The 53,980-nt window shown below is 49.5% G+C and carries 67 protein-coding genes, 1 pseudogene and 2 riboswitches (1 of these 70 cut by a window edge); of the genes and pseudogenes, 25 read left to right on the plus strand and 43 right to left on the minus strand.

What is annotated here, in order from left to right:
- Positions 1 to 378: 378 nt before the first annotated feature.
- Positions 379 to 1,212 (plus strand): VanW family protein, encoded by an 834-nt coding sequence (locus KNP74_RS13035; protein ID WP_214764507.1) that lies wholly within the window; start codon positions 379 to 381, stop codon positions 1,210 to 1,212.
- A gap of 19 nt (positions 1,213 to 1,231) precedes the next feature.
- On the opposite strand, the gene KNP74_RS13040 is transcribed toward KNP74_RS13035, so the two are convergent.
- From KNP74_RS13040 to KNP74_RS13065, 6 genes are all read right to left on the minus strand, one after another.
- Positions 1,232 to 2,593 carry an NCS2 family permease gene (locus tag KNP74_RS13040; protein ID WP_251130191.1) on the minus strand — a complete coding sequence of 454 codons (1,362 nt, stop codon included), beginning with the start codon at positions 2,591 to 2,593 and terminating at the stop codon, positions 1,232 to 1,234.
- Positions 2,594 to 2,682: 89 nt separating this feature from the next.
- Positions 2,683 to 2,784: riboswitch (purine riboswitch) on the minus strand.
- Between the two features lie 137 nt (positions 2,785 to 2,921).
- A complete protein-coding gene (guaA, locus tag KNP74_RS13045) occupies positions 2,922 to 4,445 on the minus strand; it encodes a glutamine-hydrolyzing GMP synthase (RefSeq protein WP_251130198.1) in 1,524 nt (507 codons plus the stop codon).
- A 111-nt stretch (positions 4,446 to 4,556) separates the two neighbouring features.
- Positions 4,557 to 4,657, minus strand: a riboswitch (purine riboswitch).
- 39 nt (positions 4,658 to 4,696) lie between these two features.
- Positions 4,697 to 6,793: a transglutaminase domain-containing protein gene (locus KNP74_RS13050; RefSeq protein WP_214764510.1), complete on the minus strand. Its 2,097-nt coding sequence runs from the start codon at positions 6,791 to 6,793 to the stop codon at positions 4,697 to 4,699.
- A complete protein-coding gene (locus KNP74_RS13055) occupies positions 6,790 to 7,857 on the minus strand; it encodes a DUF58 domain-containing protein (protein WP_214764511.1) in 1,068 nt (355 codons plus the stop codon). Before KNP74_RS13055 ends, KNP74_RS13050 begins: the two co-directional genes overlap by 4 nt.
- A complete protein-coding gene (locus tag KNP74_RS13060; protein ID WP_214764512.1) occupies positions 7,854 to 8,807 on the minus strand; it encodes an AAA family ATPase in 954 nt (317 codons plus the stop codon). The genes KNP74_RS13055 and KNP74_RS13060 overlap by 4 nt, the downstream gene beginning before the upstream one ends.
- 173 nt (positions 8,808 to 8,980) lie before the next feature.
- A complete protein-coding gene (locus tag KNP74_RS13065) occupies positions 8,981 to 9,586 on the minus strand; it encodes a flavin reductase family protein (protein WP_214764513.1) in 606 nt (201 codons plus the stop codon).
- 266 nt (positions 9,587 to 9,852) lie between these two features.
- Between KNP74_RS13065 and KNP74_RS13070 the strand changes: the two genes are divergently transcribed.
- Both KNP74_RS13070 and KNP74_RS13075 read left to right on the plus strand, forming a co-directional pair.
- On the plus strand, positions 9,853 to 11,691 hold the full coding sequence (locus KNP74_RS13070) for an ATP-binding protein (protein WP_251130192.1): 1,839 nt from the start codon (positions 9,853 to 9,855) through the stop codon (positions 11,689 to 11,691).
- Positions 11,692 to 11,893: 202 nt separating this feature from the next.
- Positions 11,894 to 12,211, plus strand: a complete 318-nt coding sequence (locus KNP74_RS13075; RefSeq protein ID WP_131490827.1) for a hypothetical protein — start codon at positions 11,894 to 11,896, stop codon at positions 12,209 to 12,211.
- A gap of 62 nt (positions 12,212 to 12,273) precedes the next feature.
- Here the strand turns inward: KNP74_RS13075 and KNP74_RS13080 are convergent, their stop codons facing one another.
- Positions 12,274 to 13,536: a tetratricopeptide repeat protein gene (locus KNP74_RS13080; protein WP_214764514.1), complete on the minus strand. Its 1,263-nt coding sequence runs from the start codon at positions 13,534 to 13,536 to the stop codon at positions 12,274 to 12,276.
- Positions 13,537 to 13,809: 273 nt separating this feature from the next.
- On the opposite strand from KNP74_RS13080, the gene KNP74_RS13085 reads away from it, so the two are divergent.
- The 3 genes from KNP74_RS13085 (at position 13,810) to KNP74_RS13095 (ending at position 16,269) form a co-directional block, all read left to right on the plus strand.
- Complete coding sequence (locus KNP74_RS13085) at positions 13,810 to 14,484, plus strand: hypothetical protein (RefSeq protein WP_214709517.1); 675 nt, start codon at positions 13,810 to 13,812, stop codon at positions 14,482 to 14,484.
- Positions 14,485 to 14,541: 57 nt separating this feature from the next.
- On the plus strand, positions 14,542 to 14,742 hold the full coding sequence (locus tag KNP74_RS13090; RefSeq protein WP_214709515.1) for a hypothetical protein: 201 nt from the start codon (positions 14,542 to 14,544) through the stop codon (positions 14,740 to 14,742).
- Positions 14,743 to 14,937: 195 nt separating this feature from the next.
- Positions 14,938 to 16,269 (plus strand): N-acetylmuramoyl-L-alanine amidase family protein, encoded by a 1,332-nt coding sequence (locus KNP74_RS13095; RefSeq protein ID WP_214764516.1) that lies wholly within the window; start codon positions 14,938 to 14,940, stop codon positions 16,267 to 16,269.
- A 25-nt stretch (positions 16,270 to 16,294) separates the two neighbouring features.
- Here KNP74_RS13095 and KNP74_RS13100 read toward each other — a convergent pair whose 3' ends face one another.
- Entirely contained in the window at positions 16,295 to 16,819 is a 525-nt protein-coding gene (locus tag KNP74_RS13100; protein WP_214764517.1) for a GNAT family N-acetyltransferase, read from the minus strand.
- 35 nt (positions 16,820 to 16,854) lie between these two features.
- Positions 16,855 to 17,697: a CPBP family intramembrane glutamic endopeptidase gene (locus KNP74_RS13105; protein WP_214764518.1), complete on the minus strand. Its 843-nt coding sequence runs from the start codon at positions 17,695 to 17,697 to the stop codon at positions 16,855 to 16,857.
- A gap of 161 nt (positions 17,698 to 17,858) precedes the next feature.
- Here KNP74_RS13105 and KNP74_RS13110 point away from each other — a divergent pair, with 161 nt between their 5' ends.
- Entirely contained in the window at positions 17,859 to 20,216 is a 2,358-nt protein-coding gene (locus KNP74_RS13110) for a bifunctional diguanylate cyclase/phosphodiesterase (protein WP_251130193.1), read from the plus strand.
- 76 nt (positions 20,217 to 20,292) lie between these two features.
- On the opposite strand, the gene KNP74_RS13115 is transcribed toward KNP74_RS13110, so the two are convergent.
- Positions 20,293 to 20,682: a mannitol dehydrogenase family protein gene (locus KNP74_RS13115; RefSeq protein WP_251128760.1), complete on the minus strand. Its 390-nt coding sequence runs from the start codon at positions 20,680 to 20,682 to the stop codon at positions 20,293 to 20,295.
- Between KNP74_RS13115 and KNP74_RS13120 the strand changes: the two genes are divergently transcribed.
- The gene (locus tag KNP74_RS13120; protein WP_214764519.1) at positions 20,673 to 20,915 is read left to right on the plus strand and encodes a hypothetical protein; all 243 of its coding nucleotides are present in this window, start codon (positions 20,673 to 20,675) and stop codon (positions 20,913 to 20,915) included. The two genes, KNP74_RS13115 and KNP74_RS13120, sit on opposite strands and share 10 nt — an antisense overlap.
- Before the next feature lie 70 nt (positions 20,916 to 20,985).
- Here the strand turns inward: KNP74_RS13120 and KNP74_RS13125 are convergent, their stop codons facing one another.
- The 7 genes from KNP74_RS13125 to KNP74_RS13155 are packed head-to-tail and all read right to left on the minus strand — an operon-like array spanning position 20,986 to position 24,095.
- On the minus strand, positions 20,986 to 21,225 hold the full coding sequence (locus KNP74_RS13125) for an exonuclease/endonuclease/phosphatase family protein (RefSeq protein WP_214764520.1): 240 nt from the start codon (positions 21,223 to 21,225) through the stop codon (positions 20,986 to 20,988).
- A complete protein-coding gene (locus KNP74_RS13130) occupies positions 21,222 to 21,767 on the minus strand; it encodes a P-loop nucleotide/nucleoside kinase family protein (protein WP_214764521.1) in 546 nt (181 codons plus the stop codon). Before KNP74_RS13130 ends, KNP74_RS13125 begins: the two co-directional genes overlap by 4 nt.
- Before the next feature lie 35 nt (positions 21,768 to 21,802).
- The gene (locus KNP74_RS13135) at positions 21,803 to 22,273 is read right to left on the minus strand and encodes a hypothetical protein (protein ID WP_214764522.1); all 471 of its coding nucleotides are present in this window, start codon (positions 22,271 to 22,273) and stop codon (positions 21,803 to 21,805) included.
- Positions 22,266 to 22,775 (minus strand): hypothetical protein, encoded by a 510-nt coding sequence (locus tag KNP74_RS13140; RefSeq protein WP_214720137.1) that lies wholly within the window; start codon positions 22,773 to 22,775, stop codon positions 22,266 to 22,268. The genes KNP74_RS13135 and KNP74_RS13140 overlap by 8 nt, the downstream gene beginning before the upstream one ends.
- Positions 22,776 to 23,219 (minus strand): hypothetical protein, encoded by a 444-nt coding sequence (locus KNP74_RS13145; RefSeq protein WP_131472859.1) that lies wholly within the window; start codon positions 23,217 to 23,219, stop codon positions 22,776 to 22,778.
- Between the two features lie 4 nt (positions 23,220 to 23,223).
- Positions 23,224 to 23,655 (minus strand): hypothetical protein, encoded by a 432-nt coding sequence (locus KNP74_RS13150; protein ID WP_214764524.1) that lies wholly within the window; start codon positions 23,653 to 23,655, stop codon positions 23,224 to 23,226.
- Positions 23,652 to 24,095 carry a hypothetical protein gene (locus tag KNP74_RS13155; protein WP_214720135.1) on the minus strand — a complete coding sequence of 148 codons (444 nt, stop codon included), beginning with the start codon at positions 24,093 to 24,095 and terminating at the stop codon, positions 23,652 to 23,654. The genes KNP74_RS13150 and KNP74_RS13155 overlap by 4 nt, the downstream gene beginning before the upstream one ends.
- Before the next feature lie 199 nt (positions 24,096 to 24,294).
- Here KNP74_RS13155 and KNP74_RS14980 point away from each other — a divergent pair, with 199 nt between their 5' ends.
- The 5 genes from KNP74_RS14980 to KNP74_RS13175 all read left to right on the plus strand — a co-directional run bounded on the left by KNP74_RS14980 (position 24,295) and on the right by KNP74_RS13175 (position 26,549).
- Positions 24,295 to 24,651 (plus strand): GntR family transcriptional regulator, encoded by a 357-nt coding sequence (locus tag KNP74_RS14980; RefSeq protein ID WP_251130194.1) that lies wholly within the window; start codon positions 24,295 to 24,297, stop codon positions 24,649 to 24,651.
- 1 nt (position 24,652) lies between these two features.
- The gene (locus tag KNP74_RS14985; protein WP_371816341.1) at positions 24,653 to 25,039 is read left to right on the plus strand and encodes a UTRA domain-containing protein; all 387 of its coding nucleotides are present in this window, start codon (positions 24,653 to 24,655) and stop codon (positions 25,037 to 25,039) included.
- Positions 25,040 to 25,190: 151 nt separating this feature from the next.
- Complete coding sequence (locus tag KNP74_RS13165) at positions 25,191 to 25,538, plus strand: PTS lactose/cellobiose transporter subunit IIA (protein ID WP_214709491.1); 348 nt, start codon at positions 25,191 to 25,193, stop codon at positions 25,536 to 25,538.
- Positions 25,538 to 26,323 (plus strand): PTS transporter subunit EIIC, encoded by a 786-nt coding sequence (locus tag KNP74_RS13170; RefSeq protein ID WP_251130195.1) that lies wholly within the window; start codon positions 25,538 to 25,540, stop codon positions 26,321 to 26,323. Before KNP74_RS13165 ends, KNP74_RS13170 begins: the two co-directional genes overlap by 1 nt.
- A 76-nt stretch (positions 26,324 to 26,399) precedes the next feature.
- Positions 26,400 to 26,549, plus strand: a complete 150-nt coding sequence (locus KNP74_RS13175) for a hypothetical protein (RefSeq protein ID WP_214764525.1) — start codon at positions 26,400 to 26,402, stop codon at positions 26,547 to 26,549.
- A 38-nt stretch (positions 26,550 to 26,587) separates the two neighbouring features.
- Here KNP74_RS13175 and KNP74_RS13180 read toward each other — a convergent pair whose 3' ends face one another.
- The 5 genes and pseudogenes from KNP74_RS13180 to KNP74_RS13200 all read right to left on the minus strand — a co-directional run bounded on the left by KNP74_RS13180 (position 26,588) and on the right by KNP74_RS13200 (position 30,801).
- Positions 26,588 to 27,037 (minus strand): WapI family immunity protein, encoded by a 450-nt coding sequence (locus KNP74_RS13180; RefSeq protein WP_128123883.1) that lies wholly within the window; start codon positions 27,035 to 27,037, stop codon positions 26,588 to 26,590.
- A 2-nt stretch (positions 27,038 to 27,039) separates the two neighbouring features.
- Positions 27,040 to 27,540 carry a hypothetical protein gene (locus tag KNP74_RS13185; protein ID WP_131472855.1) on the minus strand — a complete coding sequence of 167 codons (501 nt, stop codon included), beginning with the start codon at positions 27,538 to 27,540 and terminating at the stop codon, positions 27,040 to 27,042.
- Positions 27,541 to 27,632: 92 nt separating this feature from the next.
- Complete coding sequence (locus KNP74_RS13190; RefSeq protein ID WP_251130196.1) at positions 27,633 to 28,427, minus strand: ABC transporter substrate-binding protein; 795 nt, start codon at positions 28,425 to 28,427, stop codon at positions 27,633 to 27,635.
- 339 nt (positions 28,428 to 28,766) lie between these two features.
- Positions 28,767 to 29,782 (minus strand): annotated as a pseudogene (locus tag KNP74_RS13195) (LacI family DNA-binding transcriptional regulator).
- 146 nt (positions 29,783 to 29,928) lie between these two features.
- Positions 29,929 to 30,801, minus strand: coding sequence for a TetR/AcrR family transcriptional regulator (locus KNP74_RS13200; RefSeq protein WP_214764526.1), 873 nt, complete (start codon positions 30,799 to 30,801; stop codon positions 29,929 to 29,931).
- Between the two features lie 154 nt (positions 30,802 to 30,955).
- On the opposite strand from KNP74_RS13200, the gene KNP74_RS13205 reads away from it, so the two are divergent.
- Entirely contained in the window at positions 30,956 to 32,449 is a 1,494-nt protein-coding gene (locus KNP74_RS13205; RefSeq protein WP_214764527.1) for an MDR family MFS transporter, read from the plus strand.
- A gap of 48 nt (positions 32,450 to 32,497) precedes the next feature.
- Here KNP74_RS13205 and KNP74_RS13210 read toward each other — a convergent pair whose 3' ends face one another.
- The gene (locus KNP74_RS13210) at positions 32,498 to 32,956 is read right to left on the minus strand and encodes a hypothetical protein (RefSeq protein ID WP_214764528.1); all 459 of its coding nucleotides are present in this window, start codon (positions 32,954 to 32,956) and stop codon (positions 32,498 to 32,500) included.
- 288 nt (positions 32,957 to 33,244) lie between these two features.
- Here KNP74_RS13210 and KNP74_RS13215 point away from each other — a divergent pair, with 288 nt between their 5' ends.
- Positions 33,245 to 33,850 (plus strand): SAM-dependent methyltransferase, encoded by a 606-nt coding sequence (locus tag KNP74_RS13215; RefSeq protein ID WP_214764529.1) that lies wholly within the window; start codon positions 33,245 to 33,247, stop codon positions 33,848 to 33,850.
- Between the two features lie 50 nt (positions 33,851 to 33,900).
- On the opposite strand, the gene KNP74_RS13220 is transcribed toward KNP74_RS13215, so the two are convergent.
- Together KNP74_RS13220 and KNP74_RS13225 are read right to left on the minus strand one after the other, a co-directional pair.
- Entirely contained in the window at positions 33,901 to 34,914 is a 1,014-nt protein-coding gene (locus tag KNP74_RS13220; protein ID WP_214709475.1) for an ABC transporter permease, read from the minus strand.
- Complete coding sequence (locus tag KNP74_RS13225) at positions 34,907 to 35,635, minus strand: ABC transporter ATP-binding protein (RefSeq protein WP_214764531.1); 729 nt, start codon at positions 35,633 to 35,635, stop codon at positions 34,907 to 34,909. The genes KNP74_RS13220 and KNP74_RS13225 overlap by 8 nt, the downstream gene beginning before the upstream one ends.
- 171 nt (positions 35,636 to 35,806) lie before the next feature.
- Here KNP74_RS13225 and KNP74_RS13230 point away from each other — a divergent pair, with 171 nt between their 5' ends.
- The 4 genes from KNP74_RS13230 to KNP74_RS13245 all read left to right on the plus strand — a co-directional run bounded on the left by KNP74_RS13230 (position 35,807) and on the right by KNP74_RS13245 (position 39,603).
- A complete protein-coding gene (locus KNP74_RS13230; RefSeq protein WP_214764532.1) occupies positions 35,807 to 36,409 on the plus strand; it encodes a TetR/AcrR family transcriptional regulator in 603 nt (200 codons plus the stop codon).
- 123 nt (positions 36,410 to 36,532) lie between these two features.
- On the plus strand, positions 36,533 to 38,029 hold the full coding sequence (locus tag KNP74_RS13235; RefSeq protein WP_214764533.1) for a phytoene desaturase family protein: 1,497 nt from the start codon (positions 36,533 to 36,535) through the stop codon (positions 38,027 to 38,029).
- A 110-nt stretch (positions 38,030 to 38,139) separates the two neighbouring features.
- Complete coding sequence (locus KNP74_RS13240) at positions 38,140 to 38,865, plus strand: hypothetical protein (protein ID WP_034781519.1); 726 nt, start codon at positions 38,140 to 38,142, stop codon at positions 38,863 to 38,865.
- Between the two features lie 9 nt (positions 38,866 to 38,874).
- The gene (locus KNP74_RS13245; RefSeq protein WP_214764534.1) at positions 38,875 to 39,603 is read left to right on the plus strand and encodes an ATP-binding cassette domain-containing protein; all 729 of its coding nucleotides are present in this window, start codon (positions 38,875 to 38,877) and stop codon (positions 39,601 to 39,603) included.
- Positions 39,604 to 39,848: 245 nt separating this feature from the next.
- Here the strand turns inward: KNP74_RS13245 and KNP74_RS13250 are convergent, their stop codons facing one another.
- Genes KNP74_RS13250 through KNP74_RS13260 form a run of 3 tightly spaced genes read right to left on the minus strand, consistent with a single transcriptional unit; the run spans position 39,849 to position 41,379 of the window.
- On the minus strand, positions 39,849 to 40,334 hold the full coding sequence (locus KNP74_RS13250) for a hypothetical protein (RefSeq protein ID WP_214712113.1): 486 nt from the start codon (positions 40,332 to 40,334) through the stop codon (positions 39,849 to 39,851).
- 15 nt (positions 40,335 to 40,349) lie between these two features.
- The gene (locus tag KNP74_RS13255) at positions 40,350 to 40,829 is read right to left on the minus strand and encodes a hypothetical protein (RefSeq protein WP_034781511.1); all 480 of its coding nucleotides are present in this window, start codon (positions 40,827 to 40,829) and stop codon (positions 40,350 to 40,352) included.
- 58 nt (positions 40,830 to 40,887) lie between these two features.
- Entirely contained in the window at positions 40,888 to 41,379 is a 492-nt protein-coding gene (locus KNP74_RS13260) for a hypothetical protein (RefSeq protein ID WP_214764535.1), read from the minus strand.
- Between the two features lie 78 nt (positions 41,380 to 41,457).
- Here KNP74_RS13260 and KNP74_RS13265 point away from each other — a divergent pair, with 78 nt between their 5' ends.
- On the plus strand, positions 41,458 to 41,661 hold the full coding sequence (locus KNP74_RS13265; protein ID WP_214709453.1) for a hypothetical protein: 204 nt from the start codon (positions 41,458 to 41,460) through the stop codon (positions 41,659 to 41,661).
- Here KNP74_RS13265 and KNP74_RS13270 read toward each other — a convergent pair.
- The 10 genes from KNP74_RS13270 to KNP74_RS13315 all read right to left on the minus strand — a co-directional run bounded on the left by KNP74_RS13270 (position 41,658) and on the right by KNP74_RS13315 (position 47,212).
- Positions 41,658 to 42,131, minus strand: coding sequence for a DMT family transporter (locus KNP74_RS13270; RefSeq protein ID WP_214764536.1), 474 nt, complete (start codon positions 42,129 to 42,131; stop codon positions 41,658 to 41,660). The two genes, KNP74_RS13265 and KNP74_RS13270, sit on opposite strands and share 4 nt — an antisense overlap.
- A gap of 12 nt (positions 42,132 to 42,143) precedes the next feature.
- Complete coding sequence (locus KNP74_RS13275) at positions 42,144 to 42,812, minus strand: Crp/Fnr family transcriptional regulator (protein ID WP_214764537.1); 669 nt, start codon at positions 42,810 to 42,812, stop codon at positions 42,144 to 42,146.
- A gap of 6 nt (positions 42,813 to 42,818) precedes the next feature.
- On the minus strand, positions 42,819 to 43,244 hold the full coding sequence (locus KNP74_RS13280) for a DMT family transporter (protein ID WP_214764538.1): 426 nt from the start codon (positions 43,242 to 43,244) through the stop codon (positions 42,819 to 42,821).
- A 15-nt stretch (positions 43,245 to 43,259) separates the two neighbouring features.
- A complete protein-coding gene (locus tag KNP74_RS13285) occupies positions 43,260 to 44,198 on the minus strand; it encodes a DMT family transporter (RefSeq protein WP_214764540.1) in 939 nt (312 codons plus the stop codon).
- A 113-nt stretch (positions 44,199 to 44,311) separates the two neighbouring features.
- Complete coding sequence (locus tag KNP74_RS13290) at positions 44,312 to 44,800, minus strand: hypothetical protein (protein ID WP_214764541.1); 489 nt, start codon at positions 44,798 to 44,800, stop codon at positions 44,312 to 44,314.
- Positions 44,797 to 45,252 (minus strand): hypothetical protein, encoded by a 456-nt coding sequence (locus tag KNP74_RS13295; protein ID WP_214764542.1) that lies wholly within the window; start codon positions 45,250 to 45,252, stop codon positions 44,797 to 44,799. The genes KNP74_RS13290 and KNP74_RS13295 overlap by 4 nt, the downstream gene beginning before the upstream one ends.
- A 17-nt stretch (positions 45,253 to 45,269) precedes the next feature.
- Complete coding sequence (locus tag KNP74_RS13300; protein ID WP_214764543.1) at positions 45,270 to 45,752, minus strand: hypothetical protein; 483 nt, start codon at positions 45,750 to 45,752, stop codon at positions 45,270 to 45,272.
- Positions 45,753 to 45,763: 11 nt separating this feature from the next.
- The gene (locus KNP74_RS13305) at positions 45,764 to 46,225 is read right to left on the minus strand and encodes a hypothetical protein (RefSeq protein WP_214764544.1); all 462 of its coding nucleotides are present in this window, start codon (positions 46,223 to 46,225) and stop codon (positions 45,764 to 45,766) included.
- An 11-nt stretch (positions 46,226 to 46,236) separates the two neighbouring features.
- The gene (locus KNP74_RS13310; RefSeq protein WP_214764545.1) at positions 46,237 to 46,692 is read right to left on the minus strand and encodes a hypothetical protein; all 456 of its coding nucleotides are present in this window, start codon (positions 46,690 to 46,692) and stop codon (positions 46,237 to 46,239) included.
- A 55-nt stretch (positions 46,693 to 46,747) separates the two neighbouring features.
- Positions 46,748 to 47,212: a hypothetical protein gene (locus tag KNP74_RS13315; protein WP_214764547.1), complete on the minus strand. Its 465-nt coding sequence runs from the start codon at positions 47,210 to 47,212 to the stop codon at positions 46,748 to 46,750.
- A gap of 160 nt (positions 47,213 to 47,372) precedes the next feature.
- Here KNP74_RS13315 and KNP74_RS13320 point away from each other — a divergent pair, with 160 nt between their 5' ends.
- Positions 47,373 to 48,578, plus strand: a complete 1,206-nt coding sequence (locus tag KNP74_RS13320) for an MFS transporter (RefSeq protein WP_214764548.1) — start codon at positions 47,373 to 47,375, stop codon at positions 48,576 to 48,578.
- 14 nt (positions 48,579 to 48,592) lie between these two features.
- Positions 48,593 to 49,024 (plus strand): MarR family winged helix-turn-helix transcriptional regulator, encoded by a 432-nt coding sequence (locus KNP74_RS13325; RefSeq protein WP_251130197.1) that lies wholly within the window; start codon positions 48,593 to 48,595, stop codon positions 49,022 to 49,024.
- Between the two features lie 42 nt (positions 49,025 to 49,066).
- Here KNP74_RS13325 and KNP74_RS13330 read toward each other — a convergent pair whose 3' ends face one another.
- Positions 49,067 to 50,107: a flavin monoamine oxidase family protein gene (locus KNP74_RS13330; protein WP_214764550.1), complete on the minus strand. Its 1,041-nt coding sequence runs from the start codon at positions 50,105 to 50,107 to the stop codon at positions 49,067 to 49,069.
- A 479-nt stretch (positions 50,108 to 50,586) separates the two neighbouring features.
- On the opposite strand from KNP74_RS13330, the gene KNP74_RS13335 reads away from it, so the two are divergent.
- Positions 50,587 to 50,814 (plus strand): hypothetical protein, encoded by a 228-nt coding sequence (locus tag KNP74_RS13335; RefSeq protein WP_214756803.1) that lies wholly within the window; start codon positions 50,587 to 50,589, stop codon positions 50,812 to 50,814.
- An 18-nt stretch (positions 50,815 to 50,832) separates the two neighbouring features.
- A complete protein-coding gene (locus KNP74_RS13340; RefSeq protein WP_131472826.1) occupies positions 50,833 to 51,105 on the plus strand; it encodes a hypothetical protein in 273 nt (90 codons plus the stop codon).
- 26 nt (positions 51,106 to 51,131) lie between these two features.
- Here KNP74_RS13340 and KNP74_RS13345 read toward each other — a convergent pair whose 3' ends face one another.
- From KNP74_RS13345 to KNP74_RS13360, 4 genes are all read right to left on the minus strand, one after another.
- Complete coding sequence (locus tag KNP74_RS13345) at positions 51,132 to 51,602, minus strand: hypothetical protein (RefSeq protein ID WP_214764551.1); 471 nt, start codon at positions 51,600 to 51,602, stop codon at positions 51,132 to 51,134.
- Between the two features lie 19 nt (positions 51,603 to 51,621).
- Positions 51,622 to 52,287 carry a DUF3841 domain-containing protein gene (locus KNP74_RS13350; protein ID WP_214764552.1) on the minus strand — a complete coding sequence of 222 codons (666 nt, stop codon included), beginning with the start codon at positions 52,285 to 52,287 and terminating at the stop codon, positions 51,622 to 51,624.
- 94 nt (positions 52,288 to 52,381) lie between these two features.
- Positions 52,382 to 52,690: a nucleotide pyrophosphohydrolase gene (locus tag KNP74_RS13355; protein WP_214764553.1), complete on the minus strand. Its 309-nt coding sequence runs from the start codon at positions 52,688 to 52,690 to the stop codon at positions 52,382 to 52,384.
- A 13-nt stretch (positions 52,691 to 52,703) separates the two neighbouring features.
- Positions 52,704 to 53,084, minus strand: a complete 381-nt coding sequence (locus tag KNP74_RS13360; protein WP_214764554.1) for a hypothetical protein — start codon at positions 53,082 to 53,084, stop codon at positions 52,704 to 52,706.
- Between the two features lie 134 nt (positions 53,085 to 53,218).
- Here KNP74_RS13360 and KNP74_RS15120 point away from each other — a divergent pair, with 134 nt between their 5' ends.
- Positions 53,219 to 53,980 carry the 5' portion of a LytTR family transcriptional regulator DNA-binding domain-containing protein gene (locus tag KNP74_RS15120; RefSeq protein ID WP_214764556.1) on the plus strand. Its footprint extends 225 nt past the window's final position, so 762 of the gene's 987 nt are visible here — the first part of the coding sequence; it begins with the start codon at positions 53,219 to 53,221; its stop codon lies off the right edge, out of view.

Consider the following 53,980-nt stretch of genomic DNA (forward strand, 5'->3'; position numbering starts at 1 on the left):
CGTCCTGAGCCAGGATCAAACTCTCCAAAGAATTTGATATAGCTCTTTAAAAATGACGAAGCTTGCGCTTCATTCAAAAATTGTAAAACTTTTTTGCCTCATCGTTCAGTTTTCAAAGTTCGTCTGCCGCTCTTAGCGACTAAATGATAATAACATTTATCTTTATTTCGTGTCAACCACTTCGTTTACTTAGTTGTAAGCATCGCTGGCAACAGAGATAACTATAGCATCCCCTTCTATCACATGGCAAGCATTATTCTAAAAAAACTTTAAAAAGTTTTAAATCACCTTACTTCATTTTGTTTTGAGTTTGAAGAGGATATTATTCCCTTTTACCGAATACACCTCATTACTCTACTTGAAGAAGGTGACTAATCGATGCTCCAACTGAAACCGAAGAAACGATCAAACCTGCGGATCTGGTCAGGGACACAATATTATACATTAAAACGCCGGGTTCAATGGATGACGGACGGGAAGCGTTATACGACTCAACAAAACACTACACCGCTGCCTCACCTCGTCCATGAGCACCGCACTCCACTCTACCGAAGATTGAGAGACGTTGACCTTGAGATGCAACAAAATAAAGTCATCAATCTCAACATCGCCATCAAACAGTTGAACGGCATCATCGTCTCTCCGAATGAAGTGCTCTCGTATTGGAAAACAATCGGGCGACCCACAAAACGGAAAGGCTATGTGGACGGAATGATTTTGCATTACGGAAAGGTCACGACCGGAACCGGAGGCGGACTATGCCAATTATCCAACCTGATTTATTGGATCACGCTCCATAGCCCCCTAACAGTGTCCGAGCGTTATCGCCACAGTTATGACGTCTTCCCCGACTCACGAAGAGATCAACCATTTGGAAGCGGTGCCACATGTTCCTACAATTATTTAGACCTACAAATCACCAATCGGACGGCACAGACGTTTCAACTCCTTCTATATATAGAGGAGGAATATCTCGTAGGACAATGGCGGTCCAATACTTCACCAGCTTTCCAATATAAGATATATGAAAAAAATCATCATTTCACGAGTGAATGGTGGGGCGGAACCGTTCGTCATAACCAAATATTCAGAAGCGTCCTCTCACAAGACGGCACGTTCATCCGTAATGAATTCATCACAGAAAACCATGCTTTAACCATGTACGACCCTTTCTTGCCAGAAAACACTGCATACAAAAAAGCCGACTCATAACCGAGTCGGCTCCGTTTATTTACGCGTGTGGCAAGAACATGAAGTACGCCAAGAATATGACTAGCATCCCGTACATGATTGGGTGAATCTCTTTTGTTTTCCCTTTCGCGATCATCATGAGCGGGTACAAAATGAACCCAAGCCCAATCCCCGTCGCAATCGACGAAGTGAGTGGCATCATGATAATCGTTAAGAATGCCGGAACCGCGATTTCGATTTTTTTCCAATCGATATCAAGGAGAGCTGAAGCCATCAACACACCAACAATAATCAAGGCCGGTGCCGTGACCGGTGCCGTGACAACCGCTAAAAGTGGTGAGAAGAACAACGCCAATCCGAAGAACAAACCTGCGAATACAGCAGTCAACCCTGTACGACCACCAGCCGCAACCCCCGCCGAAGACTCCACGTATGAAGTAGCAGTCGATGTACCAAAAATCGCACCTGCAACCGTCGCAGTCGAATCAGCCATGAGCGCCTTACTCGCACGCGGCACTTTGTTTTCTTTCATGATCCCAGCTTGACGCGCCACCGCGACGAGCGTGCCGGCTGTATCGAAGAAGTCGATGAAGAAGAACGTCAGGATGACGACAAGCATTTGAAGTGTGAAGACATCACCAAAGTTAATGAACGCTTGGCCGAACGTCGAAGACATGCTCGGCGGCATCGATACAACATCTGAAATCGCAGTCGGTGTCGGCACGAGACCAAAAATCATTCCCGCGATAGCCGTCAACAACATCCCAATGAAAATGCCACCTTTGACGTCTCGTGCCATTAGCAATGCACTTACAACAAGACCGAATACCGCGAGGAGCGTAGTTCCTGTTCCGAGCGAACCGAGACTAACAAGCGTCGCTTCGTTCGCAACGACAATTCCTGCATTTTTCAAGCCGATGAAGGCGATGAAGAAACCAATTCCTGCAGCCACCGCCATTTTAAGCGGAGCCGGAATCGCGTTAACAACCGTCTCGCGAATGCCCGAGAGCGTCAAAGCGATAAAGAACAGTCCTGAGACGAGAACACCCGAGAGTGCCGTCTGCCAAGGGATGCCCATGCCGATGACGACACTGTAGGCGAAGAAGGCGTTAAGCCCCATGCCTGGCGCGATGGCGATCGGGTAGTTGGCGAATAGACCCATCATGACCGATCCAATCAGTGCGACGAGACCAGTTGCCACGAAGACGGCTCCCGGATTCATGCCAGCAGCACCAAGCACGTTCGGGTTGACGAATAAGATGTAAGCCATGGCCAAGAATGTCGTGAATCCTGCGACGAGTTCGGTTTTCACGTTCGTTCCAAGTTCTTTCAACTGGAAGTGACGTTCGATTCGGCTTTCTGACGGTTGATGTTGCGGTTCTTGCTTGAGCTGTGTGCTCATTGGTTTTCCTCCTTGGCTCGCCGTAAAACGAGAAAAGGTCCCCGATCGATGACCGGAGACCCCACGCGAAACATACAGAGACATACGTCCCCGAATCTATGTCTCGCCGTAGTGAAATCATTTAAGGTGATTTCGTAGAGACTCTCGGGCCATATTCCCGATATTATACGGCAAAATAATTTTTAATTTTTCGGATATGATAAGAACGTTTTTATCTTAACAACGTCAAAAATGAATGTCAACAGTAATGACGGATTTTAATCAAATATTTCATTCTAATGTTCGGTTTTTCCGTATAAAAACAGAGAGGATTGCTCCCCTCTGCCTATTATTCCCACTCGATTGTTGCTGGTGGCTTCGATGTGATGTCGTACAGGACACGGTTGACGTGACTGACTTCGTTGACGATACGGACCGAAATCTTCTCGAGCACATCCCATGGGATGCGGGCCCAATCCGAAGTCATCCCATCAATTGATGTGACGGCACGTACGCCTACGGCATAGTCATACGTCCGCTCGTCGCCCATGACGCCGACTGAACGAATCGGTGTAAGGACCGTGAAATATTGCCAAATATCACGTTCGAGACCGGCTTTCTTCACTTCTTCGCGCAAAATCGCATCAGATTCGCGCACGATTTCGAGTTTCTCTTCTGTGATTTCACCCAGAACACGAATGCCAAGACCTGGTCCCGGGAACGGTTGGCGCCATACGATATAGTCTGGCAATCCGAGTTCAGTACCGAGTTCACGTACTTCGTCTTTAAAGAGCGTGTTGAGCGGCTCGATCAACGTGAAGTTCATATCTTCTGGAAGTCCACCGACGTTATGGTGCGACTTGATCGTTTGTGCCGTATCTGTTCCACTCTCGATGATATCCGTGTAGAGCGTACCTTGGGCAAGGAAGTCCATGTCCACAAGTTTAGACGCTTCTTCGTCAAACACGTAGATGAACTCGTTGCCGATGATTTTACGCTTTTGTTCTGGATCTGAGACGCCGGCTAGTTTCGCCATGAAACGATCACGTGCATCGATTTTGATGACTTTCATGTTAAATCCGTCCGCGAACGTCTTCATGACGCTGTCCGCTTCGTTTTTACGGAGCAAGCCATGGTCGACGAACATACATGTCAACTGGTCGCCGATCGCGCGGTGAACGAGCGCCGCCACGACCGATGAGTCAACACCGCCTGACAACGCGCAAAGAACTTGCTTGTCACCGACGATTTCACGAATCTTCTCAACTTCGATGTCGATGAAGTTTTCCATCGACCATTCGCCTTTGGCACCACACACTTCATAGATGAAGTTTTTCAAGATGTCGTTTCCGTACTCCGAGTGACGGACTTCCGGGTGATACTGCACCCCATACATCTTGAGGTCATCACTCTTGATTGAGGCGACCGGACAAGAAGGGTTCGTCCCATCAACGATAAATCCTGGCGGTGCTTCAATGACGAGGTCACCGTGACTCATCCAAACAGTATGTTCCACTGGAAGATCCTTGTAGAGGGCCGAAGCTTCCGGTGTCGAGAAGAGCGTCGCTTTCCCGTATTCACGATGTGCGGCCCGCTCGACACGTCCACCGAAGTGATGCGTCATGAGCTGCATGCCGTAACAGATCCCGAAAATCGGAATCCCGAGTTCGAAAATTTCTGGGTCACAGCGATATGCGCCTTCCGCGTACACACTGTTCGGTCCACCCGAGAAAATAATCCCGGCCGGAGCCAGCTCACGAATCTCAGCAGCGGTCATCTTGTGGGAATGAAGCTCACTATATACGCCAAGGTCACGCACACGACGTGTGATCAACTGGTTGTACTGGCCTCCAAAGTCGAGCACCAAAATCATCTCTTGTTCTATTTTCACAAAACCTCCACCTTTCTGCCTTCTTCTCAAAAAAAGAGCGAGCTTCTCCCACGGATTCACTAAACCGAAGAAGAAGCACGCCCTTTTCTGTGTATACGAAACGTGCTCCTTCATAGTCGGTCCATTTACGGTGGTCCGGTAGAGACTCTCGCGCCAATTCGCGAGTATATACGAAGGAATGCTGTTCAATTATCTGACTAATGCGTCTATCTTACTGTATGCATCCGCCTACTTCAACTTATAATTCGACGAATCATGATTTTCCAATATTCTTTATATTTTGAATTCGGTGTTTGGTCGGCATAGATACTTTGCTCGAACAGACGGGTCAATCTCGTCATTTCGGTCGACTCATAATAGGCATCGACCTCTGCAGCGAGTTCGGACGGCGTGCGCCCGTCGACTTTGAAGCCTGCTCCGCGGAGTCGTTTAACTAGATATCGATGCATGGCGACGAGTCGGTTTTCATTCAATGGACGCCGTGTCCACCAAAGCATCAGGACGAGGCGTTCAATCGATTTTCGGTTCCATACGAGAACGGCGACCGTAAAGACAATCAACACCCAACCCCAGACCGGCATATTCCAATTCTCCGTTGCCGCCTCACCTGATGTGACATCATCGAGTGCCAAATCTTCCTGTGGACGGTTCGTCTGCTCATTGTCTTGCGATGCTTGTGGATCGTTGGCTGCCGGGTCTTCTGAATTCGTTTCGTCCTCCGTCTCGATTTGAAGTAAGTTGGCGTCCGAGAAACTGATCGTCGCCTCAAGCGGGACCCAGCCTGCGCCTTCCACGAAATATTCTACCCATGAGTGGGCATGACGGTTCCGGACCGTGTATTCTTCTTCCCCTTGGATAATCCCGCGCGCATCACCCATCGTGAAACCTTTGACCCAACGCGTCGGTACCCCGCTCGCCCGTAGAAGGACAGCGGCCGAGGTCGAGAAGTTGTCGCAGTACCCGATCAACGTATCAAACAAAAATTGATCGACGTAATCGGTATCCCCTTCCGGGACGGCGACGTCTTCCGTATTGTATTGGAAATCTCCAGATTGGAAGTAGGCTTGAACCGCTTGGGCTTGGTCGTAAGGTGTCTCACTGTCGCCCGTAATATCGGCCGATAAGTCGCGGACCCGATCCGGAAGCGAGTCCGGCAGTTGCAAGTACGCCTGCCGTTCTTCTTCCGTCAACGTCGTAACCGGTTCGTTCAATGCCAGTTGCTCTTCAGTAAAGGAAGGGACGCTGTAGCGAAGTTGAATCGTCTGCGGCGTCGTTTGGCCATCATTGTCGAAGACAATCTTTCCGGACGGACGGATGTGAATCGTCTCGTTCGGGAACGGCTCCTCGATACTGCCGACCCTGAATTCGGTCCCGTTTTCCGTCTCGGTCGCTTGTGGATACTCCCCGCCATACGGGACGAAGGTTTGACGCCGGTCGAATCGGAGCAGCGCCTGTTCAGGCGTCGTATCGACGTCCGGGTCGACGAGCTGGCCGCGGTTGTAGTCCGAGTTGAGGACCGGGGACTCGACCCAACCTTTACCGGTGTAAATCTCTTTTGATTCGATGCGCCAGTAGCGTGCCGGTACACCACGGGCGATGAAGACGATTCCGTCATCCTGTTCGAACGGTCCACCGAGTTGCTCATCGTTCACCCCGTAGCCGACTCGACCGCTGCCTGACCCTTCATCGTTCCCAGCGTTTTGGAAACTCTTCGTCAACCGATCGGACCAGTCCCCTTCAATCGTCGGCGACACGCTCGCGAGCGCCAACACGACCGAAGCGAGGAGAGCGATACTGACATAGCGGACGAGCGACTTGCTCGGCCGTTTCGCCAAATCGGTCACGAAGAGTAATAAGAGTGACGCTAAAATCGCAAGTAGTATTTTTCCTTCTCCGTCATAAAGCGTCCATGTGTCAAAGTACGCCATCAATCCGAGCGTCGAGACGATCATCCCGAGGACGAAACCATAGCTTGGATACGTCCGTCCGACCAAGATGGCGAATAGGACACCGATGAGCGCCATCGCCGAGAAGAAAATCGCTTCTTCTGGTAAAGCCCCACTCAGCACGCCACTCAAATCTTCTAGCCAGAGCCCAAACCAATCTAAGATACTGCCGTGATACACGTACAAGACGATAAAGAAGTTGAAAACGACTACGCCAATAAAGCCATACCAAGGCAACAAGCTCGCAAACATCGGTACGAGGAGCAAAAACAGGAACGGCCAGTTGACATCAAATGTCGTACTGCCAACGATCGGCTCGATCCAAAACGACAACAAGTAAGCGGCAAGCGCTGTATAGACAATCCGTTTCACCCACATCGTCATGTCGTCACCTCATTCGCCGTGTACAAGTGATAGCTACCTTGGGTCTCATTCATGATTTCGCGTACCCATTTCGTTTCGAGCGGGCTGATTAAAATCAAGTTTCCGCCCTCTTGGGGCAAGTTGCGCTTCACTCGTTCAACGAGACGTCCTTCGGGCTCCGGCGTCGCCGTCAGCAAGTAATGCCCGACCTCGGCGCTTTGGTCCGGCAAATGGAAAAGGCGGACCTGTTCTTCGATGACATACAGTTCAAACGGCAAGTTTTTCCGTTCAAGTTGCCGAATCGCGCCGACGAGTAACGACAGCGATCGTTCGAACGCTTCTTCGTGTCCGGCAGATGTGGACGGGACGAAGACGAGCGAGAGTTTTTTCTCCTGCTCTTGATCGAACGTTTTCGTCATCAAGTTATCTCGACGAGCCGAGGCCTTCCAGTCAATCCGGCCGATGCGGTCACCGGCCGCGTATTCCCGGACACCGCTCGTCGTGTTCGCCACTTCCGTATATGTCCGCGTGTGCCGGTACTGTTCGCCACGCCCACCGACCTGCTCATCACGCGGCAAATCGAACGGAAGTTCAGCCGGCGACACTTCGACGACCGTCTCAAGCCGCAACGTCCGTTTACGATCGAACAGCCCGAACACGTCACGTACGTGCAGGACCGTCCGATCGAACACGTGGATCCCCCGGCGGATCTGCTCAATCTCATAATGCACCGTCTCTGTTCGCCGAAAAAAGCGGTCGACCGGGGTAACAATTACGTCCGTCGATGTAGCGAGACGAGGCGGTGGTGTCTCTTCTAACGTGACGACCCCGACAAGAAACGGATACTTCCGCTCCACTTGCAGTTCTACGTCCATCGTTTGGCCCGAGACGAGTCGTTTCGTCGTGATTCGCCGCGAGATGTTGGCTGCCGTGACCGGGTAAATCATAAAGATTGTCCAATACGCCGCCAAAACGAAAAATGACCACCAAAGTGTCGAGGCGACGATACTTCCTTCAATCCGGGCGAACGCATAAAGTCCGAATGCCGCCGCCCACACGAGGAACAGCTTCATCCAATTTTTCATACTTCTTTGACCTCACGATCCATCGGTACAGGAAGCGAGTCGAGCCAACCTTTGACGAGATGTTCGGCCGTCTTTCCTTTATAACGTGCCTCCGCCGTCAACAAGATACGGTGACCGAGCACACTACCCGCGAGCGCCTTCACGTCATCTGGCAAGACGAAATCACGGTTATGGATATACGCCCACGCTTGAGATGCCTTCATCAGAGCGAGGGTCGCACGCGGGCTCCCCCCAAGGTATGTGTTCGGGTCGTTGCGCGTCTCATGGATCAAGCGGACGATGTACTGTTTGACTGCACTCGAGACGTGAACCTCCCGCACTTCGCGTTGCATCTGTTCGACTTCGTGCTTTGTGATAACGCTTTGTAACGCTTCGAGCGGCTCCGCCTTTTCGAAACGGGTCAACAAGGAAATCTCTTCATTGAACGTCGGGTATCCCATCTCGATTTTAAGAAGGAATCGGTCGAGCTGGGCTTCCGGGAGCGGGTACGTCCCTTCATGTTCAATTGGGTTTTGCGTCGCCATGACGAAGAACGGGGACGGTAAAATTTTGACTTCACCGTCGACCGTCACGCTGCGCTCTGCCATCGCCTCGAGTAACGCCGACTGCGTTTTCGGAGAGGTCCGGTTGATTTCATCAGCCAAGACGATGTTCCCCATCAAAGGTCCCGGACGGTACTCGAACTCTTTTGTCTTTTGATTGTACATTGAGATTCCCGTCAAGTCGGACGGCAACATGTCCGGAGTGAACTGAACGCGTTTAAAATCTAAATCAATGGCACGACTGAACGTACGAACGAGCATCGTCTTCCCGACCCCTGGCACGTCCTCTAACAATACGTGACCTCCGGCAAGCAACGCAGTCAAACTTTTTGCGATGACATCTTCTTTCCCGACGATCACCGTTTCAATGGCATTGATGATCGATTGAATGGCTGGACGATAGGACATAGCCGACTCCCCTTTTTTTCTCTAATCGCTGACGCGTTCGAAAATTGAATGTTCTGACTTTATTGTGACATATTCAAGCGCTCGTGTGAAAGAAAACCATCATGCCAATCGGTTTTCCATTCTTTACCCGAAAAAAGGCGCCTTGTCTCTGATTTGAGCAGGCGCCATGACGTTTATTTTGGTCGTTCGATTTCAAAAGTGTCCCCGAGGGTCGCATAAAAGTTGCCGGCGAGACGACTGACCGGCGCCAGTTGTTCCGCATCGATGCGTCCAGCATGATAAAGCGCTGGCTCGATGTGAAACCGGACGACGCGAGCGATCAACAAGTCCGCCGTCACGACGCCATCGTGTTCGATTGGAACGTGATGATGAAGTTTACACTCCATCCGGATTTTGGCTTCTTTCACACCCGGTGTCTCCACGACGTCGCTAGGCACGATGGTGAAGGCCGTCCGCTCGAGTTCGCTTTCCTCGGATCCTAGATTGGCTGCCGTCTCATTGACGAGGGTCACATTCGTTTCGTCTACGATATGGATGACGAGTTCTTCGGTCGCGACAGCGTTGCGAGCCGTGTCTTTCATGACACCGCCCTTCCGTTGAACCGACACCGAGAGAAGTGGTGGTTCGGAAGCGACGATATTGAAATAACTGAACGGGGCGGCGTTAATCGTCTCTCCGTTTCGCGTCGTCACAAATGCGATTGGGCGCGGTACGACACTTCCAATCAAAAACTTATACGCGTCACGTTCGGTTAAAGCTGAAGGTTCAATCGATAGCATACGATAGCACTCCTTTGGATTCGACTATAGGTTCAAACTATCCCGTTCACAGCGGACGTGTCAAACGTGAGCACATCGGAATGTGTAGGATGATGAAATACAGGGTATATCCGTCTAGATATGACAATTAAACAGACAATCAGACAATCATCTGATGGCACATCGCTTGAGCAGTTCGGTGTTCATCTGATTTTTCTTTTTGTATATTTCGGTTATGACGATTGAATTGAAGATGGTTTTAGTTAAGGAAGGAAGTAGAGCGTATTATGGGCAAGTGGATTGAACAATTGAACAGTCGTCAAATACTCGGCATCCTCTACGGAGTCTGTGCTATGAGTCTTGTCTTAACGGCAATTGGCGCTTGGGTCGTTCGAGACGGAGCGGTATCACCCACTGAATTGTTGTCGTTGCGTTGGATTTGGATGATCGGCCTCATCATGTTTATCGGTGCCATCTTATTGATTGGTCGACCGCTCATCAAACGGATATCGACTCAAAATGAAAAGATGCATGCGAAGCAACAAGAGATGCAGTCGGTGCTCGAAGCATCTAAACAAAACGAAACAAAACTGCAGTACCGTAACGAACTGATTGAAGTGCTCGCCTCGAAAGAGTCACTCTTTGATTATTCATCGGTCATCGAAAAAATCGTCTTGTTGACTGAAGCAGAGTTCGGGGCTCTACTTCTCATCAAGGACGGCGAAATTGTTTCAGTCGTACCAAAAGGCATGACGGAAGATCAACAAGAAGATTTAAAGACCAAGTCTCTTCTGTTGAAACGCGTCATGATCTCTAAATCGTTAGAAGCGACATCTAAAAAGATTGCCGACGAAATTCATGAATACCCGTATTACATTCATGAAACGGTCATCCCCGTTAAAGACCCGTCAGACGGCAACATGATCGGATGTCTTTATTTAACGTGCTACGACGAACAGTTCGACGCGAGCGAAACTTCGGAATTAAACGCGTTTGCAAACCAGTTGGCGATTTCTCTCTTGCGGACCCAACTTTATCGCCAAATGCAACAAGACCGGAAAGAGACGGCTCAGCTCATCAATTCAGTACGTGAAGCCATCTTATACCTCAACTACGAGGAGAACAGCGTTGTCGGAAACCGCGCATTCATCCGTATGTTCGACGAGTTGCAATTCGAGTATCAAGGCTACGAGCAACTGACTACCGTCTCGATCGATATCGAACAGTGGGCGGAACGCGTCGATCAACGGGATCGTTTTATTAGCTACATCGAGCGCGTGTTCGACCAAGACCCGCCAGAAGATGGCCTGTCCATCTCGCTCGATCAAGGCGATTGCTTCCTTCAAGTATATGCCGAGAGCATTTACCGGGATGGGAAGATTCACGGCACGATGCTCGTGTTGCGTGATGTGACGGCCGAGACCGAGATTGACCGGATGAAGTCAGAGCTCGTCTCAACAGTCTCACACGAACTGAGAACCCCTTTGTCATCGATTTATGGGTTCACGGAACTGATGCTCGAGCGTGACTTGAAAGAAAGCCGGCGCGAATTGTATTTGAAGACCATCCATGACGAAGCGAAGCGTCTCTCCTACTTGGTAAACGACTTCCTCGACCTGCAAAAGATGGAGGCCGGGAAACAGACGTTCGAATGGGAAACGGTCGACCTTCTCGACCTTGCCCGTGACAGCATCAGCTTCTATCAAGAAACGACCGACTCGCATCATTTACATCTCGATGCCGACGTCGGACAAGACTTCAAAATCGAAGCTGACTTAGAAGGAATGCGGCAGTTGCTCGGTAACTTGCTCAGTAACGCCATCAAGTATTCACCTGAAGGCGGCAACGTGCTCGTCTCGTTGGAACGACTCGAAGGTCAAGTCGTCATGAAAGTCCGGGATAACGGGATGGGCATCCCTTCTTCTGCCTTGCCGAACTTGTTCGGGAAGTTTTACCGAGTCGACAACTCGGACCGCCGGAAAATCGGCGGAACGGGCCTCGGTCTCGCCATCTGTAAAGAGATCGCCAAAGCGCACGACGGACATTTACATGTCGAATCGATCTACGGTGAAGGTAGCACCTTTATTTGTGAGCTTCCGACGTCAAAAGAGGCGATTCATCAATGAGCGCGGCCGGATTCATTCCGGTCGTGTTTTTTATATTATTGCTTCTCTTTTTTGCAGGAATGTTTTGGCATAATCTAGAAAAAGAGTAACACCGAGAACCTGAGGCGACGTCACTACACCCTTCCCATTATTCTCGCAGGTAAAATTTAAAAAAAGAGCTATACTAGTAAGGAAGAGACAGACAAGATTGGAGGTCATGGAGTTGGATCATCGCGACCCACCGTTTTCAGAAGTAGGCGACTTTAAACAATGGGGCCGTTTTGATATAAACGTGCCACTGCAGGGCGGGCAAGCTGAACTTCAGACTGCCGTGTCAATTGTAAGAAATCATATTCCGTTGCGATTGGGTGGATTTTATATCATCGCGAGTGAAGATGGAATTTTGACGAGCGGCTCACACGACGCCAATTTACAAAAGCACATCATTCACTTGCTCCAACAAGTGCAAATGGGCCATGTGGAAGATGAGGCGTTGATGAACGAACCTATTTGGACGATTCATTATTTCACCACTCCATAAAACGACAAGAGACGATTCGGGCGTCTCTTTTTTTGTGCAAAAAAAGAACGCCTTGAGAGGCGTTAATCCCATCGAGACATAATCGCAATGGATTTTTCATAGTATTCAGTGGATAGTTTATACTTCCCATTTTCACGTAGCTCACGCGCTAACCAAAGTGCGTATTTGTTTGTGTATAGATAGTCATCGAATGACTCAAAATATTGAACAGCTTTTTTTAAACTACTAATTAATTTTAATTTATCGTGTTCTTGATAACAATTTTTATAAACTTCAAAATGATGGTGAAATTCTTCTAGACCTTCATGATCCCCTATAATCTCATATCCATTACCGAGCCATGTTATAACCCCATCTGAGTCTTCTTGTTCAGCATAAACTTCGATTAAGGAAAGAACGCTGTAGAGTTTGCTTTTGGGATCAGACTTGTAAGATAGACTTTCAAGAAAATACTCCAACGCCTTTTCTTGGTTACCTAATAAAGAATAAATTTCCCCCATATTGTTATACAACATGCCATTATAATATTTTAAGTCAGTTGCACTAGTGACTTTAGTAGCTCGTTCGTAATGAGACAATGATTCTGAATAGCGTTTTCTTCTTTTGTAAGAAAGCCCGATGATTAAATGACACTCAATGATTCTTTCTACATAAAAATTATCTTTAAAATATCCAAGTGCAAATTTAACGTTCTCAATAGCTTGTAAATAATCCGTCGATTTATAATACAATCCCCCCATGATATATCGCATATCTGCAATCTCCCAATCAGGAATATTCGATGTAGGCAATTGTTCATTTAGTTGCTCTAAAAGCTGCAATGATGATTCCTTATCGTTTGATTGAAAATGGGTCAAACTTTGCATGAGCAAATATCTGATTTTATTGTCTCGATCTAATTGGTCTTCAAGCCACCCAAGTTCGTTTAAATAACGCCCTTTTCCTCCAGGCATCAAATCGAATCTTGCCAATGTAATCAGTAACATAATATATAATTCTTTCGATTGATTAACTACTGGATTAGAAATGTATTTTTCAATCTGCTTTCTTCTATCTTCATCTCTTCTCGTTAGAACTGCTTCTTTTAAAATACTTTGAATTTCTTCTCTGACTTTATCAACTTGTTGACTAAAATCAAAATAAACAGGAACATTTATATTCAACTTTTCAAAAATCAATTCTAGTACTTCTTCACTAGGTGTCGTTTGATTATTCTCAATCTTACTTAAATACGATATGGAACAAATACCTCTCGCTAAGACAGATTGCTTCATGTTCTTACGCATACGCTCTACTTTAATAAGGTTACCGTAGTTATATTCCATCTTAAGTAGTAGCTCCTTCGTCCCAAATATGATTAGTTTTTATATTAATTATTCGCTATTTCCTGCTGTTTAGGAAAACGGAAGCTAAAAACCTCAAAAAATCCGATGCTTTTTGCACTAATTTTCCCAACCGACTACTAAACGAATGACCTAATATACATGTTAAGATTTAAATAAGAACTAATATATTAGTTCTCAATTTAGGTCCATTGGTTTATTAACAATCTACCACCAGAAAATATGGACATTTAATAATGGAGGTGAATATAGCATATGGGAAAGTTAAACTTCTTGCTTGCTGAAGACTACATTAAACCAAAAATCTATTTTCAATCAAAACAACAAAACATCTTTGATGCATCATACTCTTCGTCTGATCGAAGTCAATTTGAAGGATTAGAACATTTAACCCAATTGTTACGTTCATCAACAGGTTTTATAGTTAACGCTTTCCAAGTTGATTACTATCAAACTTTACCACGACTCATAGCTAAAACATTGAAAGAAAACAAAATGTACAAGCGCGTTTATGTTTTAGGTCCTGAACTATCTCTTTCCATTCTAAAGCGCAGTTCTAAAACCGTCTATGAGAAACATTTCCAAGAATTCGGATATATAAATATAGAACAAGCATATGATAGTGTTCTTAAACAGTGTTTAGCACTATTAAAAGAAGGTCATATCTTATATGTTCTTCCTGAAGCCTCTATTTGTTGGAATCCAGAACCACTTACACAATTTAAAAATAGATTTACTCCTTTGTGCAGCACCTTACTTAGTCAAGAAGCAAACGTTCCGATTTTGTCATCAAGCACAAAAGAAAATAATGACAAATTTATTTTACACGAACCAAACATGCCTCAACAGTACATTGGTGACTTAGAAACTCGCATTGAACAACAATCTGATGCGATTTATTCATTGCTAGAATCACCATTTTCTGAGTAAAATCATACTAGGGATCGCAGCTTACAAAATACACCACCATACATTGGAGGAATTATCATGAAAAAATTAACTGGAATTTTCTTTATTGCCACAGCACTCTTTTTACTCGGAACTTCTTTCAAACCATTAGCAGATGATTTTCCACGTCTAACTAAACTTGAGGCTCCTATTCAAAAATTTGCAGATGATTTTCCACGCCTTACGAAAATCGAAGAGCCTATCAAAACATTCGCTGATGATTTCCCACGCCTTACTTGATCTACACAAGAGACGCCCTTGCGCGTCTCTTTTTTATTTCCGAATCTCTGGAAATAAACTTTTAGAAAAAAAGTTAAACAATTTACATATTAACCTCCATTTTTTTCTTGTTTCCTTATATAATAACGGAGACATGATGACGATTTCATTTCACAGCTATTTCATATGAACGACGAACAAAGGAGCGGATCTCGATTGAACCGAACGAAACCATCTTGGAACTTGAAACTGTTGCTTAGCTCTTCCCTTGTCATTGGTGGCATGGCCATCGCCCCATTCGACTTGACGCCGACCGGTTTCGAATCGAGCCGTGTCGAAGCTGCCTCGACCTACACGACGACAGCTAACTTGAACCTTCGTTTGAGTGCCGCCACTTGGAGTCCGATTCTTCTAACGATTCCATCCGGGGCGTCCGTCAAATATGTCAGCACGTACGGGTCTTGGTACAAAGTCAGTTACGGCGGAAAGACCGGCTACGTCGCTTCGCAGTACGTAAAAGTATCGAGCGCGTCGACAATCACGCCGAGTTCAGCCTCGTACTACAAAACGACAGTCAATTTGAACATGCGATTGACGGCAGCCTCATGGAGCACGGTCTTGATGACCATCCCGAACGGTGCCACTGTCAAGTACGTCAGCCGCTACGGCTCTTGGTATAAGGTCAGCTACAATGGGAAAACGGGCTATGTGGCTTCCCAGTACTTATCAGCCACAGGAGCCCCGACCACGACGACATCGACAACCTCTTACCAAACGACGGTCAACTTGAACATGCGTTTGACGGCTGCCTCGTGGAGCAAGGTATTGATGACCATCCCGAACGGCTCGACCGTCAAGTATGTCAGCAAGTACGGCTCTTGGTATAAGGTCAGTTACGGTGGGAAGACGGGCTACGTCGCTTCACAGTATTTGAAACCAACCACGACGACGACGACACCGACGACGTCCACGGGTACGGGACGTACGATTGTGATCGATGCCGGACACGGTGGAAACGACCCTGGAGCTGTCTACGGCTCATCTTACGAAAAAGTGATTGCGTTCGACATTGCCGCACGTCTCGCGAGTACGCTCTCGAATACATATGGCTATAACGCACGGATGACACGCACGAACGATGTCTACTTGTCGCTCGCACAACGCGTCGAATTGACGAAGTCGTATAAAGGCAGCGCCTTTGTCAGCATTCACAACAACTCTTCGACGAATACGTCTTACCACGGTCATGAAGTACTCGTGCCGACCGGAGAAAGCTATACGACGAACCCATACATCTCGGCTAGCCGGAGTCTAGGAGCGGCCATCAACCGTGAACTCGGTGCCCGTATCCCGACAATCCGTAACCGTGGCGTGAAGTATCAAAACGTTTACGTCGTCGGAAAGAACAGCGTCCCTTCGACACTCGTCGAATACGGGTTCATCAGCAACGCGAACGACCGCTCGCATTTGACGAGCACCACTTACCGGCAACGGATGGCAGACGCCACCGCTTCTGGGATTCATCAATTCATGAGCACTTATAAATAAGCAAGAGACCTGACCGCATATGCGATCAGGTCTCTTTTTCTGTAGTCGTGCAACGCCAAATCTTATGCGGTGCGCCAGTTCCCCAGTAATGGTCAAGCGTCAATACCGGCGGCCCGAGCCGCTTTTCCCAATAGTCTTGAGACGTCGGGAAGCCAGCATCTAAGTAAAACGCCGTCTGTCCGTTCGCTGACAATTGTCGTTTGATGTTCTCAATCAAGAAGTGACCTACCCCTTGACGTTGGGACGTAGGCGACACGTACATGCAACCGACTTCTGGCATGTTCGGTTCGACGTCGATATGGGCAGTAATGATGTCATTGGGAGGTAAAATCGCCGCTGTGCCCACGATGACGTCGTCTTTTACGACAACGAAAATTTGAACAGACTCGTCCTCGAAACTGTCCTGAACGGTCGTGTTCAATCGCTCTACTTCTTCATCCAATAGATCGGCATCCTCAAACTGTTCTCGCCGAATCAAGTCACTCAGACTCTCCATGAACAGTCGTTGGAGCGGTTTGACGTCTTCGCGGTCAAGCGGGCGAAAGTTCAATGTCTCCACTTCCCTCTAGTCCTGAATTGTACGTGCTAGTCTTTACCCGCGTCCCGATTGGGTGTAACGTTCGCTTGATGCGATCCTTCGACCGCTTCGAGTTGCTCGAGGTGATCATAACCGAGATGGCCGTGCGTCTGCCAGACGAGGATGATCGCGGTCGTAAGGAGTAACAGCGTCAAGTGAAGAAATCCAATCGGGAACGCGCCCGGCTCAATTAACGGAACGAGCGTGAACGAGACGTTGAACATCGTGTGCAATAAGAACACGGACCATAAGTTCATCGTCGTGACGTTATAGAGCCACGAAATGATAAACGTGAACGCGAGAATCGCCATGGCGTATGCCCAAAACGGGATGAGCGATTGCCCGGTCCCCTCCATCAAAAAGAGTGGTGTATGCCAGACGGTCCAAATGCCCCCTACGAACAAACTCGCTTTGATCGGGGTCGTCTTCAATTGACACACGTTGAGCAAATAACCGCGCCAGCCGTACTCTTCTTGCATCGTGCCGCCAAGGAACAGCATGTAGAAGAACGTCGGCACGACGAGCCACAGACGCTCAAACAGCAACGCCCCTTCCGCATCGGACCACCAATAGGCAATCAAAAACAACACAGGCAGGAACAAGAGCCCGAACGCGTAATAGCGAACGGACATCTTCCACTCGAACCCTCGCTTCCAAAGCGTCTTCACTCCTAACCAGCCATTCTCTCGGAACGCCATATAGCTCCCTGCCAGACTTGGACCGAACGCCCCAATCACGATAATCACCTGGATCGGTAATCCGGTCCACATATACAGCCCCCACCACGTCAGCCATGAGAACCCGAACGCGATGAGGAGAAATAAGGTGACTTCTTTCTTTGTCGGTATCATTCGTCTCCTCTCCTTCTATCCGTAGTTTACCCGCTTTCCGTACGACTTCCCTATTTCACGCAAAAAATATTTTCATTATAAAAAGCAAAATGATAGATGGACTTTTGTTTTCCAAGGTATAATGAAAATTACAACAAAATTACATTCATAGTGAGGTATATATGGAACCAGTCGTTGAACACTCGATGAGTCACAACCTGTTTCTTGTGATTCTATCCTATCTGATTGCCGCCGTTTCCGCTTACGCCGCCATCGAACTGGCGCGACGTGTCAATTCAGCGAACCGTTCCGTCCAAAACGTCTGGATTGTCGCTGGTGGCGCGACGCTCGGTCTCGGTATTTGGTCGATGCACTTTATCGCCATGTTGGCCCATGAGGTATTGCGACCGATCACCTATTCGGTCCCACTTGTCTTATTATCTGTCGTCATTGCCATGGCCGGCTGTATGTTCGGCTTCTTGATTGTCTCGCGTCGCACGACCCGTCCGGCCCTGATCGGTGCAGGTTTTGTCATGGGAGGCAGTATCGCCAGTATGCATTACGTCGGAATGGCCGCGCTCCAAGGCGTCACGACTTCCTACAATCCATGGTTGGCGGCGCTATCAATTTTGATTGCGTTCGGTGCATCGCTCGTCGCCCTCTGGATTGGGTTCTTTTCGAAGTACACGCAGAAAAAGATGCACATCGAATTGAAAGTGTTCTTCTCCCTCTTGATGGGTGTCGCCATCTTCGGGATGCATTTCGTCGGCATGTTGGCGGCGACGTTCACGTTCGTCGAGACAGACGGACCGTTCGCGAATGCGATTGAGCCTTCGTTGCTCGCATGGCTCGTGAGCGCGATCACGATTCTCTTGTTCGCCATCTTCTTCTTATCACTCACGATTGACCGTCATCTGCGCAGACGGGACTTCATTCAAGCAACGATTCTTGACTCAACGACGGATGCGGTCGTCACGACGACAAAAGATGGAATGATTCAATATGCGAACACAGCGTTTTATCGCTTGTTCGACCAAGTCGAGAAGGATGCTTTCTTCCAAGACTTTCATCCGTCACTCACCATCAATCAACCATTTTATGAACCGAGACGCGTCGATCTCGGTGACCAAACGATTGAAGTGACGAACTATCCGCTTAAAGGCGAAACGATGGACCAGATGCTTTGGTTCCTCCGTGACGTCTCAGAAACGATCGCCTCACAGCGTCTCGTCGAACATATGGCGTACCACGACACGCTCACGGATTTGCCGAACCGGCACAAGCTCGAACGTATTCTCGCCGAACATATTCAAATCGAGGACCCGGTCGCTTGTCTCTACATCGACATCGACCGGTGGCGTTTCTTGAGTGACATGCTCGGGCATCACGGCTCGGACGAACTGACGATGCAAATCGCTGAGCGTCTGCAAGTGACGATTCATCCGGATGACATTTTGACGCGCGTCGGTTCATCCGAATTTATCATCTTGCTGTTCGATAAACGGAGCACGCTCGCCAAACAGAAAGCCGAGAAGTGTATCAAAGCGATCTCGCAACCTTTCAATATCGATGGGACGACCGTCGAGTTGACGATGAGCGCCGGTATCAGCCATTATCCGAAAGATACGAAGTCAGCCGAGGAGCTTGTGCAGTACGCTCGGCTCGCCGTCCACGAGTCGAAACGGACCGGTAAGAATCAAATTAAAGAATTCGAAGACGAGTCGAAGCATCAAATCCTTCGTACCGTCGAAATCGAAAAGGCACTCGCGCAGGCGCTCGACCGAAATGAGTTTTCACTCGTGTACCAGCCGAAAGTGTCACTTACGCAAAATCGACTCGAAGGCGTTGAGGCGCTCCTGCGTTGGAACAACCGCGAGCTCGGTCACGTGTCACCGACAGACTTCATTCCAATCGCGGAGAACACCGGCCTGATTCACTCAATCGGCAGTTGGGTCATGCGTGAGTCTTGCCGAGCCTGGGTGCGCTGGAAGAAGTCTGGTGTGAAACCATTCACCCTTTCGGTCAACGTCTCGCCGCTCCAATTCGCACGTGAAGATTTCGTCGAGTCACTCCAAGCCATCTTGGATGAGACCGGGATGGACCCAATGTTCCTCGAGCTCGAGGTGACGGAGTCGTCGATGCTGTCCTATGAAGCGTCGACGCGAGAGAAACTCACCCAGCTCCATCAGTTCGGCATCTTGATCTCGCTCGACGATTTCGGGACCGGCTACTCGTCGTTCCGTCAATTGCGGGAGCTCCCGGTCCAAGTGTTGAAGATCGACCGGTCGTTCATCGTCAACTTGTTCACGGACCGGAACCAGGAAGCCATCGTCCGTTCGATGATCCAGCTCGGCCATAACCTTAATATGAAAGTGCTCATGGAAGGCGTCGAGACGTCGGATCAGCTCGAATGGTTACTGAACGAACAGTGTGATTACGTCCAAGGTTATTACTTCAGTCGTCCACTTCTTGAAAAGGACGTCGTGAAACATGTCAAATCGGTCACGACGTACATCGAGTTTGGAAAGACCCGCGCTTGATCAGACTGCAGCCCCTGCGCTGCAGTCTTTTTGTATGCCAAAAATCTCCCATGCCACCAGGCACGGGAGAATCGTTTTACGAGACTTGCGCTTTTTCTTGCTCGCGAATCAAGTGGTATTGTTCGAGGATTAGCTTCGTCAGCGTATCGTCCTCATGCAGTTGGAGATATTTTTCTACCGTCGAGACGATGCCGTCTTCTTCGATGGAAAGATTGAGTTCAGAAGATTCTGAATCTTCAGGGTTGTAATAGGTCAAGGCAGCCGCGATTCCGTAGGCCAGTTCATTCGGTTCGATGCCGTTGTCGATCAGTTCGCGGGCCGGTTTGACGAGCCGGTCACTCGGTCCGAGCTTGCGGATCGGTGAGCGGGCGACACGTGAGACTTCATCTTTCAACTTCGGATTCTCGAATCGTTTGATAATCTTTTGAATGTATTGACTGTGTTCTTTCGCCTCTCGTGTTTCCAGCCGCCTTTTTCTTGGCGCTCGCGCTCTTGTTCAGCTTCCCGTTCTTTAAAGAATGGTGGGATGACCCGTCGCTTCGCCCGAAAGCGTATCGCTTTGCCGGACGTGTTGCCGGCGGCGTCTTGTCATTCCAGCTCTTCGCCTGGCTCCTATTCGGTCAAGGCGAGTGGATCGGAAGTATGTTCTTGATCCCGTTCCACATTTGTCTCTACTTCGTCATCCGCACGTTCAAATGAAAAAGGGGGAAGCGACTAAGCGTTCCCCCTTTTTTAAGAGATGTCGATGTCGAGTAAGACTCCATAGTGATCACTCGGCAGCACGTCGGTGATTGAATCGGACGTCTTCCCAAACTACGCAAAACGGATAGCCCGTTTCGTTGGCGATCTGCTCGGCCACACTGATGCGTTGCTCCCCTTCCACATACGTTTTGACTTCTTGAAACGCCAGCACATCGGCGTCAATCATCTTCACTGTGGCACAGATGGACTCGATCCGCTCCGACCATAATGTTGGATTGTTCCAGAGGTTGAACGTCGCAATCCTCATGTACTGGCTCCACTTTGTTGCAAATCTGTCAGCACGAATTGTTCGCTTTCTTGAAGCTGTTGAATCGTTTCGCTCAACTCACCGACCGTGTTGTCTAAATAGTAACAGTCCGGTGCACTGGAACTTAAAAACTCGTTCCGCAATATGATAACCCGCTCCCCCATCTGCGCATCGCTCGGCCGGTGTTTGTCACGTTGGACGTGAACGTCTTGCTCCGCCCATAAGATGACGTAGCGCACTTCAATACCTTGTTCAATCCAGTGCGCCGTGTAGCGCTTCACGTCCTTCCAAAATGCGACCCAATCCACGACGACGTCATAGCTTGCCTCAAGAAAATTATTGGTTAAAGATACGATGTTCTTCCATACCAGGTCGTTCGCCCGCTCCGATTCCCATGGCCTTTCACGACCGGACACCGTCATATGACTGATATCGTCACCAGACACATATGCACTCTTCTCCATGTCTTGAGCGAGCCGTCTCGCCATCGTCGACTTTCCGACACCAGCCGGTCCCGAGATAATCCATACCTTCCGCTTCATCAATTATTCCCCCTTCAACATGTAAAAGGAAGCGCCTAAGCGCTCCCCCACTTTTGCTCTTCTCGCAATTCGGCTTCCGTGACGTAGTGATCGTCGAGCTGAGCCATGTGACGCTCATACAGACGATGCTCGAGAATGGCGAGCACGTATGCTCCTAGCCCAATCAAAGCGAACGTTTGGAGTGTAATCAAATCCGTGAGTAATGCATAAACCCATAATAGGAATAATGGTAGTGTCACGAGCCCGAAGATGGAGTTAAAATGGATGAGCCGCTTTGCTGCATCCGACTTCAAAAACTGCTTTTTGATGTTCTCGCGTTGCCACATCTTACGAAAATCAGGAAGACCCGCTGCGACACTGAGAAATATGACTGTCATTGGTGAGAGCCAATTATACTCTAATGAGAAAAATAGAAGCGCGGCCAACACCGCTGACAAGAACACTTGTGTGGAATGCTTTCTCTGATCGAACGCCGTCAATTCACGCATTTGGCTACGCTTATCCATGCTCTCGCTCCTGCTCCATCTCACGGGCTTCCCGAATCAACTTTAAATCCTCTCCCGTCAAATAATGACCGTCATGCTTTTGGATGATACGGTCGAGCCATCTGCCGAAAAAGGCAGCTCCCCAGAAAAAGGCTTGCGACAACAAGAATGCCTGGAACGTCTGCGGTTGTGGCGTCTCATAAAACACGACGATCCCGTAGTATCCGATCGCGCTAAACCCAATCAAATAAACCGTGTACCGCAGCGTGAGCAGCTTTCGTGCTTTTTCGTTTTTCACGAACCGGAGCCACATGAGGAATCGAGTCGTTTCAATGCTAATCAACATAGCGAAAATCGCTACTAAGAACACTAGAAAAAACGAATCGGGCATCTCCCAGTACGATGCGTAAACGAGCATCCCAACGATTGCAGAAACAGCCAGGATGCCAAAACCCCAACCGGTCCACTTTTCAAATCGAAGAATCGTATCAATTTGTTGTTTCGATTGTGGTGACAGTTCCATTCAACTCATCCTTTCGATGACTTCATCATATGTCGGTATATCGGGATCATACTGTTTCAATTGACGCGCAATGATGCGGGAACGATATTTTTCAGTCAAACCCCAAATCCCAAATAGAAATCCAATTCCAAATCCAAGCGACTCCGTTGTGAGTAAGGTCGTCATGAACGTACCCATCAGTATTGCGCTAATCCACGTGTCCGCGTATTCGACTTGCAACCACCGTAAGCTTTTCGGATGCGTCGAGAAGTGCCGAAGGAGGCGGTATTGTGTATGCCCCATGAAAATCAGAAACAGCGCCACGGACCACATTAAAGGAATCAACAACATCTTTTCGAATAGAAGGGCCACAATCATAGATAGGATATAGAGGACTAGTACTGGTACACCGATTCGTCGGATTCGCTTCACCCATCGGACTTCTTGTTGAATCTGATTCTCCATCCGCTCACCCCCTCAGTTGTTCATATGTAGGACGCCACACATCCTCTTCTTTCATCCGCTTCTCGATTCGCATCGTCAGCCATCCGGCCACGCCCACAATCAGAACTCCACCGATATATGCTGTATTCGTCTCTAGCAGCTTCCCCCCATTGATGGCGATAAAAAAGGCGACCGTATTCAGGCAGTCACTTCCGATTTGTCGGCGATAGAGATGCGACAATTGCGGATTCAACGTCCGCCGCATCCGGTAACGCTTGACGTACATCACATTGATGGGGACGAGCATAAGCCCCGTATAAACGATGCCCCAATCCAAACTGTCCGTCCATATCGTGGCGGGGATCACGATGACGAGAAACACGCCTAAAATCCCAAAAATCAGTTGGTGGAATGCGCGAAACCAGGCGCGCTCCGCCTCTACTCGACGATTCTTCATTTCACTTCCTCCAACTCGAGGGCGCGTAAGATTGGGTCATATTCTTGTAGTGTCCGGTTCAAACGGCGCGACACGATCTCGGCCATGATTCCCCAGATGACGACAGCGAACGCCCAATAGAGGTTGTCTCGACTAAAGATCAATAGCCCACCGACCATGATGACAAGCACACTCGTATTTACGAGGTCGTATCCTAATTGCCAGCGGAGCATCTTTTTGGTGACAGGATTGACCAGAAACGACCGTCTCATCCGATATTTCGCCACGTCCGAGACGAGCAGGGCGATTCCGACGAGACCGAGCGGGACAGTCATCCACGTCGTCTGTCCAACGAACATCAACGCGAACGTCAGGATGACCACCACCAATAAGACGTACCCGATGCGTGTATGCCGTTGCTTCCATTCTCGTTCCCGTTCCATTCGAACTGATTGTGCCATATCCTTCTCCTCCTCAACTCTTCTCCTTTTCTATACGAAACCCTTTCAAATTCGTTTCGCCATTTTCAAGGATTCTCTTCACAATCGTTCGACGTTTTTCAACAAATGCCGAAGGATTGTCGTCCATCAATCTATAATTTCCGATATACTGATAGCGTATTCATACCTACAAATTTTGTTGCGAAAGGTGCAGAAAGTCATGGGTCCAAAGTATAAGCAAGTCGCTGAACAGATTGAGACGGATATTATGAATCACGTCTATCAACATACGAACAAGCTCCTCACCGAGGAAGAATACGCCACGAAATACGGCGTCAGCCGCAACACGATCCGAAAAGCGATCGAGATTCTCGTCAATAAAGGCTACGTCTATCAAGTCCAAGGGAGCGGCGTCTTCGTCCGTGACCATTATATGAGCGATTACGTGAACCTCGAGAAGTTGCAAGGTCTCACGAGCGACTTCAGTGGACGAAAAGTCGAGACGCGCGTCCTTGATTTCGAATTGACGACAGCGAACGATGAAGTGGCCGAACGGATGAAGTGGCCGAACGGATGAAGTGGCCGAACGGATGAAGTGCAACGTCGGGACGCCCGTCTACTACGTCAAACGTCTCCGGCTCGTCGATGACCATCCGTTCTCGGTCGAGGATTCGTATTTCCGAAAAGACCTCGTCGTCTATCTCGACCGGAACATCACCGAGAAGTCGATCTACAACTACTTCCGAAATGACCAAAAGCTCGCCATCGGTTTTGCCGACCGTGTCATTTACGCCGACTTTTTGAACGCGGAAGATGCGGCACTGCTCGGACTGAAAGAGAACGACCCGGCCCTTCTCGTCGACAACACCGTCTATTTGACGAACGGTCAAATCTTCGACGTATCGCGCTCGACACATCATTTCCGCCATGTGAAGATGCTCAAAGTCTCTAACATCAAGTCCTAAACGCATTCGAGAGATTGTTCTCGTGTGCGTTTTATTATGTTCGCATTTCGGGCGAAAGAAAGGGTTTACATGTAAGCGGTATCGTGCACTATCATCTTTTTATAATTTGTAACTATGAATTTTGGTTATCCATACAAAAAGGAGAGATAATATGGTTTCTGAAACAATTGAAATTACTCCCAAAGATATCTTCGGTTTAATCGCCCTTTCAGGCGACGCGAAAGCAAGCTACCATCATGCGATGCTGTTGATGCAAGAAGGCAAAGCAGAAGAAGCGGCTGAAGCGGTCAAAGCTGGTGACGCGACATTAAAAGAAGCACACGCCATCCAGACGAAATTCGTCACACTCGAGGCACAAGGGAAAACGGCTACGGTCGGAGTCCTCATGGTGCACGCGCAAGACCACTTAATGAACACGATCCTCGTAAAAGAGATGCTCGGCTATATGATGAACATGCAAAACGAAATCAACCAATTGAAAGGAATGGATCAAAAATGATGAAAATCGGACTCTTCTGTGCAGCAGGTATGTCAACAAGTATGTTAGTCGAAAAGATGAAAGCGGTTGCCGAGCATACGTTCACAGAAGTCGTCTATGACGTGCTTCAAGCACCACTTCAAAACTTGACAGACACACTTGCCGGAGCCGTCATCATCGTGGTGCTCATGTCAGTCATGTGGTGGTGTGGAATTCACGGGGCTGCCATCCTCATGGGGATTAAGGGACCACTCCTTACAGCTAACACGCTTCAAAACCAAGCACTCCTCGATGCGGGTGAAACACTCCTTGCCGGTGAGAACGCGAAAATCGTTACAATCCAGTTCCTCGACGTGTTCACGAAGCTCGGTGGATCAGGCATCACAATCGGGTTCATTATCGCAACACTCATCGTCGCCCGCTCGGCTCACTTGAAGCAACTCGGTAAGCTCTCGCTTGCACCAAGTCTCTTCAACATCAACGAGCCGGTCATCTTCGGGATGCCGATTGTGTTCAACCCGATCATGTTCGTACCGTTCGTCATCGTTCCTGCCATCGCATCGTTCATGGTGTACTTCTCAATCCTTTGGGGCTGGGTCGACCCGTTCAACGCGCTTCAAGTGCCATGGACGACACCACCAGTAATCTCCGGTTTCTTAATCGGCGGATGGCGTGCAGCGCTCTTGCAGATTGCAACGATTGCCATGGCCGTAGCCGTCTACCTCCCGTTCGTCCGCATGCAAGACCGCGTGTCGTACGGTGAAGAGTTGAAAGCACAAAAAGACGCAGACAAAGCGTCAGCCTAAGTAAAAACGACAGCCCTTCTCATCACAGAGAAGGGCTGTTATATTTAGGAAAATGAGTATGAGAGTTGGTACATAGATGAAACGAAATTATACGGTCACGTTCTGCTTATTGATGAGCACCTCGTTCCTTGCCGGCATCGCTCTAGAGTCTGTCGTCCCGTTCGTACTAGGAGTCGTCTTTCTATTCGCAGCTGGCGTTCAAGCCAGGAAAGAAATCATTCATTAACAAGCAGCCAGCCTATTCGTAGCGCTGGCTGCTTTCGATTACAGATCTCGAATCGGATATGCGTCGGCGATTGCCTGTAACCCTTCCAAAAAACGCGTCACATTGCTCACAGACGTCTCAAAGGTGAACGCAAGCTCCTCAGATTCCCCTTCAAGCGGATGTTCGACATATCCCTTTACCGTGACCTCATCCCCATCCGTGTCCCTCCTCGTCATCGTCAAGCGGATATACGGTTCTGTCGGTTCGAACTCGACTTCTTGCATGTCACCGGCAACGAACGACTCGAACACCGGTATGTAGTGAGCCACGAGCAGGCTGTCGAGCATGACGTCATCGAATGTGATGCGATGGTCCGGCGTATGAAGCCCGACCCAGTTGCGATGCCAGGCCGCGTCATGGATGTTGTCGGCGTCCGGATAGGCATAGGCGTAGCTTTCAATCGTTACATCACATGACTCATCTCGTGACATCAGTTTGGCGATGGGCATCGTTATCCGTCCTTCCTGAGCGAATAACCGTCAATCTCCTGTAGACGCATCCGTTTCTGATCGACGGCCGCATGGATGATAACCGTCACGCCTGGATTGAGTTCCATCATCTTCTTGATTTTCGTCAAGTCGTCGCCTTTGATCTCGACCGGCAAGACGAACTCGCCTTCCTTCAAGTGAATGAACTTGATTTTTCCTTTGTCGTCATAGCCTGTCACTTCGTACGTCGCATATTCACGTTTCATCAACATCTCCCCTTCTTCCGAATCAATCTCCACACCGAGATCACAAATTTCCCGTTCCCGTTCAATCCGTTTGTCCCGTTCCATCAGTCCTCTCACGCCTAAAAAAGAAGAGAACAACACAATAAAGATCATGAGGACATTCGAATAGACAAACCCATAGAGCAAACCGTACATGAACCAGCACAGCAACGACATCATCATAAGCGTGGTCGTCTTACCCTGTTCCCGCTCTTGATCCGTTCTATGGTGTGACGCCATCATCCGTCCTCCTCTCCATACTTCATACGTTCCCCGCTTGAATCGGTTCCACACAAAAAATCCACCCCTGTAGCGGCAGGGATGGATCCAGCTTACGCCTCGACGCTATCCGCGTGTTTGGCTTTCTGGTCCGCGATGACGCCTGCGTACCATTTCGCGCTGTCTTTCAAGACGCTGTGAAGACCCCATGTCGGGAGGACGTAAGAGAAGACTTGCGTCTCTGTCTCTTTGCCGTCTTCTTTCACTTTAATCGGCTTCGACATCCCTTCGAACCAAGATGGTGACCATTCTGGAGCGAGTGCCGTGTATTGTTTCTCACGAAGCTCCTTCGCGTAGTCCATGTAGTTGATCTTGTCTTCTGTCAAGACGAGTTCGTTCTTGTCGTTTACCCATGCTTCTGGGTTCGCGCCTTGTGAGAACCAACGAATCGCGCCTTCGTCCGGGAACATTTTGTAGCCTTTTTGCTTCATCTTCTCTGCAACTTCGAAGATGCCGTCCATCGAGCTCATCATGTTGCCGATTTCAGCCGGATCGTCCGTACCGAGCACTTCTTTCGCTAAGCTACGTTTGTAGTAGACGCCACCTGGTGTCGTTTGCCACGAAAGCGCGCGCACGTTGCCATCTTTATCTTTCCCGAGGTCGAAGACGTAAGGGATGTAATCGTCTGAGATATCGTCGACGTTATAAGGCTCGTCTGAAAGGTTTTCCCAGTATCCTGCGTCAACCCATTGCTTGAGGAACGCAATCTCGCCTGTGAAGACATCCGGTGCCCCAACGCCGCTTTCGAGTGCTGGCTTGAGTTTTGTCGGATAGTCGGCGATTGGAACGATTGTCAATTCAACTTTGACGCCGTTCTTCTCTTCGTATGTTTTGATTGGCTCTTTCAATTCGTCCGTGAACGACCAAACTTTGAGGACGTCATCTTTTGAACCAGACTCAGAACCTGAAGTTCCTTCGTCGTTTGAGCACGCGCCTAAGACGCCGACTGATAGTGCTCCGATCGAGAGTAAGCTAACTAATTTTTTCGCATGTGTGAACCCATCCTTTTAAGTGTTTTAGAAAGCGTTTACAAGAAGAGGTAATAATTCATCAAAAGCGCTTTCGAAAATAACTAAATAAAATATCGAAAGCGGTTTCGATTCGAGGTAAATGATTTTCGAAATCGCTCTTTCCTCTCCATTCCGCTGAAGCAAACAGAGCGACTTCGAAAGATCATCGTGACCTGTTTACTTTTTGACCGGTGCGCAAGACGCACGTTCAATCAACCGAACTGGGATGACACGACGTTCAGTCCGTCGTTCTTTGGCCGTCATCTGTTCAATCAACAGCTCGGCCGCCGCTTCCCCGATTTCGTCCGTATTTTGACGAATCGTTGTCAGCTTCGGAGTGATGTACTTGATCATCTCGATATCGTCATAGCCGATAATCGAGATGTCTTCTGGCACCCGGAGGCCATGTTCATGAACGGCTTCGATCGCGCCGATGGCCATTTGGTCACCTGCGACGAAGACGGCAATCGGCGGAGATGGGAGTTGCAATAGCTGCTCCATCGCTTGTTTGCCTTCCTCGACCGAGAAGAACCCGGCGTTCACCAAGTATCCTGGTTGAATCGGTAAATCGAGCGCGTGCATGGCAAGCTCATACCCCTTGACCCGGGCCACCCCAGCGTCAATCGACGAATCGCCGGCGATATGTGCGATGGCGCGGTGGCCCAGCCCGTACAAGTACTCGACCGCAAGGCGAGCTCCAGCCGTGTTGTCCGAGTAGACGACGCTACAGTTGGCGCTGTCCATATCGACGACGACAATCGGGATGTCGCTTTGCATGAGTTCTTGTACTTGTTCATCCATTCGGTCCGAGCAAATGACGACAATGCCGTCGACCGCTCGGTGTTTGAAGTGCTCGAGGTAACTCATGTCGCGGTTGCGGAGGTTACGCGAGGCGAAGATTAAATCATATCTGTGTTCCTCGGTGGCGTGACGGAAACTTTCAATAATGCCATTGAAGAACGGATGCTTCATTCCGACTTCGTTCGCCTCTGAGAACATGACGCCGATCGCCCATGACTTCTTTGTCGATAACGACTGTGCGCGTGTGCGTTTGGCAAATAATCCATCTCAGCGGCAGCTTGTAATATTTTGGCTCTCGTCTTTTCGCTGACGTCCTTATAGTTATTCAACGCTTTAGAGACGGTCGTAATCGAAAAGCCCGTCTTTTTCGCTAAATCATAAATCGTACCCATGTCAGTATCCTCTTCCCGAAAGCGCTTTCGGTAACTTGGTTGTAGCGCACGAATTTGTAGGAATCAATTCTTTTTCGTGGAATATTTTGAGATTTATTATCGTACCGTGTTTCTTCTATATTAAGGGATAAAATCATTTTTTGTCGTTAGTGTGTCCGCGTGTATAACCAAACGAGATTCGTGAACTTTTGAACTTCCGTCTCTCCCGTCTCACCTTTGAACAAACGTTGGAACGGTTTCAGCAACTGTTCAAGGACGATTTTCCGGAGCCGGTCTTGATGGAGCTCGTACGTGATTGCTTCGAATAAATCGGCTTGTTCCTCGGTCATCTTCACGTGCTCATGGATGCGCGCCGCCATCCCAATCAACTCATCTTTCGTGACGAGGTTCTTATCCGTCGTCCCCCGCATTTGATCGACAGTGACCGGGTTCAAGATATGTTCTCCGGTGTCGACCATACGCGCAGCCATCAACTCGACGTAGGCGTACAAATTACGAATCAATCGCTGAATCGAGTAGGCCGTGTTCGTGATGCGGAGTGTGAACAGGATATGTTGCAACATCCCGTTGAAGAGCACTGTCAACTCGACCGAATATGGGCGAATCTCTTCCCCGATAATTTCCGTCAGACGCATGGCGAGCCACTCGATCTCATAGACGCGGTGTTGTAGGACGAGCTTTTTTAATTCAGGTTCATTCGCTGACATAATCGAATCGAACAAGGCGTGGAGGTTCCGCTCCTCGTTCAATTGAATGAGAATCGAAATCTGCTCGATAAAGACGTCCTTGTCGCGCTTGTCACGTCCCATCTGCATCTCAATCCGGCGCTGTCCAGCGTCATAGCGCAAGTTCTCGAGAATGTTGGCGACACAGTCCGTCTTCGAGGCGAAGTAGTTATAGAACGTGCCTTTTGAGATGTTGGCCCGTTCGATGATTTCTTGGACCGACGTCTGCTGCACTCCGTTCTCAATGAACAAAGCCATGGCGACGTCAGCAACTTTTCGTTTCTTATCCTTCATATACTGATTGCTCCGTTCTGTCTGGTTTCTGGCTTAAGTATACCATTTTGAACCAACAGTACAAAATGGTTGATTTATTTGTACGGTGGGTATAAAATCACTACATCGACACTTACTAGTATATAACTATTCAGAACATAAAGGAGCAACTCGTATGAAACCAGAATTCCAAAAGAAACCGCCGTATCTCATGCTCGCGGTTCTCTTTGCAGGGGCGTTCATCGCCTTCCTCAACAACTCATTATTAAACGTCGCGCTCCCATCGATCATGGTCGACTTAGAAATCGCCGACTACTCGACGGTCCAATGGCTCGCGACGGGCTTCATGCTCGTGACGGGTGTCCTCGTCCCAGCATCGGCCTACTTGATCACCCGGTTCTCGAACCGTGGTCTCTTCATCACGTCGATGGCGATTTTCGCTCTCGGGACGGCCATCGCCGCTTTCTCTCCGAACTTCGGTGCCTTACTCGCCGGTCGGATGATTCAAGCGGTCGGGGCGTCGACGATGGGACCGCTCTTGATGAACGTCATGCTCGTCAGTTTCCCGCGTGAAAAACGCGGAACGGCGATGGGGATTTTCGGTCTCGTCATGATTTCAGCACCAGCAATCGGTCCGACACTCTCGGGCTACATCGTCGAATACTACGACTGGCGCGTCTTGTTCGAGATGATTCTCCCGCTCGCCATCATCGGCCTCGGTCTTGCCATTTGGAAAGCCGAGAACGTCATGGTCCAAAATAAAGAGCAATCGCTCGATTACTTGTCACTCGTCTTATCGACGCTCGGGTTCGGTGGCGTCTTGTACGGTGTCAGCTCAGCGAGTTCAGATGGCTGGGATAACCCAATCGTCTTGACAACGATGATTGTCGGGTTCGTCGCATTGATTGCCTTCGTCATCCGTCAGCTCAACATGGAGAAGCCGCTGCTCGACCTTCGGGCGTACAAATACCCGATGTTCGCGCTCGCCTCAATCATCGCGATCGTCAACGCCGTCGCCATGTTCTCCGGAATGATTTTGACACCGGCCTACGTACAGAGTGTCCGTGGCATCTCGCCGCTCGACTCTGGGCTCATGTTGTTACCGGGTGCGATCATTATGGGGATCATGTCCCCGATCACAGGGAAACTGTTCGATAAGTTCGGACCGAAGTTACTCTCAATCACGGGTCTCACGATTACCGCGATCTCAACGTACATGCTTGCCAACGTCCAACTCGATTCGACGTACACGTACATCGTGACGACGTACACGCTTCGTATGTTCGGGATGTCGATGGTCATGATGCCGATCATGACGAACGGTCTCAACCAGTTGCCGACAAGCCTCAACCCGCACGGAACGGCCATCAACAACACGGCCCAACAAGTATCCGGTGCAATCGGGACGGCAGTCCTCGTGACGATCATGAACTCGGTGACGAAAACAGAAGCCGAGTCGCTCATGACCGGCGTCGACCCAGCGACACTCACCGAGAGTGCGATGGGCGCGTTGACACAACAAGCGCTTCTGTCAGGCATCCAGTATTCGTTCTACGTGGCACTTGGAATGAACCTACTTGCGCTTGTACTGGCATTTTTCGTAAAACGGGTTGATGTTAAAAAACTTGATTTCAAAGAAGAGACAGCAGAACTCAAAAAAGCGAATTAATGAATACAACAAGCCGTCCTGTGCGAACAGGGCGGCTTGTTTTCTCGGTTATCCTTTTGTGAAACTCAAATCATGCCGACTCGGATGCTCCAGGTCGATCTGTCGAATCTTCCGCTCGTAATGTATCGTCGTGGCTGCCTGTGCAGCAATCGCACCAAAGAAAATGACGAGCCACAAAAGCAAGTTTGACTGCATGTCGTTCTTAAATAAGAAGTAGAATCCAATCGCCCCGAACAACGAGACGGCGTTGCGGCCAACGTACGTGCGACGAATGAACTTCTGAACGGTCCGTTCGTCCGTCAACCGTTGCATGAATCGGCTCTCGCGCCATTCTAGATAGATTAACACAACGAGCGCCGCTAAGAAGGCGATTCCATAACCTGTTTGAAACTCATTCATGACCAATAGCGCAAATGAGAGACCGACCGCGATGACGACCGATACGTGCAAGGGCATCCATCTTTTTTGATACAGTTGAATCGTCCGGATCCGTGCTTGTTTCTCCATTCGTAATCACCTCACTTCTATCTTACGTAAGAAAACTGGTTTTTGTTCCCTTTTTTAAGGATTTAGATTATTCTGATTAGAGGAAGATATTGAATGTAGGGGTGAAGGATAGTGACTTGCAACCAAATACGATTGTTTAGCGGACTCGCACTTCTCGTGACGGGCGTCGCTTTACTACTTAAACGTTAACAAGCATTCGGGGCATCTGCCCGAATGCTTTTTTCATGTAAACTGAAAGAACAAACTTGAGGACGTATAAGCTCTACGTCCGTTAAGGAGGAATAGTGCATGTCAACATGGGACAAGCGGTTCAATACGGATGAGTATGTATATGGGGAAGCCCCGAATGCCTTTGTGAAGCAACAGGCACATCTGTTCAAACGAGGGATGCGCGTGCTCGCGATCGCCGAAGGGGAAGGTCGAAACGCGGTTTGGCTCGCAGAACAAGGAGTCAATGTGGACATGTGGGACTATTCGCAAGTCGGTCTCGACAAAGCAAACCGGTTAGCGGAACGTCGCGGGGTCACTCTTCATACTCGTCTCGTCGATTTGGCTGAGGCCGATTGGCCGATAGACACCTATGACGCGATCGTCTGTATTTACGGACATTTCCCCGACAACGTGAAAAAGTCCGTCTTGGAAGGCGTCAAGCGGGCCTTAAAACCAGGTGGTTATTTTGTGACGGAAGTCTACAGTGAGGCGCAACTCGATTACGGGACGGGCGGTCCGAAACAAAAAGAACTGCTATATGCGCCCGCTGACTTCTCCACATTAACGGATTCATTCAAAACGATTCACTTTTTCGACGGGACCGTGGAACGGTATGAAGGCGTGCTCCATAACGGCGAATCGGCGGTCTTGCAATACATCGGTCAAAAAGCAAGCACCCTATAAATAAACGAAAACCGACTCGCTAACCACGAGTCGGTTTTGTCATTGTGACATCAATGCCCCCGATACTTTCCAAGCGCACGCATATTCAACAAGTAGAGCACACCAGCGTAAACGATCAAGCCAAGTACATACCCCCAAATGCCGGCGAAACCACTACCGTACACCATCACTTCTTTGATCGCCGTCGCCCCGTAAAAGATTGGCATGACATAGCTCAAGTTGCCGAGGCCGTATGGAATCAAGTCGAGCGGGATCAACCCTGAGAAAAACACTTGCGGGATGATCGTGAACGGGATCATCTGGACGACTTGGAGCTCAGAACGGGCGAACACCGAAATCGTCGCGCCGAACAAGACGGCTGTCCCGGCCATGAGAATCATCACGAGAAACACCCAGCCGATATTGCCGAGCGATGTCAGCCCGAGCACGTAAATCGTATAGAGGACGATGAAGACGGACTGGACGACCGCGAACACGCCATAGCCGAGCGTATACCCTAGAATGACCTGGCCACGTTTGATTGGTGTCATCAGGAGCCGTTCGAGCGTGCCGCCGCTCCGTTCTTTGACGAGCGCCATCGCCGATAGAATGAAGACGAAGAAGAACGAGAACAGTGACAAGAACACGTAGCCGAACGAGTCGAACGTCGATTGGCCTTCTTCCCCGTATACATAGTTCATCTCGATATCAGCCGCCGGATTCAACGCCGACAACGCCGTTTGAATCTCTCGCACCGCCTTCGACGACTTCGTCGACGGTTCTCGGAGCGTGATTGTCGTCCCTTCCTGCGTCGCTTCAAAGATCGCATCGATGTCCTTATTGTCTTCCAAGTATCCGAACGGGTCGTCGACCGTGTCCAACCGGACGTCGAGCGTCTCGGCTTCGAACGCCTCGACGAGTTGCGTTTGTGCGTTCTCATCAAGCACGACGACCGGCACGTAATCCGAGTCACCGAGGAGGAAGTAAACGAGCGTCAAAATCAAGAGTGGTGCGATTAAAATCAAGGCGACACTCCGCTTATCGTTGAGCGTCTGAAAAATGACGCGTTTCGCCAAGTTACGCACGATCCATCCCTCCTTCTCGACCGGCGATGAGGAATAGTTCCTCGACACGACCGTTCTCCGTCTGGTCCAACAGGTGCGGGACGGTATCGTAAGCGATCAAACGGCCGTTATAGATGAGCGCGGCCCGGTCACATTCGAGTACCTCGTCCATGACGTGCGTCGAGACGATGATCGTCGTCCCGTTCGCCCGAATCGCTTGAAACTGATCCCAAATCTGCCGGCGCAAAATCGGGTCGATTCCGACCGTCGGCTCGTCTAAAAATAAGACGTCGGGTTGATGGAGGATGGCAATCGCAAGCGAGAGCCGTTTTTTCATCCCGCCCGAGAAGTTACGGACGAGCTTTTTGCGGTCGTCCATCAAATCGACGAGCGTGAGCACTTCCGTGATGCGTTGTTGGAGCTTCGTTTTACCGAGTTTATAGATCGAGCCAAAAAACTCCAAGTTCGCCTCGGCCGACAAGTCGTCATACAATCCGTCGTTCTGGGGCATGAAGCCGATATTGTGGAGCATGCCCATGTTCGGCATCTTTGTTTCGCCGATGCGAATCGAACCTTTGTCCGCGGCCAAGGCACCGATCATCAGCCGAATGAGCGTCGTCTTTCCCGAACCGGACGGGCCGAGCAAGCAACAAATGTCGCCTGAGTTGATGGTAAAGCCGACATGGTCGATGGCCAATTGGTCACCGAACGATTTACTGATGTCGTTCAGTTGAATATCCATATTCATTCTCCTTTTCGATGCCTTGTTCGAGTACACTGAATTAATAGACACCGTGTTGGTTTATAGGTTCAGTATAGACCTCAGTCGACGGCCCAACAATCGGCAATATCGGCCATCGTGTCGGTTATCAGACAGTTTTCACTCAAGTGTTGGATAAAGGAGAATATTCAGATGGGACATGAAGATTTACGCATCACACGAACGAAACAATTGATTAAAAGCGCCTTCCTCGAATTGATTGACGAGCATGGGTTCGAGGCGGTCACCGTGAAAGCGATCACCGAACGGGCCGGTATCAATCGGGGCACGTTCTACAGTCACTATGTGGATAAGTTCGACTTGATGGAGAAGTCGATTGAAGCGATTTTCCATGAGGCCGAACTTAAACTCGTCAAAAACCTCCCTCACGTCTTCGGTGAAGAGCGCGGCGAATCATCCTATCAACTGCTCGTCCCGTTCATCCGTTTCATCGAAGACAATAAAATCTTGATGAAACCGCTCCTCAGACCGAACGGGGACCCGCAGTTCCAGGTCCGGCTCCGGTCGTACATGCATGCGGCGCTGTTCCATCGTTCCCTGACGGTCTTGTTCGACGAGACGAAGGCGCTCGTGCCGGCCGATTATTTAGTGTCTTACATCTCATCGGCCCATATGGGTGTCATTTACGAATGGCTCTATAGCGACCGTCCCGACACGGCCGAGGATATTGCCCGCATCATCTATACGATCACGTTCGAAGGGCCGCTCGTCGCGGGTGGTCTCCGTGCACATTGAAACTTTTACCGTTCCCTCCTGTACGTTAATATTTGGATAAAATACTTCTCAAATGGGTATGTATACGGAGAAGAATGTCTTTGGTTCATAAAAATTAACTGGTGACAGAAGGGCGGCTCGTCTATGCAAAACGTGAACAAGTCTGTGATTGTGATCGGTGGAGGTCTCGGAGGGATATCAGCGGCCATCTCGCTCGCTCAAAAAGGGTATGACGTCTCCTTGTACGAAAAGAACGACCACATCGGCGGGAAAGTGAATCGGCTTGAACAGGACGGGTTCGGCTTCGATCTCGGCCCCTCAATTTTAACGATGCCGCAGATTTTCGAGAAACTGTTCGCAGGCAGCGGTAAGCGGATGGAAGACTATGTGCCAACTAAACGGCTCGACCTCGAGTGGCGCTCATTCTTCCCGGATGGCACCGTACTTGATCTCTATCATGATTTGGACAAGATGGAGCGCGCTAACCCGACGCTGTCGCGGAAAGACATGCGTGAGTATCGAGAGTTGTTGAAGTATGCCCAGCGTATCTATAAGACGACGGAGAAGAGTTATTTGAAGGAAGGGTTCGAGTCGCCGCGCGAAGCGGTGGCACAGACCGGTCTTTTCTCGACGTTGTTCGGCTTCGATTTAACGTCAACGATGTACGACGGGATTGCCAAACGAATCAGCAACCCGCATTTGCGGACGATGCTGTCGTATTACGTGAAATACGTCGGCTCATCCCCGTACAGCGCTCCGGCCGTCCTTAACATGATGATTTACATGCAGCACGCACAAGGCTGCTGGTATATCGAAGGCGGGACGCATAAACTCGCTGAAGGATTGACACGTCTCGCGGAAGAGATCGGTGTGAAGCTCCATACCGGTCAAGGCGTTGTCCGGGCGCATACGCTGAACGGGCAACTGACGGCGATCGAGCTCGAGGACGGACGGCTACGCTCGGCCGACTATTTCGTCTCCAACATGGAAGTCATCCCGTTCTATCAAAAGATGGTCGAGGCGGATGAACAATTCGTCGACAAGCTCGTCGAAAAGTATGAACCGGCCAGCTCCGGCTTCGTGCTACACCTCGGGGTGAACAAAGAGTACCCGGCCCTCGGCCACCACAACTTCTTCTTCTCGGAGAACTTGCATGAACAGATGGATAAGATTTTCGAGCAGCACGAGTTGCCGGACGACCCCACGATTTACTTGGTGAACGTCAATAAGACCGACCCGACACAGGCACCGCCCGGGCACGAGAACATTAAAATCTTGCCGCATATCCCGTATATCCAAGACGAGCCGTTCACTCCTGAACAGTATGCCGCCTTTGAAGAGCGCGTCCTCGATAAGCTCGAGCGCATGGGCTTGGACGGTTTGCGCGAACATACGGTGACGCGCGACGTCTGGACGCCGCATGATATCGAGCGCACGTACGGCTCGGACCGGGGCGCGATTTATGGGACCGTCGCCGATAAGAAGCAGAACGGCGGCTTTAAGCACAAGAAGCAGAGTGAACTGTACGACAACCTCTACTTCGTCGGTGGCACGGTCAATCCCGGCGGCGGCATGCCGATGGTGACACTGAGCGGCCAGCAAGTGAGTGATAAGATTGCGAAACGTGACAAAGTGAAATGATTTTCTTCAATCCCTCATTCGATGTGAGGGATTATTTTTTTGAAACTTTTTCCAATCATCTTCCGTATATTGTGCTACGATACAACAATCAAACCAAGCGGAGGAACAGGATGCATCAAATCACAAGTTATTTCTTTATGTATGCCAAAGTTGTCGTCACCGATAAAATTCCATTCATCTGGACGCTCGGGATCCCACTCATTATCGCCTTGACGCAGTCGTTTTCAGATATCCGCCAAGCGACGACAGCGGAATACTACCCAGGGCTCTCTTATTTCTGGGTGTATATTATTCTTGCTACATATGTGAACGGTGTCGGTATAGAACTCGCTCGAATGCGCGAATATGGACTGATGAAAACGTACGTGATGATTTCCGGGAACAAACTGACGTATGTCATCGCCGTCATCTTAGCACAGCTATTATTCGCCTCCATCAGCCTGCTTTTATTCACAACGGTCGTCACACTGGTACACGGGTTCTTCTCGTTCAAGTTGATTGCAACGTCTCTACTCGTATTGATCGGGAGTATCCCGTTCGCGGTTGCTAGTGTCGCCATCACGGCACTTCCAGTGAAAGTATCGAGTCTCGGGACGTTCGCGAACATTCTGATGTTTCCGCTCTTTTTATTGGCAATCAACTCACCTGATCAATGGTTCAGCTTCCTCAACCCGTTCTACGCGCTCCATGAATTCGCGCTCGGATTGCTGCACCTGACTACTCAAGTCGAACTCTCGTTTGGAGTATGGGCGACATTCCTTTCCGTACTCGGTTACTTCATCATCGGTGCGATTGCGTTGAAACGCTTCAGTCTCGTCTCACTCATCACACGCTAGGAGGTTCTTATGCACGTACACCAACTTACTTATCACTATCCGAAAGCGAAACGTCCCGTGCTCGACGGTGTCTCGTTCACACTGCAACCGAATAAGCTAAATGTCTTGATCGGACAAAACGGTGCCGGGAAGACGACACTCTTTGATTGTATGACCGGGACACTTTCAGTCGACAAAGAATCACTTGAACTCGTCCCGACGGCGGACATGTTGTATTTGACACAACTCATGTATAACCATCATGAGTTGACCGGAAAAGACCTCGCCTACTTTATCGGACGGTTATCCAAACGTCCCGATTTCAAAAAACTCGAGTCGTATGTGAACGGACTCTCGACCGCACGAGAGCAAGAATTGTTCGAACACTTATGGAAGATGAAACTCGGGAAAATGTCTGTCGGGGAGCGGAAATGGTTGTTCGTGACGTTACTCTCCTCGGTCAAGCGCTCCCTTTATCTGTTCGACGAACCGACAAGCGGGGTCGACCCGGCATCGCGGATCCACATCATGCGGCGGTTGCACCGTCTCGTCCAAGACGGACGGACGTGCCTCATCTCGACGCATCAGCTACATGACCTCTCGCAATTTGACGCACATGTCATCTTCCTCCACGCGGGACGTGTGTTATACGAAGGCGACTTCCAAGACTGGTTGCGCGCCTCCGGGACGACCGACCCGGACGAGGCGTTCGTCGCGATGGTCGAAGGAACGACGAATGATGTGGCGGTGACTCGATGACCGATTCATTTTGGGAACGACACCGCTTCAAGTTCTATACGATTGGCATGGTCATCTGCGGAATATTGGTGGGCATGTTTTCATAAGAAAAAGCATCTGACGTCGTGTCAGATGCTTCTTTTAGTTGCCTGAACTCGATTTTCCGATAATCAGCTTCAATACAAGAATGACTCCGCCTAACATGACAGCAAAGGTACCAAGCGACCAGAGCATGTCAAACACTCGTAGATCCATCGTCTTCCTCCTTATTTGAGCTGACGTTTCGCTTCATCGCGATGCGCCGTCCGCAGCTCATGATTCGTCACGTGCTCCGGGTCAATCAACTCGATTTTCCGGTTCACCCATACCGATAAGAAGATGAATGGGATAAACAAGGCGAGCAACATAATGGCGAAGATGACGAGTGACCCTTCAATCGCCCAAGCGATGGCGATGAAGACCCCAAGCAAGATGACGTTCGCGAGCACGATGCCGAACTCGAGTCGCACGAACTTTTGATAGCGCGCGTCGTCATTGAATGTGAGCAGCAACTTCATCCGATGCCATGCCCGATAGAGACTTGGCAGCTGCGTCGCCATGATGATGATGGCGAACGTCGTGAGGGTGATGTCTTGGGTAAAGATGAAGTAAAAGGCGATCCCTAAAATTGCGAACGTGAGCAAGAGCGCCGTCCGGTTCACCTTTCGGTCGTTCTCGACCATTTGTTTCAGTCGTTCATTTTTATTAACCATAGTTAGGTACTCCCATCATGATGACTTTCGTTTTTCGCGCTCGAGTTGCGCCTTGCCGAGCTCCGTCGCGGTCACATGCTCCGGGTCAATCGTTTTCAACTCACGGTCGATGCGAATCCCAAGCGCCAAGAACGTGATCAGACCGACGATAACGACGATGACGAGCGTGAGTAGCGTGATCCATCCGAGCATCGAGCTCGCAATCAACAATAAAAGAAACACGATGTTCCCGACGGCCAAACCGAATTCGGACCGGACTTTCTGTTGGTAGCGAGCGTCGTCGTTGAAGGTGAGCAGCAACTTCATCCGATGCCACCCTTTATACAGCACGGGTAGCTGTCCGACCAAGATGATCGGCAATAGCAAGAGGACGTCCGTCGCCCAAAAATAGATGATGAACAGTGCGATGATTCCTATCGTCGGGTACAACATTTGTTTTTGTCGCTTTCGATCGTTCTCCATCATGCGTTCAAGTCTTATGTTATGGTCAACCATCCAATCCCCCTAATCAAATCTCGTTACCTTCTTTTACGAAAGAAGAAGGTAACAGGTTTCACATTTTGTCCCACCCTCTCTTCAACCGTTCCCGTTTCGTAAATCCAATCAAGCTATCCGTGACATGCTCGTGATCGATCCGAAGCAAGCGGGTATCGAGCCATGTCTCAACCACCAACATGCCTGCAATCAACATCGCTGACAGTCCACTGAATACCGGCAATGCGAAGTATCCGGATACATACCCGCCCATCAAACCGAGCATGACCCATAACATCGCAATCGCGATGACGCCTTTCGCCCGGATCAATTGTTGGTAGGATCGATTTTCATTGAACGTCACGGATACACGCGTCTTCTGCCACGCTACGCGACTGAGCGGGACAGCCGTCATCATCAAAAAGACGAACATCGCAAGCATTGGCAATGATGCATTGGTATAGATCCACCACCCCAGTCCTAGCCCTGCCGCGGCGGCCCATAACAAGTTAAACGCACCTTTTTTGGGAAGCATATATAACTGCTCGATTCGTTCTTCTCGTGTCACCATAATCTGTTCCTCCTTGAAACCAATTCGGACCGTTCACCGTATATACGAATAGCATACCAATAATTAGGAGGTATTTCGATGGATATTCTCATTTTAGCCATCCTGCTCGGCATCGTCTTCTTTATTGTGACCCGCTCTTATACCATCTATCCGTCATCGTTCGGAGACCGTTCCCCCGTTCAACCAAGCGCCTCGCTCACGACAAAATGCCCGCATTGCCAAACCGTCGTCAAACGGCAGGAACACGGGCAAACTTGTTCAACTTGTCGGAAATCGTTTTAGACGACTTGCTTTGCTTTTTGGTGGACCGTCTCTTTTTCCCCACTCAACTGGAACAACAGCACCCCGCCGACAATCAACACGATGCCAAGCGCTGTCTTCCACGTGAACGGGATGGCTTCGAGCCCGAACCAGCCGAGCGTGTCCCAGAGGAGCGCGAATAGGATTTGCGACACCATGACGATTGAGATGGCATGGCTCGGTCCGAGCTGTTGGACGCCTTGCGTCACACTCATGACGACGCCGACCCCGATGATGCCGCTGAACCAGTACCACGTCTCCATCCCCGTGACGGCGAACAGACCCATTCCTTCACTGATCAATCCGACGAGTAGCGATGCCAGGAAACCGAGGGCGAGCACGAGCGTCGTCGTCGCCCACGCCCCGACCTGTTCTTTCACTTTGGCGTTAAACGTATTCTGCACACAGACGAGCATGCCGCCCATGACCGCGAGCATCATCCCAAGTGCCATGATGTGTCCTCCTCATTCATAAATACTTTCCCCAGCAACAGCAATCAGCCCGGCGCGATCAATGATTGCAATCGACCGACGATCCCGTTCAATCAATCCTTGCTCGACGAACCGCTTGAGTGTCCGGTTGACGTGGCGATAACTCGTCCCAATCAAATCGGCGATATCGGTCAACTCATCGACGGTCGACCCGAGCGTCGTCTCTTCCGGTGTCATCGACAACAGATAGCTTGCGAGTCGCACGTCGACCGGATAGAACAAGTTGAAACTCAGCGATTGCGACTTCATCTCAAACTTCTTCGTGATGCCTTCGAGCAAATAATGCAACCACGTGACATCGTCTTTGGCGTGACGCGCGAGGTCCTCGAAGCGGACGACGATCATCTCGACCGGCGTGACCGCCTCGACCGTGTTCAAGAACGGTGTACGTCGGACGTACTCGATGTCGCCAATCAAATCGAGCGGATATTTGAACGACAAGACGAGCCGCTTCCCGGCCGCTGACGTGTGGGCCACCCGAATCTTTCCACTGACGAGAAAGTGGAGTTGTTCGGCCTTAGCGCCTTGTGTGCAAATCGCCTCCCCTGTCGCGTAACGGACGATCTTAAGTTGAGGTCGAACGGCTAATGGGAGCACCCCATCCAACCCATACCGCTTCATGTAACGGTCAATCTGTTCCATCACACGTCATCCTTTCAATACGAGAATCCCGACAATCATCATGACGACCCCGAGCAGTTGCGTCCGGTTCAAGTCACGGCGCAACATCCCGAACCAGCCGCGCCAGTCGATGACAAGTGCGAGGGCAAGCTGGGCGATGAGAAACAATGAAATCGTCAACGTGACGCCGAGTTCATGCACGGCCGTCATATTGCTGAACAAGATGAACGCGGCGAACGCGCCCCCTGACAAATAGCGCGGCTCGACGCGACGCATGTGGACGTACGTCCGATCGCGAACGAGAAGCATAATCATGAGCGCAACGACGAAGCCCGTCAATTGCGTCAACGTCGCAGCTTGCCACGTCCCGATACTCGAACTGATGCGAGCGTTGGCGACGCTCTGTAGCGTTAAAAAGAAGCCGCCACTGATGGCGAACAGTACTCCGCGCATGATGTCTCTCCTCCCTTATGACAATCGAATCAGCATGATCCCGATGACCATGACGAGTAAACTGACGAGTTGTATCCCAGTGATCGGGTTCTTCGCAGCACCAAACCAACCGAAGCGGTCGATGAGCAAACTCCCGCTTAGCAAGCCGACAATGACGATGACGACAGTGATTCCGGTCCCGACCATTGGTACGATTAAGACGTTCCCACCGATGAACAGTGCCCCGATGATACCACCGAGCCAAATCCACCACGGCTGACCGCGTAGTCCGCGCCATTCGACGCTCGGCCGCAAGACGAGCAAGATAAGCAGTAACGTGACCGTCCCGACGACGAACGAGACGAGCGCCCCTTTCAAAGCTGATTCGAGCACCGTTCCTAAATAACCGTTGATGGCCGTCTGTGTCGCACTCATCATCCCGGTCCCGATTCCGACGAGACGCCAAGCGTTCAAATTGCCCGTTCCTGTCTGCGACGAGGCGATCAGTTTGCCGCGACGACGATTAATCCAGTCCGTGAGCGCGACCGTCCCGACGACGCCGAGCAACACGAGCAGAGCCCCGAATACGCGCCACGGCGTGAGGACGTTGACGGCTGAGTTGAACCAACCGAAGTGGTCAATCAACAGCCCCATCAAAATCTGTCCAAAGATCGGCATGATGACGGTCTGGACACTACCGAGTCTCGGGAACAGCAAAATGTTCCCCGTTAAAAAGATGACCCCCAACAAACCACCCGACCACATCCAAAGCGGTTCTCCTTGGAAAATGGATGATTCGATCCCGAATGACTGCCCGGTGAGCAGTAACGTGAGCGTTAAAAAGGTCGTCCCGATCGCAAATGACAGGAACGACGCGACAAACGGTGACCCGACGATGGTGCGCAGACGCGAGTTCACGCTCGTCTGCATCGGTAACAAAATCCCGATGACGAGTCCAATAACAATGGCTAACATTTTCTCTTCCTCGATTCTCTCTATATACTGTTGTACGTGTTAAGCTTACTCCCCACACACTTTAGCATAAAGGACCGATGTCCTGAAATGTGAAAAAAGACGAGTTCCGACTATCAGTAACTCGTCTTTTGGTGTGTATGGCGCTCAGTTTTCGCTTCGTTGAACATCCGATTCGTGACGTGGTGTGTATCAAACGTCAGCACCACTCGGTTGACCATGTATGGGAACAGCAAACCGCCGATCATGCCACCCGACAAGATGGTCACTAGTGTCCAAATGTTAATGACGCCAGTATGATAACAAGCTAGCGCACAGAGAACAATGAGAAATGCGAACCACTGCACGGCATAATCTGCATACACCCAGCGCCGATACCGAGACTCGGGATTGAAACTGAGCAACAGTTTCGTCTTCCTCCATTCGACGCACAGTTGCGGCAAGTACAGCGCGAACACGATCAATGGTAAGTAAATCGATGTCTGATAAGAGATGAACGCGACGACGATGAGGTTGAAGAAGAGGCCCCAATAGCGCCAGTGCCACGTCGCATCGTCGTGTGTGAGCAATAAATCAATCCGTTCTTGTTTCGTCAACATCTTCATAGCAATCCACTCGCCGTTGCCAATTCAGAGCGGACCGGTTGAGCTGCATCTGCGCTTTGAACAGTTTCATTGAAGCGTTTATACAGAATCGGCAATAGGAAGGAAATCCCAATGACGAGAATCCACGTCCACCAAGGGGCCACCAGTTTATAACTCGCCACGCTACCGACGATGAAGACGTACCATCCGCTTAAAATTCGATAGACATTCCGCGTTGCCATTCGTGCTCCGCTTTGATCAGATAGACGAGCAAACGTCTCCCCTTCTTTCAGCAAATACACGATTGAACCGCTGGCGAACAAACCCATCAATCCTAAGCCAACCCACCAAATATGATCCGCGAGCAACGTGACAAATAAAAGTCCAGGTACGGGCGCGAACATCACGTCTCGTCGCCGCTTCCTTTGCTCACGGTATCGATTCATTTCGTCAATCCGTTGTTGTTTCGTCATACGATTCCATTCCTTTTCTAATCATTTATCCCGTCAAGACGACGTTTTAACTTCTCGCGATTGGCTTTGGCCAGCATGTTCGACGTGACGTGTTCCGGGTCGAGTTTGAGCAGTTTTCGATCGATCCACAGCGGTAACAAGACTGAAGGTGGTGCCCCGATGGCCACCGCCCACATCAACACGTCCGGATGGATCTGTCCCGTTAAAAACAGGGCAATCAGACTGAACAATAAGATGAACGTGAAAACGAGTAAAGAAAACTGTAGCTTAATGAGACGGCGATACGTCCAGTCATCATTGAACCGAAGATAGAGGACGGTTTGTTTCCATTCGAAAAACAACGTCGGGATGAGACTAACCACCGCAATCACGCCAGAATAAGTCGTATGCATCATGAAATAGAGCGCACTCACAAAGATGACGACACTGCTCCCAATCATAAAACGACGATACGTCGTATTGATTTGTAACAACGCTTCAGTCCGGGCTTCCCTATTCATCGAGTACCTCCTCAGTCTCTGACGTTGTCAAGTCGAATCTCACAAAGCATCGGATGCTCCGGGTCGATGTCACTCAATCGCTCGTCTTGTTTTCGAATCAAACGGTATCCCCCATACAACACACCGATTGTCAGCACCACTATCCACGCATACATCCAACCGAGGTTAAGCGTCAGCGCAAACGATAAAGTGAATACGACGAACAGCGCAAAGATAAATCCGTTCCGACGGGCGATGATGGTTTTGGCATTCTCTCGTTCGGTTAACTCGGTCTCGACTCGGTTCGCCTTGAAGAAGATTCCTCCCAGCAGCAAGAGACAGACGAGTACGCCGGCCACGTACCAACCGTTCCATGAATCCGACTGAATCAATCCAACGAGACAAAACACCATCGGAAACGTGAGCAGACTTTGAAATACGGCCGTCTTTACATTGGTTTTATAAATCAAATTGATGCGTTGTTGTTTGGTCATCGAATCCCCCCTTAAAAGCTTTCTCGTTTGACGTCGCGACGCCTCGGTTGCTGGGGATCGATCCGCTTTACTTTCTCATCAAGCAGCCGCTCGACAATTACTAGCGCCAACGCTGCAAGGGAGAAGATGAAAAATGGGACCCAACTGATTGTTTCGAGCTTCAGGAGCAACGGGAAAAACAAACAGCTGAAGACAACCATCATATAGTCGAACACATATTGAATGTGGATGACCCGCTTCGCTCGAATGTGGTCTGTGAAACTGCTCATGAATCGACTTTCCCGCCCAATCATCACGCCGTACGCTAACAGCGACAGCACCATCAAACTTCCGTACATGAGCGATCGTGTCTCAGTTTGCAGAAAGAAGAAAAGCAATACCCCAATCGGAATCGCAAAACCGAGTCGTACGAGAAGCCATTTCCGGTTTGCAGTAACCATTTGCTTCAAACGCTGATGTTTATTCATAAGCTACTCCTTTAATTGTGATGGACTCACACGCTAACCTCGTGTCTTTTCAACCTCACCACGTGAATCTCGTGCGTTGAATCTCGCGACGAGTCGGTTGTTCTGTATCCATCCAGCTCAACTGTTGATCGAGTTTATGCTGCGTAAACCAGATTAATGCGCTGCCACTGACGAATAGAAGGAAAGGAATCAGGTTGGTCAGGATATTCAGTCGCATCATCATCGGAAAAATCACGGCCATCATGATGACGAACAAGTAATCGAGTTGATATTGGATACCGATCACCTTCTTCGCTTGGTCATGCGCCGTTAATGCTTTGACGAAGCGAGCTTCCCTCATAAACAAAATACTTGCTGCACTGGTCAACGATAGAAGGAACGTTGCCATAATCATCGGGGAGCCTTGCGACTGTAAGAAGTAATAGACCAAAACCCCAGTCGGCAAAGCAAACATGAGCCGTAACAACATCCACTGTAAATTCATTCGTTTCACATTATGTAGTCGTTCTTGTTTGTTCATATCATTCACCTCTTAACTACTTATACGGTTTCCAGTAAAAAAAGTTCCGTTTTTTTACAATTGTTTTGTAGTAGCCTACTCGCTTGACGAACCATTCACCTCACTATATAGTTTAGTTAACTTAACTATATTAAAAGGCAGAAAGACTGAGGTTTTCTTTATGAATTTGCTACGAAATCCACGCTTCGTATTCACATGGTTATCCGGCATGACGCTCACGCTCGGCTTCTCGATTTTCTTCTTGAGCGTATCGTGGCTCACAATCGATGTGCTGAAGCAACCCGCCCTCCTCGGGATTATCATGACCGCCGTCTCGTTACCTCGTGTCGTAATGATGATATTCGGCGGCGTATTCGCCGACCGGTTCCAAAAGAGTCGGCTCTTGTTTTTGACGAACCTCGGGCAAGGTCTTCTCATGGTCGCGGTCGTGGCGCTCCATCTCGCGGACGCGTATTCGGTGTTCGCCTTGATTATGATTTCCATCGTGTTCGGACTACTTGACGGCATGTCCTATCCGGCGTTGTCTTCTTTGATCCCGTCGCTCGTCAAACAAGAAGAGCTGCAGCGCGCCAACTCGCTCTTCCAAGGGACGCTTGAACTCATGTTCGTGTTCGGCCCCTTCCTCGCCGGAGCGTTACTCACATGGGGCGGCTTCGGGCCCAGTTTCGGGACAGCAGCCGTCTTGATTTTCATCGCCGCTATCTTGATTATGCCGCGCTTGATTCGTGACTCCATCCCCCTCGCCCGTGCCATGTCGCTCAGTCATGTCATCGTCGATTTGAAAGAGGGCATCCGTTACGTCTCGAGCACGCCGATTTTGCGGAGCGGGACGTTATCGATTGCTATCGTCAACTTGTTCGTCATGGGACCACTCATCATGAGCATCCCGATTCTCGTCGGTGAAGGGGGCGGGAATGCGTTTGACTTGAGTCTGATTGAAGGTGGGCTTGCTGTCGGGACGTTCGTGGCGAGTTTTCTCGTCCTGTTGTTCCGCTCGGTCCATCGTGGACGCTTCGTCTTCCGCGTCCTGTTTTTGACGATTGGGGCCTTCTTCCTCTATACGCAGGCGCAGTCCATCACGCTTCTCGCCTTGGCTGCGGCCGCGAGCGGGTTTATGTTGATGCTCGTCTATTTGCCGACGGTCACACTCATGCAAGAACATAGCGACCATGACAAGATTGGACGGGTCATGAGCATCATGGCGCTCGCCGCATCCGGACTAGAACCGATCGCGTTCGCTGTCCTGTCGATTCTGGTCGCCCTGGCCGTACCGATTCAAACGCTCCTCATCTCGTTTGGTATAATCGGATTAGTATTCAGTATCGTGTTATACGTTCGGAGCCAGACGTTCCGTGACACGCGATGAAAGGAGAACGACGATTGAACGACACACGCAAACAACAAGTCATCGAGATGTATCGTCAAATCGACGAGCTCGACTTGTTGTTCACCAAATACTTTACCGAGTTGAACGAATTCGAACTCAGTTACCAGCAAGAACAGATGTTGCTCCTGTTCAAACGACAAGACACATGGACGACGACCGAGATTGCGACAAAGATGAATATCTCGAAGAGTGCGGTCAGCCAAGTGCTCAAAGTGCTCGAACAGCGTCGGTTCGTCCAGAAAGAGAAGAACCCGGACAACTTGCGCGAGAGCTTCATCCGTCTCGGTCCAATCGGTGTGGAGTACTCGAAACAAATCGATGCCATCGAGGAACGGCTCGCTGAAGAGATGTTCTCCGTGCTCGAAGACGACGAGATGACGATGATCAATCGTTCGCTCGCGCTGATGATTAAAAAGTTCAAATGAAAAATGCGTATCGTCCCGACTCGGGAGGATACGCATTTTTGGTTAGAGTTGATTGACGACACGTTCCGCTGCCCGGAGCGCGCCTTCGATATGACCGCCGAACAAGGAGTCCGTCTCCGTCCCGGTGAGTGAGAGCCGTCCTTCCCATGCTGAATCGAGTGCAATCGGTTGATAGACAGGGAAGTCGGTCAACGGCACCCCATCTTGAACCGTGGCCGTATGCCGATCACTCGACCAATCGACGTATAAGACGTCACGCGGCTGTCGCGCTTCTTCCCCGAACAGGCGCACGAGTTGATCGACGACGCGACGATTCAATTCGTCCCGGTCAAGTACCGAGCGTTCGGCAGCAGACAACCGGAAGAAGCCGAATAACGCGGCAAGTCCGCCCGGCTGTGAGGCGTCATGAATTTCCTGCAACACCCCGGCCCAGCTCATACCTTGACCAGATTGACCACTGTCTCGCCAAAACGGGCGGTCATACACGGCGAGTACTTTCGCCTGTCCAGCCATCCAGGTCGGAGTGTCTGCCAGCTTCGACTTCGTCGTTTCAGACAGTTCCGGGTGAAAGGTGATGCGTGAGACGAGTCGTGGCGGGATGGCCATAATGACGTGTGTGAAAGCTTGGGACCATCCTGTTTCGAGTTCAATCGTTACCTCATCTTCGGTCTGTTTGATCGAGGTGACCGTCGACTCGAGTTGAATTGTCCCTGCCGGTAGTGTCGAAGCGAGCGCCGTCGTCAAGCTGGCCATGCCCCCGACGAGTCGCATCGATGGAACAATATGACCTGGCGGGAGCGTATGGCGTTCGATGACACCGAACTGGCGCTCGAGCATCAAATCCCCGGTCGTGTGTTGAGAAAACGTCTGGAGGCCGAGTCGTTCGATCAGTTGCGTGATTGTCGTTTCCGTCTCTGGCCAATACCAGGTAGGGCCGAGGTCGAACCCGTCATGGCTCAACACCCGTCCCCCGATACGGCCACGCGCCTCGAACACGGTGACGTCATAGCCTTTCTCAGTGAGGAGCGACGCGGCATATAAGCCGCTCACGCCCGCCCCGATGATGGCGATTGATTTGGTCATATACATACTCCTTCTCTATACGTGGTGCTCCCATTATACTGAAAAAGACGAATATACATAATTTGGGCGCACCGCTCAGGAAAGGGCGTTACGAGGTGAAGCGTTTCTTCTATTACATCTTATTTCCTTACATCTGGGTGATGCGAGGGTTACATCGATTTATCAAAACAGAAAGTACAATGTCTTATGCATTCATGCTGATCTTTGTCCCTATCCATATCCTCATAATTGGCTATAGCCTTCCAGTGTCGCTATTACTAGAAACCTTTTTTATGATCTATCTTTCGGCAGGATTGTTTACGCCGATGTATTACTTCGAATCTGATGTGAAGCGACGACGCACAAAACCGGGATACGTTCCGATTGATGAAACCAAATAGCGTATTAAAACGTATTCAATTAGAAAGGATACGTTTTTTTGTTTCTTATATCGATTAAAAAGCAGAATCCGTAGATTACATAAAGGGGAGGAAGACAGAATGAACATAGCATTCGTCTCGTTATTCGGCTTATTGGTGACATTCTTGCCGATTATTTTAGCCATCACCGTCATCGTGATGGTCATGAAATTTATGAACCGTTATGAACAGCGTGCTGATGAACGGCTTGAGCTTGAGCGTCAAGTAGCCGCTCGTCAACAAGAGCAATTCAACGTGTTAGTAGAACGACTCGATCAAATTGAAGAGAAGATGGAGACTCGCCCGTAAATCGAAAGGAGTGTTTGAATGGATTGGACCACGATCATGTTGACTGCCTCATTGATTTTGAACGCCTTCTTGCTCAATATCATTGCGCAACAAGCAAAGGATATGAGTGCATTGAAACGAAAACAACTCCATACCGAACCAATCGTGCAAGATGCTGAGTTTCATGCGTCAATTAAAGAAAAAATCGATACGATTGGCATGATTCCGACCGTGAAATTCTTGCGTGAGACATATGACCTGTCGTTGCTTGAAGCGAAACAATTGGTCGATCGGGTAAACGAAAGGGAGTAGCGCGCGCTACTCCCTTTTGCCGGCTTTTATGAGTTGAAGTAACCGACTTTTCCTCTGGCGTACATTTTGTGCGTCACGTGCTCAGGGTCAACTTTGCCAAGTCTGTGATCGAGCCGAGACGACGCAATGATTCCGATTGCATACATACCGGTTGCGACAACCGTCACACTGATTAGTTCCGGATTGAGCAGTAGCGTCAAGATCAATACAACATATGCTCCAATCAGTCCAAATGCTGTCCACCATTCGAGACGCACAAGCCGCTTATACTCGGCGGACTGGTTGAAGCGCAGCAATGTGTTCGTCCGAGCCCCTATTTTCACGAGACCGACAGATGGAAACACTAGAAGGAACCAGATGAATTCAGCGAGACGACGTTCGCCAATCATCATCAAGGTCACACTGATTCCTGTAATCAGTGCAAACAGAATGATTGCCTGACGGGTCGAGCGCTTGCTGCTTTCATACAAATGATTGAACCGTTCGCGCTGCGTCATGGAACCAGACTCCTTTTGTTCAACTAATTTCTTTCAACCCAGTTTGGTCTCGCCACTGGAACGGTATCGATTTCTTCAAACCAAGTCGATAGCCGAGACGCCATCCCAATCCTCGAATCCGGTCCACCCAACTGTCACTCAAGTCTTGAAACGGCATGACGGCCCGGACGTGATGCAACTCGATGCGATGAATCACGTATTGATAGCTAGGTGCCGCTATCGACCGATTGACTGCAATCTTTTCGCACCACTTCTGGTCAAAGAGTTTCTCCCAAGACTTTCGCGTATACGCTGGAGTGGGTTCTTCCTCGGTGTCGAATGCTTCGGCTGTATCAAATAAAGTAGAGTTGTGTAGAACAAAATCCCAAAATGAAATTTCCGAAGCCAACACTTGATCATCCGGTAATTCAACCGTCAACACCACACCTTTATTCCCCGATCCAATCCCTTTTCCGGTGCCTAAGTCGGGAAACTCGTCCCGACACCAAACCGGATAGTTTCCGTTTAGCGGAATTCCAATTCGTTGCTCATATTGTTCGACCATCCAGTCATAAGCCGGTTTGAAAAATTCGAATCCTTCGTCATTGAACATGGCGTAGTGAGGATCACCTTGTAGATACCCTCGCTCCAATGCTACTTTCCAAGCGTCTTCATGCTGATACGTATAATAGATGCCCATATTCATTAACCCTCTCCAGACTTATTCTTTCACCACTTTATCCGATTTCACATCAAGAAGTAGTGAAAATAATGGTCAGGGTTAATCGGTCGATTACAACTTAGGCGTTCGGACTCGGATACTTCACCGCATTTTTCTCGAGCTTCTCTTCAATCGCCTGCGACACATCGATTCCTGCCGCATGGGCGAACGTCAACGCGTAGATGAGGACATCCGCGAGCTCTTCTTTCATCTCGACGTGTTTCGTCTCGAGCGCTTCTTCACTCGACACCCATTGGAACAACTCCAACAGTTCGCTCGCCTCGAGCGATAGCGATAGCGCCAAGTCTTTCGGGTTATGGTGGAACGCCCAATCACGCTCGTCACGGAATTCAATCAATTTTTTTATCAATCGTTGTATTTCGTTCATGTTTGATACAGCCTCATTTCATCGTTGTTAAAATTTCTTTCCCCACTGAAAAAATACCTCGATCGATATGTTCTTGAATCAATCGCTTTGACACCCTCATCGACAATTCATCTACTCCTAATCTTTCCTTTAGTCCTTCGTGGAAAGACAAAAAATCGGGAATTGTTTTCTCGAATTGATATTCTTTTTGCAGTCGCGTTAAATAAAAAGAAACCTCGAAACGTTTTTCGACTGGCAACTCTTGTGTGAGAAAGACGTATTCCAGTTCACTTTCGATGTTATGATGTAACGCCCCATCCTGATTAATCATTTTGCGTAACAACGTTTGGAGCATCTCTACTTCTACTTGAAGCTCAAACACTTGTGTCTGGAGTCGCTCGTATTTTTCGACCATATGATTGATTCACCACCTCATCATAAAACTATACCTTTCAATTTTACCAAAAGATGTAACTTTTATGAGTAATAATTTTCCTCTTAAGACCTTCTTTTAAAATGTTATAATCCCACTAAAAAGGGAGGGATTCGGTGCTTACTTTCAACAACGTCTCTGTTCGCCAACAGGACACGCTCATCCTTGAACATATCTCGTTCACCATCAATCCAGGTGAAATCGCAGCTATCCACTGCGGCGTCACTTCCCGGGAAATATTGTTCGCATTATTGACGGACGCGCACGCGAACTACTCCGGGACTATCGATACACAAAATTGCACGCTTTCGGTCTTCTCCATACGTGACGGGTTATATGACCGGTTGACGGTCGAGGAATATTTGCGTTTCACGCACACGCTCTACGAATCGACGGAATCGCTGGATACAGTCCTGCAAACCGTTCAACTCACCCCATACCGGAACAAACGATTAAACCGGCTCAGCTTGTCTCTCGTTCGGCGCGTCCAATACGCGGCCCTGCTCTTACATAACCGGGATATCTATGTGCTTGAAGAACCGGATCAAAACGTCGACCAAGAGACGCGGCACTTGTTCGCGACCGTCTTAATGCAACTGAAACAGCAACAAAAAACCATCCTGCTTCTGACGAGCAACATGGAGAGCGCCCTGTTCGTCACGTCGACCGTCTATCGGATTGACCACCGACACTTGCGCCTGCTCGACGTGGAACCGGATGAACCGGATGCGAACGAAGATATCACGCCTGACGTCATGCACGTCCGCTTCGAGAAAATTCCGACGAAAGTGAACGAGAAAATCGTCTTGCTTGACCCGCCGGAAATCGACTACATCGAAAGTCAGGACGGACAATCCGTATTGCACAGTCAGTCCGAA

The organism is Exiguobacterium sp. s141 (assembly GCF_018618085.1).
GTDB lineage: Bacteria > Bacillota > Bacilli > Exiguobacteriales > Exiguobacteriaceae > Exiguobacterium > Exiguobacterium mexicanum_A.

Excerpts from the sequence above, each read along its gene's own strand:
- KNP74_RS13335 (WP_214756803.1), top strand. The coding sequence starts at position 50,587 with ATGAACATAGCATTCGTCTCGTTATTCGGCTTATTGGTGACATTCTTG.
- KNP74_RS13350 (WP_214764552.1), bottom strand. The coding sequence starts at position 52,287 with ATGAATATGGGCATCTATTATACGTATCAGCATGAAGACGCTTGGAAA.
- KNP74_RS13235 (WP_214764533.1), top strand. The coding sequence starts at position 36,533 with ATGCAAAACGTGAACAAGTCTGTGATTGTGATCGGTGGAGGTCTCGGA.
- guaA (WP_251130198.1), bottom strand. The coding sequence starts at position 4,445 with ATGATTTTGGTGCTCGACTTTGGAGGCCAGTACAACCAGTTGATCACA.
- KNP74_RS13050 (WP_214764510.1), bottom strand. The coding sequence starts at position 6,793 with ATGACGATGTGGGTGAAACGGATTGTCTATACAGCGCTTGCCGCTTAC.
- KNP74_RS13275 (WP_214764537.1), bottom strand. The coding sequence starts at position 42,812 with ATGGAACAGATTGACCGTTACATGAAGCGGTATGGGTTGGATGGGGTG.
- KNP74_RS13340 (WP_131472826.1), top strand. The coding sequence starts at position 50,833 with ATGGATTGGACCACGATCATGTTGACTGCCTCATTGATTTTGAACGCC.
- KNP74_RS13130 (WP_214764521.1), bottom strand. The coding sequence starts at position 21,767 with ATGAAGCGGAAGGTATGGATTATCTCGGGACCGGCTGGTGTCGGAAAG.
- KNP74_RS13040 (WP_251130191.1), bottom strand. The coding sequence starts at position 2,593 with ATGAGCACACAGCTCAAGCAAGAACCGCAACATCAACCGTCAGAAAGC.
- KNP74_RS13060 (WP_214764512.1), bottom strand. The coding sequence starts at position 8,807 with ATGTCCTATCGTCCAGCCATTCAATCGATCATCAATGCCATTGAAACG.
- KNP74_RS13345 (WP_214764551.1), bottom strand. The coding sequence starts at position 51,602 with ATGACGCAGCGCGAACGGTTCAATCATTTGTATGAAAGCAGCAAGCGC.
- KNP74_RS13265 (WP_214709453.1), top strand. The coding sequence starts at position 41,458 with ATGGATATTCTCATTTTAGCCATCCTGCTCGGCATCGTCTTCTTTATT.
- KNP74_RS13035 (WP_214764507.1), top strand. The coding sequence starts at position 379 with ATGCTCCAACTGAAACCGAAGAAACGATCAAACCTGCGGATCTGGTCA.
- KNP74_RS13200 (WP_214764526.1), bottom strand. The coding sequence starts at position 30,801 with ATGAAGGATAAGAAACGAAAAGTTGCTGACGTCGCCATGGCTTTGTTC.
- KNP74_RS13230 (WP_214764532.1), top strand. The coding sequence starts at position 35,807 with ATGGGACATGAAGATTTACGCATCACACGAACGAAACAATTGATTAAA.
- KNP74_RS13355 (WP_214764553.1), bottom strand. The coding sequence starts at position 52,690 with ATGAACGAAATACAACGATTGATAAAAAAATTGATTGAATTCCGTGAC.
- KNP74_RS13315 (WP_214764547.1), bottom strand. The coding sequence starts at position 47,212 with ATGAACAAACAAGAACGACTACATAATGTGAAACGAATGAATTTACAG.
- KNP74_RS13280 (WP_214764538.1), bottom strand. The coding sequence starts at position 43,244 with ATGCGCGGAGTACTGTTCGCCATCAGTGGCGGCTTCTTTTTAACGCTA.
- KNP74_RS13145 (WP_131472859.1), bottom strand. The coding sequence starts at position 23,219 with ATGGAGAATCAGATTCAACAAGAAGTCCGATGGGTGAAGCGAATCCGA.
- KNP74_RS13170 (WP_251130195.1), top strand. The coding sequence starts at position 25,538 with ATGAAAATCGGACTCTTCTGTGCAGCAGGTATGTCAACAAGTATGTTA.
- KNP74_RS13215 (WP_214764529.1), top strand. The coding sequence starts at position 33,245 with ATGTCAACATGGGACAAGCGGTTCAATACGGATGAGTATGTATATGGG.
- KNP74_RS13310 (WP_214764545.1), bottom strand. The coding sequence starts at position 46,692 with ATGAATAAACATCAGCGTTTGAAGCAAATGGTTACTGCAAACCGGAAA.
- KNP74_RS14980 (WP_251130194.1), top strand. The coding sequence starts at position 24,295 with ATGGGTCCAAAGTATAAGCAAGTCGCTGAACAGATTGAGACGGATATT.
- KNP74_RS13300 (WP_214764543.1), bottom strand. The coding sequence starts at position 45,752 with ATGAATAGGGAAGCCCGGACTGAAGCGTTGTTACAAATCAATACGACG.
- KNP74_RS13250 (WP_214712113.1), bottom strand. The coding sequence starts at position 40,334 with ATGGTTAATAAAAATGAACGACTGAAACAAATGGTCGAGAACGACCGA.
- KNP74_RS13105 (WP_214764518.1), bottom strand. The coding sequence starts at position 17,697 with ATGATACCGACAAAGAAAGAAGTCACCTTATTTCTCCTCATCGCGTTC.
- KNP74_RS13150 (WP_214764524.1), bottom strand. The coding sequence starts at position 23,655 with ATGAAGAATCGTCGAGTAGAGGCGGAGCGCGCCTGGTTTCGCGCATTC.
- KNP74_RS13305 (WP_214764544.1), bottom strand. The coding sequence starts at position 46,225 with ATGACCAAACAACAACGCATCAATTTGATTTATAAAACCAATGTAAAG.
- KNP74_RS13290 (WP_214764541.1), bottom strand. The coding sequence starts at position 44,800 with ATGAAGATGTTGACGAAACAAGAACGGATTGATTTATTGCTCACACAC.
- KNP74_RS13270 (WP_214764536.1), bottom strand. The coding sequence starts at position 42,131 with ATGGCACTTGGGATGATGCTCGCGGTCATGGGCGGCATGCTCGTCTGT.
- KNP74_RS13210 (WP_214764528.1), bottom strand. The coding sequence starts at position 32,956 with ATGGAGAAACAAGCACGGATCCGGACGATTCAACTGTATCAAAAAAGA.
- KNP74_RS13330 (WP_214764550.1), bottom strand. The coding sequence starts at position 50,107 with ATGACCAAATCAATCGCCATCATCGGGGCGGGCGTGAGCGGCTTATAT.
- KNP74_RS13240 (WP_034781519.1), top strand. The coding sequence starts at position 38,140 with ATGCATCAAATCACAAGTTATTTCTTTATGTATGCCAAAGTTGTCGTC.
- KNP74_RS13185 (WP_131472855.1), bottom strand. The coding sequence starts at position 27,540 with ATGGCGTCACACCATAGAACGGATCAAGAGCGGGAACAGGGTAAGACG.
- KNP74_RS13065 (WP_214764513.1), bottom strand. The coding sequence starts at position 9,586 with ATGCTATCGATTGAACCTTCAGCTTTAACCGAACGTGACGCGTATAAG.
- KNP74_RS13320 (WP_214764548.1), top strand. The coding sequence starts at position 47,373 with ATGAATTTGCTACGAAATCCACGCTTCGTATTCACATGGTTATCCGGC.
- KNP74_RS13205 (WP_214764527.1), top strand. The coding sequence starts at position 30,956 with ATGAAACCAGAATTCCAAAAGAAACCGCCGTATCTCATGCTCGCGGTT.
- KNP74_RS13360 (WP_214764554.1), bottom strand. The coding sequence starts at position 53,084 with ATGGTCGAAAAATACGAGCGACTCCAGACACAAGTGTTTGAGCTTCAA.
- KNP74_RS13090 (WP_214709515.1), top strand. The coding sequence starts at position 14,542 with ATGAAAAAATTAACTGGAATTTTCTTTATTGCCACAGCACTCTTTTTA.
- KNP74_RS13295 (WP_214764542.1), bottom strand. The coding sequence starts at position 45,252 with ATGACGAAACAACAACGGATTGACGAAATGAATCGATACCGTGAGCAA.
- KNP74_RS13165 (WP_214709491.1), top strand. The coding sequence starts at position 25,191 with ATGGTTTCTGAAACAATTGAAATTACTCCCAAAGATATCTTCGGTTTA.
- KNP74_RS13125 (WP_214764520.1), bottom strand. The coding sequence starts at position 21,225 with ATGAGGATTGCGACGTTCAACCTCTGGAACAATCCAACATTATGGTCG.
- KNP74_RS13245 (WP_214764534.1), top strand. The coding sequence starts at position 38,875 with ATGCACGTACACCAACTTACTTATCACTATCCGAAAGCGAAACGTCCC.
- KNP74_RS13260 (WP_214764535.1), bottom strand. The coding sequence starts at position 41,379 with ATGGTGACACGAGAAGAACGAATCGAGCAGTTATATATGCTTCCCAAA.
- KNP74_RS13225 (WP_214764531.1), bottom strand. The coding sequence starts at position 35,635 with ATGGATATTCAACTGAACGACATCAGTAAATCGTTCGGTGACCAATTG.
- KNP74_RS13175 (WP_214764525.1), top strand. The coding sequence starts at position 26,400 with ATGAAACGAAATTATACGGTCACGTTCTGCTTATTGATGAGCACCTCG.
- KNP74_RS13110 (WP_251130193.1), top strand. The coding sequence starts at position 17,859 with ATGGAACCAGTCGTTGAACACTCGATGAGTCACAACCTGTTTCTTGTG.
- KNP74_RS13155 (WP_214720135.1), bottom strand. The coding sequence starts at position 24,095 with ATGGCACAATCAGTTCGAATGGAACGGGAACGAGAATGGAAGCAACGG.
- KNP74_RS13255 (WP_034781511.1), bottom strand. The coding sequence starts at position 40,829 with ATGGTTGACCATAACATAAGACTTGAACGCATGATGGAGAACGATCGA.
- KNP74_RS13085 (WP_214709517.1), top strand. The coding sequence starts at position 13,810 with ATGGGAAAGTTAAACTTCTTGCTTGCTGAAGACTACATTAAACCAAAA.
- KNP74_RS13055 (WP_214764511.1), bottom strand. The coding sequence starts at position 7,857 with ATGAAAAATTGGATGAAGCTGTTCCTCGTGTGGGCGGCGGCATTCGGA.
- KNP74_RS13140 (WP_214720137.1), bottom strand. The coding sequence starts at position 22,775 with ATGGAACTGTCACCACAATCGAAACAACAAATTGATACGATTCTTCGA.
- KNP74_RS13180 (WP_128123883.1), bottom strand. The coding sequence starts at position 27,037 with ATGCCCATCGCCAAACTGATGTCACGAGATGAGTCATGTGATGTAACG.
- KNP74_RS13135 (WP_214764522.1), bottom strand. The coding sequence starts at position 22,273 with ATGGATAAGCGTAGCCAAATGCGTGAATTGACGGCGTTCGATCAGAGA.
- KNP74_RS13070 (WP_251130192.1), top strand. The coding sequence starts at position 9,853 with ATGGGCAAGTGGATTGAACAATTGAACAGTCGTCAAATACTCGGCATC.
- KNP74_RS13285 (WP_214764540.1), bottom strand. The coding sequence starts at position 44,198 with ATGTTAGCCATTGTTATTGGACTCGTCATCGGGATTTTGTTACCGATG.
- KNP74_RS13080 (WP_214764514.1), bottom strand. The coding sequence starts at position 13,536 with ATGGAATATAACTACGGTAACCTTATTAAAGTAGAGCGTATGCGTAAG.